Raw genomic sequence first — 57,406 nt, forward strand, 5'->3', positions numbered from 1 at the left:
CAAATTTACCTTTTGCCATTGCTTCAGTCCTTTACAATATTTTATTAACCATAAGTTTTATTAGAATTAATAAAACTTGTTCAAATCAGAATATTTCAATCTTTCGCTAAACAGCTACTCGTTATCAAACATTCACTATTTAACTACCTCTAAGCCGCCACAGCAATTTGCCATCAACTTTGCACTCAAGCTTTTGGTGCCCATGGCGGGAATCGGACCCGCGACCTCTCCCTTACCAAGGGAGTGCTCTACCACTGAGCCACATGGGCGCTTAATCCGCTCACTCAACTGGTGGAGCGGGCGACGAGGTTCGAACTCGCGACATCTTGCTTGGAAGGCAAGTGCTCTACCAACTGAGCTACACCCGCGTACATACTACCAACGCCAACAAGCTCAAATTACCGCAACTTACTATATGTTTTACAAACTGGTGGAGGGGGAAGGATTCGAACCTTCGTACTCTGAGAGAACGGATTTACAGTCCGTCGCCTTTAACCACTCGGCCACCCCTCCTCACCGAACCCGCGATTATGCTGAATATTTGACTTGCTGTCAAATGTATAAAAGGGAATTTGCTAAGAAACTGGTGCCGGGTATCGGAATCGAACTGATGACCTTCGCATTACAAGTGCGCTGCTCTACCAACTGAGCTAACCCGGCGTTTTCGTGAGATGCGTATTATACGCATCTTTTAATAAAAGTAAATTATTTTACGATTTTTAATACAGGTTTTTTACTTTTTATTAATTCTTCTTTACTTTCAACAGGTTCTGCATTTTCTTTCGCATTATCTGTTAAAAATGGTACCTCTTCTTGCTCTAGGTCTGCCTCAAAAAACATTCCTTGACCATTTTCTCGTGCAAAAATACCTCTTACTGCACTCATGGGCACATATATATTTTGTGACACACCACCGAAGCGCGCAGAGAATACCACAGAATCATTATCTATGTGCAAATCTTTTGTCGCACTATAGTTAATATTTAAAACAATTTCACCATCTTTAACATACGCCATCGGCACTCGCGTCTGGGCATTAACGGCAACTATCAAATGCGGGGTTAAATTATTGTCCACGCACCACTCATGCAGCGCACGTAACATATAAGGTTTGGTTGGGATTAATTCAGACATATTTAACGAACCTACTTAAAGATAGCTTCAGTTACAGATTGGGCGAATAGTGGCGTTTAATTAAGGAAGCTCAATCAAACGCCAGCTAAACGATTTTACGACTTACTTACGCATTGCCTTTTCTGAAGGAGTCATTGCATCTGCATACAATGGTCTTGAGAACAAACGCTCCGCATATTTTAAAATAGGTGCAGCTTGATTAGGTAACTCAATACCGTAATGACCTAAACGCCAAAGCAATGGCGTTACTGCAACATCTAACATTGAGTAATCATCGCCTAGCAAATAGTTTTGCTTAGCAAAAATAGGTACGAGTTGCGTTAAGTTATCACGTATCGTAGCACGCGCTTTATCCGCTTTTTCTTGATCGCCAGACTCAATATCAGCAATATGGCTGAACAAGTCTTTTTCAAAGCTATACAAGAACAATCTAGCACGCGCACGCATCACTGGATCTGGCGGCATCAACTGTGGATGTGGAAAACGCTCATCAATATATTCATTAATGATATTCGCCTCTGACAGCACCAAATCACGCTCCACTAATACCGGCACATGGTTGTACGGATTAATGACGGCTAAGTCTTCCGGCTTATTTGCCAAGTCGACATCAATCACCTGAAAATCCATGCCTTTTTCAAACAGCACAATACGGCAGCGGTGGCTATAGGGATCTGTGGTCCCCGAATATAAAGTCATCATAATTTAGTGTATTTCCTTCCAGTAAGCTTTTTTAAGTTTGTATGTTAGAACTAACAACACACCTAAAAACAGCAAGACGAACCAACCAAGTTGGTTTCTTTGATGCTTTGCCGGCTCAGCCATGTAGGCCATAAAGTTTGTTAAATCGCCAACCAAAGCATCATATTCTTCAACAGACAGTTTGCCAGGCTTTACCAGTTTCAAGGCATGAGTTTCATGATTCAACTCCTGCTCACCTTGCAACTCGTAAAGCACATGCGGCATACCCACCTTATCAAACACCGTGTTATTCCAACCCGTTGTTCTGGTGCTGTCACGGTAGAAACTACGCATATAGGTGTAAACCCAATCCGCACCACGTGCGCGCACTTCTACAGACAAATCAGGTGGCGCAACGCCAAACCATTTTGCTGCATCTTTTTTATTGATTGCCACCTTCATCTGATCGCCAATCTTGTCACCAGCCAACAGCAAGTTGTCTTTGATCTGCTTTTCTGTCAAACCAATTTCTAACAATCTGTTGTAGCGCATGTAATTGGCGCTATGACAATTGAGGCAGTAATTAACGAAAGTACGCGCACCACGCTGCAAAGACTCATGATCAGCAGCATCAATCGGCGCTTTATCCAAACTCACACCTTCATTTGCACTGGCCAGCATTGGCGCAGCAAGGAAAGGCATCAACAACATCGCTAACAATAATTTTTTCATGGTTATTATCCTGTTACCCTTTCTGGCACTGGTTTAGTTTTATCTTTTTTCGTATACCAAGGCATTAACGCAAAGAACAAGAAGTAAACCACTGTAAAGATACGCGCAACTACAGTAGCGCGATCAGCACCACCCATCCATGCACCGAACTGACCCCAAACATTAGATGGTACAGTACCAAGATAGCCAAGCACCAAGAAGCTAATCACAAAGGCCACTAACCATTGTTTATACAGAGTGCCACGGTAGCGAATAGACTTCACTGGGCTCTTATCCAACCAAGGCAGTAAAGCAAAAGCCACTACTGACAAGCCCATTGCTGCCACACCAGGGAATTGCGAGTTCAAGATTGGCGGAACCGCACGCAAGATTGAGTAGTATGGTGTGAAGTACCAAACAGGTGCAATGTGTGCTGGCGTTTTAAGCGGGTCAGCAGGCACAAAGTTGTTAGCTTCCAAGAAGTAACCACCCATCTCAGGCGCAAAGAAAATAATGGCTGAGAACACGATCAGGAACATAGACACACCAACCAAATCCTTCACTGTGTAGTAAGGATGGAACGGAATACCATCTAAAGGGAAACCTGTTTTCTTATCTCTCAGCTTTTTAATTTCCACGCCATCTGGGTTGTTCGAACCGACTTCATGCAAAGCAATCAGGTGAGCAACGACTAAACCAACCAACACAAATGGTAAGGCAATTACGTGGAACGCAAAGAAGCGATTCAAGGTTGCATCAGACACTAAGTAGTCACCACGCAACCACTCCGAAACGTCTGGGCCGATAAATGGGATAGCTGAGAACAAGTTAACAATCACTTGTGCACCCCAATAAGACATTTGACCCCAAGGCAACAGGTAACCAAAGAATGCCTCACCCATTAATACCAAGAAGATGGCAACACCGAACAACCAGATTAACTCACGTGGGTTTCTATATGAACCATAGATGATGCCGCGGAACATATGCAGATAAACCACCACAAAGAACATAGAAGCACCTGTTGAGTGCATGTAGCGAATCAACCAACCCCATGGCACATCACGCATGATGTATTCAACAGAGCCGAATGCTAAGTCAGCATCTGGCTTGTAATGCATGGTGAGGAAAATACCGGTCAAAATTTGTAGCACTAAAACCAACAATGCCAAAGACCCAAAGAAGTACCAAAAGTTAAAGTTTTTTGGTGCGTAATATTCGGTTAAATGTGCCTTAACGTTACTCGTTAGCGGGAAACGAGCATCAACCCAATTTAAACCATCATTTAAAGCGCTTGATAGCGCTGATTTATTTTTATCAGTCATGATTATGCTTTCTCTTCAGTATCAACGCCAATCAGAAGTAGATTTTCACTCAAATATTTATGCGGCGGCACTACTAAGTTGATAGGTGCTGGAGAACCCTTAAACACACGGCCAGCCAAATCAAATTTAGAGCCATGACATGGACAGAAGAAACCACCAGTCCAGCCATCACCCATATCACCACCTTTTTGCAGTTTGCCACTAGGTGAACAACCCAGATGCGTACAGATACCAACAATCACCGCTAGGTTAGGCTTAATAGAACGACCTTCATTTTTGCAGTAAGCAGGCTGTTGTGAAGTTACTTCAGATGCAGGATCCGATAGTTGGCCATCATGCTGAGCCAACTCAGCAGTCATTTCCTCAGTACGGTTGATAATCCATACTGGTTTACCACGCCACTCAGCCGTCATCATCGTGCCCGGCTCAATTTTGCTGATATCAACTTCTACAGGTGCACCTGCCGCTTTAGCACGCTCACTTGGCGTCATACTTTTTACAAAGGGCACGGCCACCGCAGCACAACCCAATGCACCCACTGCAGAAGTGGCGATTAAAAAGTTACGTTTTTCTTGGTCTACTTGAGAACACCCGCACGATTGCGAGTCAGCCTGCTGATTGTCATTTTGGTTGTCTGACATGTTTTCCTCTTGCTCGAAAGGATTGACTTGATTAGACGCCACGCCTTAGCCAGGCATGCAGCGTCACCTTTTACTAAAAATCTAAACACACATTACTGGGTAACTGACTATCTTCAACTTAAGATATAACCTGCACTACTTATAACAGCCAAAGCAATTTAAAAGATAGACAAGGCTTCATGTTTAGGCGCCAGATTATACAATTTTTTACCCCTCAATTAAAGCTTTATTTATTAAGTTACTGAAATAAAACGATTAAACTGGATTGTGTATATCAATAAATATGTGCTCCAAATCAAACTTTTCTGCCAAGTGTCTACCTAACGCCTGAACACCATAACGCTCTGTTGCATGATGACCTGCCGATATGTATGCCACACCAGACTCGAGCGATTGATGCACAGTCTGCTCGGAGATTTCGCCACTGATAAATAAATCTGCGCCCAATGCAATTGCCTGATCTATATAACCCTGCGCGGCGCCTGTGCACCAAGCTACTTTTTTAATGGATTGTGTTGCTTCACCAATAGTCAGCACAGGCCTACCCAAGCGCTGCTCAACCAGATTCGCAATCACTGACAACGGCAAGTCGGCAGCCAACTCAGCACAAGCAATTAAATCATCGGCGCCGGTGTAGTTCTGCGCATCAAACCCCAGCAACTTGCCAAGCTGTACGTTATTACCAAACTCACCATGCGCATCTAAGGGCAAATGGTAGGCCATCAGATTAATATCATGCTCCAACAGGAACTTAATACGCTTACGTTTAATGCCAACCAGCTCTGGCGCCTCATTGCGCCAGAAATAGCCATGATGCACCAAGATTAAATCAGCGCCCGCCTGATGCGCCGCCTCCAGCAACGCCATACTTGCCGTTACCCCAGTCACAATCTTGTTGATTTCGGCCCGACCCTCTACTTGCAAACCATTTGGGCAGTAATCTTTGAAACGCGCTACTTGCATCAGTTGTTGGGTATAATGATTTAACTCATTGATTTTTACCATAAGCTTCAAACCTTTAAATATTAGGCTATTGATTTTTTGATTGCTGACCTTATATCAAAGTTTGATACAAGGCCAAATATTAAGATGCTGATACAACCTTAGATGAAATTTGATTAATTACCATACTTAAGAAGTAAATAAAGATGAACAACTCTCTACATAAAAGATTATGGCTAATTTTTGCGCAAGCAGCCACCATCTGCATGGCATTAATATTTGCCTTACGCATTTTCTATCCAAATTTTTTCAATTTTAGAGAACAAGCCTTGGTAGTTAAACAGGCAGAGTCAGGTAGCGTCACCAGCACAGTCTATTCATATAGCAATGCCGTAAAAAAGGCGATGCCGGCGGTCGTTAATATATTTACCAGTAAAAAGCCGCGCAGCAGTCCGCATCAAGACTTTTTAGAAGACCCAGCATTTCGCCACTTCTTTGGCGACCAACTGGATGAACCAGAGCCTCAAGCCCAACCAGAAAACAGCCTAGGCTCTGGCGTTATCGTCAGTAGTCAGGGGCTAATATTAACCAACAATCACGTGATTGCTACCGCCGACTCGATTGAAGTCGCTTTATCTGATGGCAGAAAAATGACTGCGACCGTAGTCGGTACCGACCCAGACACTGACTTAGCACTGATTAAAGTGGATGCCAATGATCTACCGGCAATCACTTTCGCCAGCTCAGACGCACTTAATGTAGGTGATGTGGTATTAGCAATCGGCAACCCATTTGGCGTTGGACAAACCGTAACGCAAGGCATCGTCAGCGCACTGGGCCGTAGCCATTTGGGGATTAATATTTATGAAAACTTTATACAAACCGACGCCTCCATCAACCCAGGCAACTCTGGCGGTGCTTTAATTAACACAGAGGGCAACCTTGTTGGTATTAACAGCGCCATATACTCACGCAGCGGCGGCTCTATGGGGATTGGGTTTGCAATTCCGACCACATTAGCACGACAAGTCATGGAGCAAATTGCGGCACAAGGCAACGTTACACGTGGCTGGATAGGCATTGAAGCGCAAGACATTACACCAGAGCTGGCAGAATCATTTAGGTTAAATAAAGCACAAGGCGCTTTAATTGCTGGCGTATTGAAACACAGCCCAGCAGACAGAGCAGGTTTACGCTCCGGAGATATATTGGTTGCCATCGAAGGCAAACCAGTGACCGACAGCGGAAGCATGCTTAACTTGATTGCAGCATTACAACCTAATCAAAAAGCAACGCTGCAAATTGTACGCGATGGCAATATCGCTAACATCGCTATCATCATCGGCAAGCGCCCTAAACCAGTCGCAGCCCCTGAGTAAGGGCTAAGCCGGTGGCAGAATCGTAGGTTCACTTTCACTTTCTTTAGTAGTGAACCTTGCCACCACAATGCCTAACTCATAAAGCAGCCACATAGGCATTGCCAGCATAAATTGTGAAATCACATCTGGCGGCGTTACAACCGCAGCAATCACAAACGCGCCAACCACCACATAACCTCTTGCTTCTTTAAGCGCATGTATTGATACCCAGCCAAAACGCGCTGCCATTACCACAGCAATCGGCACTTCAAATGCCAGACCAAATGCAAAGAACAATGTAATGATGAAATCTAAGTAATTACCTATATCCGTCATTACGGCAACGCCAACAGGTGCGGTACCCACGATAAAGCCAAAGATCACTGGAAACACTAAGAAATACGCAAAGGCCATGCCTGACAGAAACAAAAAACTGCTGGCAAGAATGATAGGAATCATGAATTTCTTTTCGTGCGCGTATAGACCTGGCGCGACAAATGACCAAACCTGATATAAGGTATGCGGCAATGAGAGCAAAAATGCTGCCATCATTGCGACTTTCATCGGCACAAAGAATGGCGTAGTCACCGCAGTGGCGATCATCTGGCCGCCTGCTGGTAGCTTGCTTAACAAAGGCGCAGCAAGCAAAGCGTATATTTCATTTGCAAATGGAAACAGTGCAATAAAAACAACAATAAAACCTACCACGATGCGCAGTAAACGGTTTCTTAACTCAATTAAATGTGAGATGAAATTTTCTGTAGGAGTCACAGCGTTCGCTAATCTTTTACTGAAATAGAGGAAGGTTCGTGTGGTTTCGTAGCAGGGTCTGCGGCATCATCACTCTGCTGGGAATTTTGATTAAGCGGTTCGACCGCTTCTGCCAAGTAATCTACGCCACTCTTGACACCAGCCTGCGCGCTTTCTGTCGCCTGCTGGATTTCTTGTTGTAACTTCTGCAATTCGGCAAAGCGTGATTCACGATTCACCTCTTCTTTAATCTGCGCCATATAACGCTGCATACGGCCGACCATCGTACCAATAGTGCGCGCCACTTTAGGCAGCTTTTCAGGGCCAATGACAATTAACGCAACTATCGCGATTACAACTAATTCAGAGAATGCAATATCAAACATGCTGCCTAGACCTTATCACCAGAGATGCTGCGCTTCAACATTGCAACTGCTATTTGGCAGCAGTCGTTGATTTAGCCTTTGCTGGCGCTTTTTTTGCTGTTGTAGATTTTGCTTTGGTAGCGGTAGTTTTGCTAGCGGTCGCTGTTTTTGCTGGCGCTCTTTTCTTAGCGGCTGGCTTTGCTGGTGCTACGGCAACCGCTTCCCCCTCAATTAACACAGAGTTATTAGCAATCTGCTCTTGTTGAGGTGCATCAGCAGCAGCGCTCTTCCCCTCATTCACAGCGTCTTTAAAGTTTTTGACCGCGCCGCCCACATCGCCACCAATATTACGAAGTTTCTTTGTGCCAAACACGAGCACTACAATGAGTAAAACTACCAACCAATGCCACCAAGCCCCGATTCCCATTGCTACTCTCCTAATTAAATATGTTTAAACTATGTTTTAGGTAGGGTGCTACCACCACCAAATACATGCATGTGCATATGAAACACCTCTTGCCCGCCTTCACGCCCAGTATTAATCATGGTACGGAAACCAGCCAAGCCTTGCTCTTTAGCCAACTTAGGCGCAAGCAATAACATCTTACCCAATAATGCCTGATGTTGCGAGCCACAACTCGCCAAACTATCAACATGCTGTTTAGGCACTAAGAGAAAGTGCACTTTAGTAATGGGGTGTATGTCATGAAAAGCGATGACATCTTCATCTTCATAGATTTTCTTTGAAGGAATATCACCTTGAACTATTTTACAAAAAATACAATCAGCACTCATTTTATATACCTTCTATTTACTGCACAGGTCGAGCCAAACAGAATTAATACGCTAGCCTTATTTGTCGCGATTCGCTTTTTCAACAATACCAGACAAACCTTCGCGCCTTGCGAGTTCAGCGAGGACATCCTGCGGTTTCAAGTCAGCTTTTGCCAACATAATCATGGTGTGGAACCACAAGTCAGCGGTTTCGTAGATGATTTCATCTTTATTGCCGCCTTTGGCCGCAATCACCGTTTCCGTCGCTTCCTCACCTATCTTTTTCAAGATGCTGTCCATGCCTTTGGCATACAGCTTTGCAACATAGGATGAGGCTGGGTCTGCAGACTTACGCTGCTCTAACAGCTCTGAAAGTCGCGCTAACACATCATTCATATCGTTACTCATGCTTATAAATCTCATCAGGATTTTTGATGACGGGCTGATCCACCACCCAATTCTCATCTTTTAAGGTTTTAAAGAAACAGTTATGCCTGCCTGTGTGACAAGCAATACCGCCAACCTGTTCGACCTTGAGCAAAATTACATCCTCATCGCAGTCCAGACGAATCTCATGTATCTTCTGTACGTGACCAGACTCCTCGCCTTTACGCCACAATTTATTTCGCGATCTTGACCAATAAACAGCTTGATTGGTTTCGCTGCTCAACTGCAAGGCTTCGCGATTCATCCAAGCAAACATCAACACTCGCCCAGTGTCATACTCCTGAGCGATGACGGGAACAAGACCATTGGCATCCCATGTGACTTCATCTAACCAATTCATCTAACAACCTATTCATTGAAACATCTGTTGAATCAAGCATTACAGAGCTGTAATAACAATTAACTAGCGCCTAACCTCAATACCATACTGCGCCATGTAGTCTTTGGCCTGTTTAACCGTATATTCGCCATAGTGGAAAATACTCGCAGCTAGCACAGCATCAGCGCCACCCTCTTTAACGCCATCGACCAAATGCTGCAAATTACCCACACCACCTGAGGCGATGATCGGCACTTCAACAGCGTTGCTAATCGCTTTATTAAGCGGGTTATTAAAACCAATTTTAGTGCCATCTCGATCCATGCTAGTGACTAACAACTCACCAGCACCAAGACTCACCATATACTCTGCCCACTTTACGGCATCCAGGCCAGTTGCCTTACGGCCGCCATGCGTAAATACCTCCCACTCAAAGGGCTGGTTTTCTACTTTTTTGGCATCAATCGCAACCACAATACACTGCGAGCCAAACTTAGCAGCGGCATCCTGTACGACTTTAGGGTTAAGCACCGCTGTAGTATTGATGCTGACTTTATCCGCACCTGCATTTAACAGGCGACGCACATCTTCCACCTCACGCACACCGCCACCGACAGTAAGCGGGATAAATACCTGACTAGCCACCTCTTCAATGATATGCAGAATAAGGCCGCGGTTATCTGAGCTTGCGGTGATATCTAAAAAAGTAAGCTCATCTGCCCCTTGGTCATCATAACGCTTGGCAATCTCAACTGGGTCACCAGCATCTCTGAGTTCGAGAAAGTTAACGCCCTTTACCACACGGCCATTAGTGACATCCAAGCAAGGAATAATACGTTTGGCTAATCCCATCAACTAAACCTTATGCACTTAACTCATCGGCAAGCTTCTGTGCTGCCGCAAAGTCTAAGGTGCCTTCATAAATTGCACGGCCGGTAATCGTACCAATAATACCTTCATTGGCTACTGCACATAACTTTCTAACGTCGTCTAAATTTGTAACACCGCCAGAAGCTATCACAGGAATCGTTAACGCCTGTGCTAACGCGACTGTGGCCTCGATATTGACACCGGTCAACATGCCGTCACGGCCAATATCGGTGTAAACAATAGACTCCACACCGTAGTCTTCAAATTTCTTTGCCAAATCAATCACATCATGACCTGTCAGCTTAGACCAGCCATCAATCGCCACTTTTCCATCTTTAGCATCTAGGCCAACCATGATTTGCCCAGGAAACGCATAACATGCTTCATGCAGAAAACCTGGAGTTTTCACCGCTGCAGTGCCAATAATGACATAATCAATACCGCTATCTAAGTAGCGCTCTATCGTGTCTAAATCACGGATGCCACCACCCAACTGAATCGGGATATCGCCACCGACAGCACTCACGATAGACTTAATTGCCCCTTCATTGACAGGCTTGCCCGCAAAGGCGCCATTCAAGTCCACTAGATGCAGGCGCTTACCGCCACGATCAACCCAATGCCTAGCCATTGCACCTGGATCTTCTGAGAACACGGTTGACTCTTCCATCAAACCTTGTTTAAGTCTGACGCAGTGTCCATCTTTTAAATCAATTGCTGGGATAATTAACATAATGAGAATTAATTTTATATACGAAAAAGTTAAAAAGAGAATAGCTGGTTATATATTAGGGCCAACTTAGTTAGGTGACCAAGTCACAAAATTGCTTAACAACTGCAAGCCGGCATTTGCACTTTTTTCTGGGTGAAACTGTACTGCGAATAAATTATCTTTAGCAATTGCACAAGTAAAGCGCTTAGGGTAGTCACTATAACCTTCAACAATCGCATCATCTGCTGGCTGCACATAATAACTATGTACATAATAAAATCTGGCACCATCCTCTATACCTTGCCAAAGTGCATGCGCTTTAGCATCTGCATGATGACGCTGATACACTTGATTCCACCCCATGTGCGGCACTTTCAGCTTTTCACCTTGGCTGTCCACCATATCGGCCTGCGCAAACCGCTTCACATTGCCCTTAAATAAACCCAGGCCTGCAGCATCACCCTCTTCTGATCGTTCAAATAGCATTTGCAAACCAATACAGATACCCAAGAACGGTTTATTCTGTGCGGCATCCAGTACAGCACTGCGCAAACCGCGTGCATCTAACTCGCGGATACAATCCGGCATGGCGCCTTGCCCGGGAAATACAACGCGTGATGCTTTTGCTACGTCATCAGGGTTACTCGTCACGACTACATTTTTTGTAGGTGCAACATGCTCCAAGGCTTTTGAGACCGAGCGTAAATTGCCCATGCCATAATCAATCACTGCAATATCAATTGTGCTCATATTTTAAATGCTGCCGAATGTCACTGTTCAAGGTTAGGTCTGGACAGACTTATAAACTACCTTTTGTAGATGGCATAATTCCCGCCATACGAGCATCAAGCTCTACAGCCATGCGCAACGCACGTCCAAACGCTTTGAATATAGTTTCAGCTTGATGGTGTGCATTATGACCTTTTAAATTATCAATATGCAAAGTGACGTTAGCATGGTTAACAAAGCCTTGGAAAAACTCATGCACTAAGTCCACATCAAAATTACCAATTGCAGCACGTGTGAAAGTGCAGCCGAATTCCAGACCAGGGCGTCCGGAAATATCCAGCACCACTCTAGACAAGGCCTCATCCAATGGCACATAGGCATGACCGTAACGGCGAATACCCTTTTTATCACCCACAGCTTGCGCAAAGGCTTGGCCTAGCGTAATGCCAATATCCTCAACCGTATGATGTGCATCAATATGCAAGTCACCCTTAGCATTCACCTCTATGTCCATCATACCGTGACGCGCAATCTGGTCTAGCATGTGGTCCAAGAAGCCTAAGCCTGTGTTAAATTGAGAAATACCAGTGCCATCCAAGTTGATACTCACTGTAATTTGGGTTTCTAGCGTGTTTCTAGTAATTTTGGCGTTACGCATAAGTCTAATGTTTTATGTTATCAGCATGCATTTTAACCCATTACAAGGTTGTAACACATAGCTACATGATGAATTTAAAGTCTAAAATAAAAAAACCCCAGTTTTAAGGCTGGGGTTTTTTATTAAACTACTTAGTTATTAGCTAAATAATTTTTTGATCCAGCCGAACAAACCACCTGTTGAACCGCCATGAGCGATTGCAGTGATTTCTGCAGCAGCAGCAGCTGGGTCAGCAGCGCCGTAGATTGCAGCACCAGCAACAATGATAGTTGCGCCAGCGTCACGTACTTGTGCAGTTGTAGCAGCTTTAACGCCACCAGCAACAGAAATTTCAAGACCTAAGTTCAAACCAGCAACCAAAGCCAAGTCACCAAATGGTGTTTGACCAGCAGCTTGTTGGTCTAAACCAGTGTGCACGCCAATGATGTGCGCGCCTAATTTAGCAACTTCTTGTGTACGTGCTTTTTTGTCAGCAACGTTGATCAAGTCGATTTGTGCTTTTTTACCGTATTTGTTAGCAACGTCGATTACGCCTTTGATTGTACCGATGTCTGAAGTACCCAATACTGTACAAATGTCAGCACCTGCTTTGTAGAATGGCTCAGCTTCGTAGAAACCAGCGTCCATTGTTTTCAAGTCAACTAAGATTTTGTTGTTTGGGAACTTAGCACGTAATGTTTGTAGCAATTTGATACCGTTATGCTTAATGCATGGTGTACCAATTTCTAAAATATCCACGTGTGGAGCAACCTTAGTTGCCAAAGCAACTGTTGCGTCGAAATCTAATGAGTCTAATGCCATTTGGGTTTGTGCCACGATACATCCTCCAACTAATAATAAATCAAAATAATGACTTACCTAGGTTAAAAATACAGATTGAAAATAATTATTATATTGTGCACAAAACGCACATTTCGCTATCATAACCGCACTTCGTGTGAAAATTCAAACTTTTCATGCTTAATTTACATGTTTTATCTATATAAAAAGTTTGAACACATTAAATAGTTCAATAAATGTTTGCTATAGCACAGGTTTTTAGCAATAGTTTTGGCATTTTTGCCAAACTTTGACTAAGAAAAGCTTTTCTCGCTTAACACAACCTTCAATGCTTTAAGTAGCAACTCAGACTGCTCGTCCGTGCCAATTGTAATGCGTAGATAAGGCGCAATACGGCTAGGCGACTTAAAATGCCGCACAATAATGCCGTGCTCACGTAACTTTGCACTTAACTCGGCACCATCACGTACTTTATGTTTGGCAAAAATAAAATTAGCGCCAGATGGTAACACTTCAAAATCCAACGCTGACATGTTAGCGACCAAGGCATCGCGTGTCGTAATCACTTTTTGACAGGTCTCTTCAAAATAATCAATGTCCTGCATCGCTGCTACAGCCCCAGCAGATGCAAAGCGATCAATCGGGTAAGAGTTAAAGCTATCCTTAACTCTTATCAGCGCCTCAATCAGGGCTGCTGAGCCTAATGCATAGCCAACACGCAGACCAGCTAAAGAGCGCGCTTTAGATAAAGTATGTGTCACCAACAGGTTGGGATATTGATTAATCAAGCTGACTGCAGATTCAGTGCCAAAATCCACGTAGGCTTCATCAATCACAACCACGGATTCAGTATTATTTTGCAGTATCCATTCAATCTTTTCTAATGCAAGTGGCATACCGGTTGGTGCATTAGGGTTGGGGAAAATAATACCGCCGTTAGGCTTTATGTAATCTTCCACGCGGATGCTAAAATCTTCTGCCAATGGAATTGTTTCATAACGGATGCCGTACAGCCCGCAGTACACAGGATAAAAGCTATAGGTAATATCAGGAAACAACAACGGCTGGGCGTGCTTCAACAGCGCCTGAAACACATGTGCCAATACCTCGTCAGAGCCGTTACCAACAAATACTTGGCAACTATCTAAATGATGCACTTTAGCAATGGCCGCTCTTAGAACATCAGAATTGGGGTCTGGATACAAACGTAAGGTTTCTGCAGCTTCCAACTTCAAAGCTTCAATCACCTTAGGGCTTGGGCCATAGGGATTTTCATTGGTATTGAGTTTTACCAAATTATTGATTTTTGGCTGCTCACCCGGCACATAAGGGGTAAGCTTATGAACAACATCACTCCAGTATTTACTCATACTAAACCCTCAGACATACGCTATATCATCCCATGACCAGCGTGAAATAATGAATAGGCAATTAACCTGTAAAGGACATGCCACATGGGAGGTATTAAGCATCATGAAAAACCGAGCTTAATACGCTCCTTAGAATTTTATTTAAGGCGGTACTCAGCAGAACGGGCATGCGCCTGCAAGCCCTCGCCATAGGCTAACGTTGCTGCAATCTTACCTAGCACTTGCGCGCCTTGAGAAGACACCATGATTAAACTTGAGCGCTTTTGGAAATCATAAACACCTAGTGGTGATGAAAACCTTGCTGTACGTGAAGTAGGCAGCACGTGATTTGGCCCTGCACAGTAATCACCTAAAGCTTCACAGGTGTCACGCCCCATAAAAATGGCACCGGCATGTTTAATTTTTTTACTAAAGGCCAACGGCTCCTCTACTGACAATTCCAAATGCTCAGGAGCGATGTAATTGCTGATTTCAGCCGCTTCGTCTAGGTCGCGTACATGAATTAAAGCGCCGCGGTCAGTGAGTGAGGTGGTGATGATATCCTTACGCGGCATCTCCTCTACCAACCTCTGAATACTAGCCGCCACTTGATCCAAAAACGCAGCGTCTGGGCTCAGTAATATAGATTGCGCAAGCTCATCATGCTCAGCTTGTGAGAATAAATCCATCGCAATCCAGTCCGGGTCTGTTTTACCGTCACAAATCACTAGAATTTCAGAAGGGCCTGCCACCATATCAATACCAACCACGCCAAACACACGGCGTTTGGCGGCCGCAACATAGGCGTTACCAGGACCTACAACTTTATCTACTTGCGGCACGGTTTCGGTACCATAGGCCAACGCACCTACTGCTTGGGCGCCACCGATACAAAACACACGATCCACACCGCAAACCGCAGCAGCTGCTAACACCAGCTGATTTTTCTCTCCATTAGGCGTAGGCACCACCATAATCAGCTCTTGCACACCAGCTACTTTCGCTGGAATCGCGTTCATCAATACTGAAGAGGGATAAGCCGCTTTGCCACCCGGTACATATAAGCCTACACGATCCAGTGACGTTACCTGCTGACCAAGTAACGTGCCATCAGCCTCAGTGTAGCTCCATGAGCTCATCAACTGTTTCTCATGATAACTTTTTACGCGGTCTGCCGCAGCCTGTAACGCAGCACGCTGCTCAGCAGGCAGACCCTCCAAGGCAGCAACCAGCTCAGACTGGCTGATTTCAAGCTCGCCCAGCTGACTCGCATCGGTCTTATCAAAACGATTGGTATATTCGAGCACTGCCTCATCACCACGACGCTTCACATCTTTTAAAATGTTCGCAACGACAACATCGATGTTATCGTCTTGCGCTGTTTCAAATGCAAGCAACTGCTTTAAGTTCGCCTGAAAATCGCTATCTAAAGTAGAAAAACGTCTAATTTTCATATCACTAACCTATGTGCCTAATTATTTATTTTTTGCAATTGCCGTTTGAAATGCATCCATGATTGGCTGCAACTTATCTCGATTGAGCTTGAGAGAAGCTTGATTGACCACTAGCCTAGAGCTAATGTCGCCCACTTCCTCTACGGCTTTAAGCTTGTTAGCTCGCAAGGTACCACCAGTACTGACCAAATCAACAATCACATCTGCCAAGCCTACCAATGGCCCCAACTCCATAGAACCATACAGCTTAATTAAATCCACATGCATGCCTTTTGCCGCAAAATGCTCACGTGCTGTTTTTACATATTTGGTCACAACCTTAAGACGCGCACCACTACGAATTGACCCGAAATAATCAAAGTCATCACGCACTGCCACCATCATCTTGCATTTTGCAATCTGCAGATCTATCGGCTGATACAAACCATCACCGCCATGCTCATCCAACACATCTTTACCGGCAATACCCAAATCTGCTGCGCCGTACTGTACATAAGTTGGCACATCGGTCGCTCGCACGATAATTAAACGTACATCCGGGCGATTCGTTTCTATAATCAGCTTACGGGATGACTCAGGGTCTTCAGCTGCATGAATGCCGGCTGCGGCCAACAATGGTGCAGTCTCTTCAAAAATTCTGCCTTTTGAAAGTGCTATCGTAATCATTTTCAATATTCTCTATGCTATTCGCTTTACGTTGGCACCTAAGGCATTTAACTTAGCTTCCAAGTTTTCATAACCACGATCTAAATGGTAGATACGCTCAATCACGGTGTCGCCACGTGCAACCAACCCAGCTAACACCAAGCTTGCTGAGGCACGCAAATCAGTTGCCATCACGGTGGCGCCATCTAAGAATGACACGCCCTTAACCAAGGCGGTATTGCCATCGATATCAATATCCGCACCCAAACGCTGCATTTCTTGCACATGCATAAAGCGATTTTCGAAAATTGTTTCTGTGACTTTGGAAACGCCAGTCGCAATAGTATTAAGCGCCATAAATTGCGCCTGCATATCGGTGGGAAAGGCTGGGTGTGGTGCGGTACGAATATTCACCGCTTTTAACTGGCCATCACTCTTCACCGTAATACTGTCAGCATCAGATGTCACCATTGCGCCAGCTTCACGTAACTTCTCAATCACTGCATCCAGCAAATGTGTTTGCACATTACGCAAGGTCACTTCACCGCCAGTCATGGCGACAGCCACCATATAGGTGCCAGCCTCAATACGATCACACACCACATTATGCGTAGCACCTGATAGGCGCTCTACGCCTTCAATGGTGATCACATCAGTACCTGCACCAGTGATTTTTGCACCCATTTTAATCAGGCACTCTGCCATATCAACCACTTCTGGCTCTTTTGCTGCATTCTCTAATACTGTAGTGCCGTTTGCTAATGCAGCCGCCATCATCAGATTCTCAGTGCCAGTTACGGTCACCAAGTCCATGTAATAACGCGCACCTTGCAAGCGCTGATCAGGCAAATGCTTAGTCGTAGCTTCGATGTAACCGTGCTCGATGTGAATTTCCGCCCCCATGGCTTGCAGACCCTTGATGTGCAAGTCTACCGGACGTGAACCAATCGCACAGCCACCAGGTAATGAAACACGGGCATGTCCAAAACGTGCTAACAGTGGACCCAATACTAGAATAGACGCACGCATGGTTTTAACCATTTCATACGGCGCTTCTTTCGTGTGGATAACACTTGCGTCTAACGACACCTTATCTGCATTGCGCTCAGCCTTTACACCCATTTGCTCCAAAAGCTTAATGGTTGAACCTACATCTTTCAACGCAGGTACACTTGATAGGTGCAACGGAGTTTCGGCGAGTAGTGATGCACACAGAATCGGCAATGCCGCATTTTTGGCACCAGAAACCACAACCTCACCATGAAGGCGATTACCGCCTGTAATCAGCAGTTTGTCCAATTATTTGGTCGCATTCAATAATGTTTGAAGCTCACCACTTTCATACATGGCACGCATAATATCTGAACCACCAATAAACTCACCGTTGATATATAACTGCGGGATGGTTGGCCAGTTTGCATAAGTTTTAATACCCTCACGGATATTTTGATCTGCCAACACATCAATCGCCACGTACTCTACGTTACATGCATTGAGAATCTGCGTTGCTAAGTTTGAAAAACCACATTGTGGAAACTTTGGGCTACCTTTCATGTACAGCACTACTGGGTTACCTGTTACCTGACTTCTGATTAATTCCTGCGTATCCATTATTTATCCTAATTACAAAACTTTATTACAAAACTTTTTACTGACGTTTACTTAGACACACTTTAGCCTTAGTTGTTAGCTTGCAACTTCAACCACGCCTCTGGGGTTAAAGTCTGCATAGATAAGGCATGAATCTCTGCCCTCATCCTGTCACCTAAGGCCGCGTACACCAACTGGTGCTGCTTAACCATAGTCTTGCCTACAAACTCTGGGCTGACAATCACCGCCTCAAAGTGCGTACCGTCATCACCTAATACTTTTATATAATCACACGCTAAATTTTGCGTAATGTATGTTTCCAACTGCTGGGCACTTAACACGCGTCACTCACCTTTAATTATTCAACCTAGCATTATGACCTAAGTTTATAGCCTGATTTTAACATTTTTAATGTGATCAGTGCTAATACAAGGAAGGACGCCGCCACTATGAGCAAACTGAGTGCTGGAGATACGTCACCCTTACCAAAGAAGCCATACCTAAACCCGTCTATCATGTAGAAAAACGGGTTTAAATGAGAAACTTTTTGCCAAAATGGGGGCAATGAATGAATCGAATAAAATACGCCGGATAAAAACGATAAAGGCATAATAATAAAATTCTGAAACGCAGCCATCTGGTCAAACCTATCTGCCCATATGCCTGCGATAATGCCAAAAGTACCGAGCAATGCACTACCAAGCAAACCAAAAGCAACTAACATCCACGGACTTGCGATTGTTAAATCAACAAACCACATGGCTACCAGATAAATACACAAGCCCACTACCAAGCCGCGAATAATCGCAGCAATCAGGAACGCCAGGAAAAATTGCAAATGCGTGAGCGGCGTTAGTAAAACAAATACAATATTGCCCATGACCTTAGACTGAATCAGGCTAGAAGAACTGTTCGCAAACGCATTTTGCAGCACAGACATCATAATCAAACCCGGTATTAAAAACTCAGTGTAGGCAACGCCATCATAAACCTGCACATGTTTATCCAGCACGTGTGAAAAAATCAGCAAATAAAGCAGCGCTGTAATCACAGGTGCCGCCACAGTTTGGAATGACACACGCCAGAAGCGCAGTAGCTCTTTCTTGAGTAAGGTCCATGGCCCTCTCCAACTAGAGACCTGATTACCAGCTGTAGATTGTTTTACATCATTCATCATAATTGACTCGCTAATTTATGCTCAGCGGCAGTATTACCCACCAATGACAAAAATACGTCCTCTAAATCAGCTTCGTTTAATTGCATGTCTATCACCTTAATGCCGCCAGCGCGCAAAGACGAAAGCACATATTCAATCTGTATCATATCGGTTAAAGCAAAGGTATAAACCCCACGCTCCACATGGCGCACCATGCTTTGCACCTCTTGCGGCAAATGCACATCGCCTAGCGTCAAACGTAGATGCTTGCCTGCAAACTTGTTGAGCAAATTAGCCGTACTATCAAGCGCAACAATTTCACCTTGCTTCATCATCCCTACGCGGCTACACAGTGTTTCGGCCTCTTCCAAATAATGTGTGGTCAAAATGATAGTGTGACCGTCGCGGTTTAGTTTTTTAATAAACTCCCACAGCATTTGACGCAACTCAACATCCACCCCTGCAGTAGGCTCATCCAGCACAATGACTGGCGGCTTATGCGCAAGTGCTTGCGCAATCAGAGCACGACGCTTCATCCCACCCGACAACTTGCGCATATTGGTATGCGCCTTATCCGCCAAGCCTAAACCTTCCAACACCTCATCTACCCACGGGTCATTTTCACGGCCTAGCCCAAAATAGCCAGCCTGAAAGCGCAACATTTCACGCACATTAAAAAATGGATCAAACACCAACTCTTGCGGCACAACGCCTAACAACTGACGCGCCTGCTGATACTGCTGCTGCACATCAAAACCCATGACAGCAATATTGCCAGCACTAGGCGCAATAAGACCCGCTAAAATATTAATCAATGTGGACTTACCCGCGCCATTCGGCCCAAGCAAAGCGAAAAACTCACCTTGCTCGATGGTAAGATCAACCCCTCTTAAGGCATGCAGCGCACCAAAGTGCTTATGCACATCACGGATTTGAATAGCAGGATGGTTCAAAAGAAACTTTCGATTAACAGTTTAAATATATCGGCATGCAACAGCAGAAAAACTCATCGCTCACAAGCAAGGCCAAACGAATGCCATAACACAAAGAAATTTATAGCTTTTAAATCCACTAAATCAAAGCGTCAAAACCCTTTCGGTATTCGAAAGGGTTTTGAGTAGGAGCAAAATTAGCGATCAAGCACTGAGCGGGATGAAATCAGAGACACCGTAAAGTGTAGCCAAACTTTCTAGTCCCTCTGGTAAATTTACAAAGCTGATTTTATGCTTGGCGGCGATTGCTCTGCGCTGCCATTCCATCATCAAGCTGATTGCAGAGGTATCAGTATTCGTCACTGCAGAAAAATCTATCTGTAATGCATCACTCATTGCTAAATCAGCACTCTCAACAAGCACCGCATTAGCATTATCAACTAGTATCTCACCAGAGAGCAGCCACGTATTTCCTTGTAAAGCTATGTTGCTCATACGCCAGATGCTTTATTCTTATCCGCGAGTTTTTTATTCAAGCTATCAAGACCATTCTCGCGAATTTCGCTACTGAACTGACTGCGGTAATTAGTCACCAAGCTGACACTTTCAATCACGATATCATAGACTTTCCAGCCGTTATCAAGCTTTACTAAGCTGTAATCCACTGAAATCGGTTGACCACCCGGCTGCAATATCTGTGTTTTTACGCTCACATTTTTTGCGGCTGCATCAGCACGCAACGGCTTATATTCAATCACTTGATTTTTATATTTACCTAAAGCTGTCGCGTAGGTACGCAACAACAAAGTACGGAACTCTTTTTGGAAAGCAGCTTGCTGCTCTGGTGTAGCAGAGCGCCAGTTCTTACCTAGCACCATGCGGCAAACGCGCTCAAAATCGAAGTTAGGCAAGATTTTCTCTTCAGCCAAGGCATAGATCTTTTGCTGATTACCAGCTTGAATGTCTTTATCATTCTTTAGCGTGTTAAGCACATCTTCAGCGGTACGCTTCACCAACTCGTCAGCAGTAACCTCGGCCTGAGCCAAGCTAGCATTCACAAACATTGCGGTTACAAAAGTGACATTCATCACCAACTTCAAAAACATTTTCATTTGAGACCTTTTATATTTTCGCCAAAATGACAAATTAACATCAAAAAAACAATGACCAACCCTGACTAGAACGGCGCATCACCCAATTCGGTTGACTTTTCTTTTGCAGGCTCGCTCGTTGCAGGCGCTGCTGACTTCTCTTTATCCGTTTCAGAAGCTTTATTATACAAAAATTGACTAATCATTTTTTCTAACACAATGGCATCTTGGGTCTGGCTAATTTTATCACCCGTTTTTAGCACATCATCTTCACCACCAGCTTCCAAGCCGATATATTGCTCGCCCAACAAACCTGCCGTGTAAATATTGGCAAATGTATCTTTGGGGAACTGATAACGCTTATCTATTTTAATCGTCACGACAGCTTCATAAGTTTTGGAATCGAAGCTAATATCAGCAACGCGACCAACCACCACACCTGCACTTTTAACAGGTGCATTTGGTTTTAAACCACCAATATTCTCAAACGAAGCGCTGACAGAGTAAGTGTCGCCTATTTTACTCGAGGTTAAATTACCAACTTTCATCGCAAGGCCAAGCAATGCGGCTGCGCCTAAAGCTACAAAAACACCTACCCATAAATCTATTTTTGTTCTATCCACTTCACTACCCTCTCAACTTTGTTTTTATGGGCTAAACAACCAGCATAAAAGACGTTAATACAAAATCCAAACCTAATACTGTGAGCGATGAAATCACCACGGTTCTAGTAGTGGCGTGACTGACACCCTCTGCCGTAGGCGGTGCATCAAAACCCTCGAACAGCGCAATCATCGTACAGGCAACACCAAACACCACACTTTTAATCACGCCGTTAATAATATCTGCACGCACATCCACATTAGCCTGCATTTGCGACCAGAACGCACCGTCATCTACACCAATCAGCGGCACTGCCACCAAGTATCCACCGAGCACACCAACCATGGAAAACAGTGCTGCAAGGATAGGCATGGAAATCACACCAGCCCAAAATCTTGGCGCAACCACGCGTGCAATTGGATTAACTGCCATCATCTCCATTGCTGATAACTGCTCAGTTGTTTTCATTAGACCAATTTCTGCTGTAATTGCAGTACCGGCACGCCCAGCAAACAGTAAAGCTGTCACTACCGGCCCCAACTCTCGCACAAGAGCCAAGGCAACCAACACGCCTATCGCCTCTGACGAACCATACTTTTGCAGAGTGTTATAGCCCTGCAATGCTAACACCATACCTACAAAGAATGCAGACACGATAATAATCAGTAAAGACATGACGCCCGTAAAATAGACTTCACGCAACGTTAAGTGAAAGCGCCTGAAACTTTCGCCTGAGTAAACAATGGCTAGCATAAAAAGCCTAGTGCCAGCGCCTAATCGCCAAACGCGCGCAATCATGCGACTACCGATGCCGCGCAAAAGCCGAGAAACCATATTAACTATTATATTAATCATTAAACTAAATCCATTAAACTGCTATTTTGAAGCTGAACACTCAACCCAACAGCTGAGCCCGGTAATCAGGCGCCGCATAATGGAAAGGCACTGGACCATCCTTTTCGCCATGCACAAACTGATGAACAAATGGAAGGGTAGATTGCATTAAATCTTCCGGAGTACCTTCTGCGGCCACTTCGCCATTTGCGACAAAGTACACATAATCAGCAATCAAAAAGGTTTCTTTAACATCGTGTGAAACAATAATAGAGGTGGCACCCAGCGCATCATTCAGACTACGAATCAACCCACATATCACACCCATAGAGATTGGATCCAAGCCAGCAAATGGCTCATCATACATAATGATACTTGGGTCTAAAGCAACAGCCCTTGCCAGCGCAACACGGCGCGCCATACCGCCAGATAACTCTGTAGGCATAAATTTATATGCACCACGTAAACCCACTGCATTCAACTTAAGGAGCACCAAGTCACGAATCATAGACTCGGGCAAATCTGTTAGCTCGCGCATGGGGAACGCAACATTATCAAACACGCTTAAATCGGTAAATAAAGCACCGTGCTGAAACAACATACCCATACTGCGACGCAATTGATAGATGCCATCACGGCTTTGCTCATGCACTACCTGCCCATTAACGCGCACTTCGCCTTTTGTTGGTTTAACTTGCCCGCCAATCAGGCGCAGCAACGTGGTCTTACCGCTACCGCTACCACCCATAATGGCGACAACTTTCCCCTTAGGGAAAGCCATGTTAATACCCTTGTGCAATACGCGACCATTGTACCCAAAGGAAAGGTTATCGATTTCTACAATATTTGATGTCATTTAAAGCACAGTTTTCAGTTAGGTTTCTTGCTTTTATCCAAGGTGCCATTTTAGAACAATTAAGATTCTACGCAAGCTTAAATGTCACGTATGAAGAGACTCAAAACAAAAGCCAGCAATTGCACCAATAAAAAAGCCCGCCATAAGCGGGCTTTTTTTTACAAACAATTAGTTTAGAAACTCATACACACAGTGTATGGGCTACCCTCAACTATGGCAGTTGTAGCTACTGGAGCGGGAGTACCAGCAACAATTGCCATCAATGAGCCTGTAGCAGTATTTCCGTCATCCATATTAATATCTATTTGCTTCACCAAACGACCTGCGATATTCTCGGAACAAACCACATATAAACCAGTCATACCGGTAATTGTTGTAAATCCAGTTCCCATACTTTGCACGCCGATACGGCCATTATCAGAATTTCTAGGTAAGTAATTAGCATCAGAGGTAAGTGTAGGACCTGTAGCAAAGCCAGCTAGACGCACATGCTGCCAAAACAACGCAGACTCATCAGTAAGTGTACTTGAGTTCCACGCACCTTCAATACGCGCATTACCAACAGTGCCTCCAGTTGTTGCCAGAGTAGCGGCGCTCCCCACGTGGGCTACAACACTTGCGTCGTCGCCTGGCAACGCTTTAAATTTATCTTGATAACCATAGATAAAAATTTGTGCGTTTTTAAAATCACCTGCAATATTTTTTGCTTTTGCACTATTAATCAGCTCTTGCCCTTTAAGTACGCCTCCAAGCAATAGGCCAATAATTACCAGCACGATTGCCAACTCAATTAGCGTAAAGCCTGCCTGTGTTCTTTTCATTTAATTCCCCGAACTGTGCGCGATTAGTGCGCCAATTTAAACATGTAAGTTAAAACACCCTGTGAGTGTCAATTTTTAACTAGCAAATAACATACCAGCTACAATTGACTACATCTACAACAGTTTTGCTTGTATTCTACAAGATATAACATCGATTACGCACGAATTATTGTCAAGTATTGGACACTTATGTTCAAATTCGGACAGTATGTTAACTTTACCAACTTGTGAACCAGCCAAAATATGCGCACGCTCTATCAATTTTACCAGCTAGCTCTTAACAACCATGATCGCTTGATGGCACTCATGATGCTGTCACTGCACGGACTTTTAGTCTGGGGCGAAAATGGTCATTTGCACACCGCATTACTGCTGTGCCATTACGGCTTCTTCTTGCTATGGCAACCAGTGATGCGCCAGAGCGACAAGCTATCTTGGAAAATGGTTGGGATTGTACTAACCGGCGCTTACCTCACCACATTCCTTACCAATTGGTGGGTCACTGCATTTTGGATTGCTGGGTTATTTTCCCTAATTGGTGGGCGCGTACTATCTAGCGAGGCTTCACACTCAAAAGTTCCCAACATTCTTGCTGCTTCATACTTGCTTGCTATTCTATTGCTTTGGGTTGTACCTAAGCTACTTAACGCAAACAATGATTTACTAGCGGCAGAGCTACTACTTATTTATGTATTACCCATACTACCACTCACCATTTTATTTTTGTCCGCAAAAAATAGTACTCCTGCCGAAACGCCCAATATTGACTTCTTTTACACGTTGCTTATCTTTTTACTGACAATAATTGTCATATTAAGCAGCTTTGCAATTGGGATTATCTGGCAAATTCATTATGTGAAACTACTGATATTCACAGTTTTTGGCCTAGCCACCACATTAGTTGCAATCAGCTGGCTATGGAACCCTAGCGCAACTTTTTCAGGCTTAGAGCTGCTGATGTCGCGCTACTTATTAAGTATCGGGCTACCATTTGAGCAGTGGATTAGAAAAATTGCAGCATTTGCCGAGAACGAAACTTCTGCCGAAGGTTTTTTACAAGCATCCATGCACGAATTAGCGGCATTAAATTGGGTGAGCGGCGTATCGTGGCACTCTGACAGTACTCAACAAAAAATTGGCGAAACCACGCACTACATCTCCACCTTCAGTTTTCACCAACTGCATTTAACGCTTTACTCACGCTGGCAATTCACTCCTGCCATGTATCTGCACGTACAACTACTCACGCAAATTCTAGGCGAATTCTACGAAGCAAAGCGCCGCGAAGAAACTATCAGTCAAAATGCTTACATGCAAAGCTTATATGAAACCGGCTCTAGACTAACGCATGACATCAAGAACATTTTACAATCACTAGGCACACTGTCTGCTGCAGCTGAACAGAGTAATCATGCAGAAGACGACGCCAGACTGGTTGACCTTATTAAGAAACAATTACCAAGATTAAGTCAGCGACTTGCGAGCACCCTGAATAAACTTGAGGAGCCAGGTGTAGAGAAAAAGAATCAAGCCAAGGTCAGCTCTTGGTGGAAGAGCTTCAAACAACTCAATACGCACCAGCAAGTACAGTTTGAGGCACCAGCACATTTACCAAAAACTGACATAGACCCTGATGTTTTAGATAGCGTTGTAGATAATTTGATACAAAACGCGCTAGAGAAGGCCAGACTGGAAACTGGCATCAGCATCAATGTCGCCATCATGCCATCAAATCACTTTTGTATTGAAGTTACCGACACAGGCTCAGCCGTGCCTGATGAGGTAGCAGAGAAGCTGTTTAAATCCCATGTCAACTCAAAAAGCGGCTTGGGTGTTGGTTTATACCATGCTGCGCAACAAGCGGAACATGCAGGCTACTTATTAAGCCTGACTGACAATATTGATGGTGAAGTAAGATTTAGACTAGAAAAAGTAGATTAATATGCTTTAAATATCTGCGGCAAAAAAATAAAGCATTGTGATCACGACAACCACAATGCTTTATTAAAAACAGCGAATTTATTGTATTAAATATTAAGTCGCTGTATTAGTTCAACGTAGCAACGTTAGCTATAACGTACCATACGAATGCAAGCCGCTCAGGAACATATTCACACCCAGGAAAGCAAAGGTGGTAATAATCAAACCGATCAATGCCCACCACGCCAGCAATGGCCCACGCAAGCCTTTAACCATACGCAAATGTAGCCATGCTGCATAGTTGAGCCAAACAATCAGCGCCCAGGTTTCTTTCGGGTCCCAGCTCCAGTAACCGCCCCAAGCCTCAGCTGCCCACATTGCACCTAATATGGTTGCAATTGTGAAGAAAGCAAAGCCCACAGCAATAGCTTTATACATTAAGTCATCTAGTACATCTAAGCTAGGCAAACGTGAAGTCAGCACACCTTTGCTAGCCAGCAGGTAGGATAATGCCACCATCGCCGCCAATGAGAATGAGCCATAACCCACAAAATTAGCTGGCACGTGTATTTTCATCCAGTAACTTTGTAACGCAGGCACCAACGGCTGGATATTATGTGCTGCGCGATCAAAGGTATACCATAAGATAAAACCAACCGCTGCATTAATCACCAACAGCACAAAGCCACCCAATTGCTTAGTGTTTAGCTTTTGCTCGTAGTGCAAATACAGCAAAGCGGTGATTAAGCAAAACAATACAAAAACTTCATATAAATTGCTGACAGGAATATGCCCAACATCCGTTGCAATCAGATAAGACTCATACCAGCGTACCATTAGACCTACAAAGCCAAACAGCACCGCAGCCCATGTTAACGCTGAAGCCACCCTGCCCGTAAACGCGCTGCGTCTATATAACGCAAACCAATAGGTCACCATGGCCAGTACAAATAAAACATTCATCCACATAATGGCTGACTGACTGGCAATTAAAAATTTCAAGAAAAACACTTGAGTAGCGCGCGCTTGGTCGCCATGATACATAGCGATTGCAGCTAAACTAAGGACGCCAACACCTAGCACCAAGCGCCCAAGCGCCTTCCACTGCCAGCCCAGATAGCTGATTAAAGCGGCCGCACCAAATAAAAAGGTCACTTCATACGCATCCATAAAGTGTGCATATTTAATAAAAGCGAATACCGACCCCGCAACGATGACTAAGGCATATAGCCAATCTTGCCAATTCAACTTTTGTAGCAACGTTTGTTGTTGATAACCTATTGTTTCATTCATTTTCAATCCCTTAGCTAGCAATACCAGCAAGTTGTTCGCGATATAAATTAAATTCTTGTTCAAAATCTAAATTCTTACGGTTAGAAGCCATTGCAAAATGCACTTCTTTCGCATCTGGTTTTAGATACAACCAAATTCTTCTTTCGCGAATATACATCATGGCAAAAATGCCCAACACTAAAATCACCGAGCCTAAATAAACCCATTTCTGCCCAGGTGACTTAGTCAATTGTAGACCACTTGCCTCTTTATGCTCAAACTGATTCAACTGCAAATAATAAGGCGTACCGTAAAAGAACATATCACTGAAAGCGTTTAAACTATCGCGCAGCAAGCGCTCGGTCTCCGGGCTATTTTTCAACAGCGGTTTTTTATTGAGCGCCAAACCCATGTTGTAAGCCTCATATGCTGCTACATTCACCATCTTAATATAGGTCGTTGCTGAAGCTTCACGCTCTTTTTCCGGCACATTTTTCTCAATCACTTTTGCCACTTCACTATACCCACCTTTTGCAAATACAGTGAGCAAACGTACCAAACTAAGTTCAAACTGCTTCTTCATCTGCGGGTCGCCACGTACACCCAAAGATTTCTCAGCAATGCGCTTCGCTATTTCTGGGTACTTAGAAGCATCCAACATCATGGCTCTAAAGCCCATAAAACCATCGATACTCAAATTATCATCCGCCGGGATACGCAAATAACGGAAGTCCTCTTGCACTGTTTCACGCATGCCGGATAAGAAGTAAAACTGACCGTCAATTTGCAAAGGCTGCATATAGGTCACGTATTCGGTAGCCTGACCACGGCTATCACGTAACTTGTAGGTCACATTAGGCCCTACGTTATGCGGCTTACCTTTGCCATCCGGTGACATGTTAATAATATTAAACTTACGGAAGTCGTTATACTCCACACGCAACTGTGCATCACCCTCGTCTAACGCGCCTTCACCAAAGATGTTGCCGGCTAATGCTTGCGGTTGATTATTAGGCGTAAAAAGATTCCACACGTTAAACTTCAAGCCAGTACCACCGTCTTGGAAGTCTGACTGATAAATCGCGATACCTTTATAAGTTAGAGGATGATTCACACTAATGGTTTTGGTAATCGGCTCTTTTAACGCCGGGTCAAAGATCACCAAATCACTCTCAAATGACTTAGGCTGACCTGTGGCGTAATGCTCTATACGAAAATCTTTTAAACCAATCGCGAACGGTAACTCTTGCACCAGATAGCCATCACGCACGCGTAAAAAAGCCACATTATGCGTCGCGCCCTCAGCCAAGGTCATGTTGCCGCGGAACGAAGGGTTGCTTACTGACATCCGGCTTTCTGCAGGCACCTTTGAAACCGGCAAATCCGTGGTTTCTATACGCTTATAACCGAGCATCTCCTGCACTTTGAACGGTAGGTTACCATCCAGCAAACCGCCAAATAAAATCACTACCATGGCCACGTGCGTAAAAATATAACCCCAGCGCTGATGAGTGCCGGCTTTAGCCGCAATTAACTCACTACCATCTTCCTGCGCTCTGATTTTATATTTAAAGCCTTTTGCATCCAAAAACTGCAAAAGGTTTTGCTTAACCACGGCATAGTCCGCTGCTGGTTTAAATGTGGCTTGGTGACTAAAGGCACGCAATGACTTTTCTGTCGCATGCTCTTTAAAAGTACGCCATTCTTTGAGCATTAAAGGCGTGTTGCGGTAAATACACAAACTGGTAGATACCACCAAAAACAACAGTATCACTAAAAACCAAACGCTATGGTAAACATCATACAAACCCAAATGCTCAAACAGCGCGAACCAGAACTGCCCAAACTTTACAATGTAGTTCTCATACGGCTCATTCTGCTTAAGTACAGTACCGATTACTGAAGCAACGCCCAACACGCTCAGCAAACTCACGGCAAAGCGCATCGAGCTTAGCAAATCAAGAAAGTTTTTAGTGAATGATAATTTAGGATTCAAAATACGGCACTCTGAGGGTGAATTTTAGGTTAAAGCTTGTGGATACTGCTGTTACGTATGACGCTGGCCGGGTAATGATAGTTGCTGAACTTAACAAATAAAGGAGATTTATTCAGGCATTTTAGCGTTAAAAAAGGGCAGCATTGCCACCCTTTTTTCACCGTCTCTCAATACTAGCGTAAGCCTTGAATATAATCTGCCACAGCAGCCATTTCGGCATCGGACATCTTAGCTGCAATCGCCATCATCATTGGCGCATTAGCACGCTCGCCTGAACGGAAGGCTTTTAATTGCGCCAATGTGTAATCAGCATGTTGACCACTCAAACGCGGGAATTGTTTTGGTAAACCAGCACCGTTCGGACTATGGCAAGCTGCGCAAGCTGGCACGTTAGTGGCTGCATTACCTGCACGGTAGATTTTTTCACCGGCGGAACCTGCACCATTTGATTTTGCCTTACCGAGCGCAGTTTTTTTGCTTGAGAAATAAATCGCCAACTCTTTCATTTCTGCTTCTGACAATGCACCTGCCATACCGGACATTACCGCATTAGCACGTTTACCAGACTTAAATTCTGTTAATTGCTTTTCTAGGTAGTCAGGATGTTGACCTGCTAGCTTAGGGTTAAGAGTAATCACACTATTGCCGTCCGGCGCATGACATGCAGCACAGACATTATTAACGGTTTGTTGTGCAGATTTTGCCGCAGCCTCTTCCGCTTGCGCATTAATAGAAATCCCCAACATTAAACCAGATATCAACCAAGCTAGATGACGAAATTGCATTACCGCTCCTAAATCTAAATTATTCAACCAATTAACGCGCTATTTTAGCGAAAAACAACTATTCGTGATAGCATTTTTCACCATTACATCAATTCCTTTGATAATTCAAAAAAACTACGACTCGCACTCGGCGTCAAATCATTATATTAATTGGTATGACTCGTTGAATTACCAAAGAAATTTGCTTTACCAAAATCAGGATCCATATGCCGTTATTTCAAAATGCCGCTTTCTTTATATCAGCTCACCACCTGCGTGATTTACCGCCAGCCAGTGGCATTGAAGTTGCCTTTGCCGGACGCTCCAATGCAGGAAAATCCAGCGCACTCAACACCCTAGCTAACCACAACCGCTTGGCATTTGTGAGTAAACAGCCTGGGCGTACTCAGTTGATTAACTTTTTCACATTAGGTAATGACAGACACCTCGTAGACTTACCAGGTTATGGCTACGCTAAAGTACCTGAAGCCATGCGTGCGCACTGGCAAAACGTGCTGGCACGCTACCTGAGCGAGCGCAGCAGCTTAGGCGGCCTAGTATTAGTGATGGATAGCCGCCACCCACTTACCCCACTCGATCGCCAGATGCTGGACTGGTTTTGCCCCAGCGGGAAACCTGTGCACGTATTATTGACGAAATCAGATAAATTATCGCGCGGTGAGGCTTCGCTAACGCTCAACCGAGTGCGCAAGGAATTAATAGAAACTTGGGGCAACCACTATAACAGCGAGTGCACCATACAGTTATTTTCAAGCCTAAAGAAACAAGGCGTAGAAGAAGCAGAAAAAGTAATTGGCAAATGGCTGTTTGTTGAAGACGATGCCGCGACAGAGTCTGAACAAGGCTAGCTTTTGCCAGCCTTAGCACAAGACAGCAAATACTACTTACGTGTAAACACCATATCCCACACACCATGCCCAAGTTTTAAACCTCGGTTCTCAAACTTGGTCAGTGGGCGGTAACTTGGTTTTACTGCATAGTCTTTTGCACTGTTTTCCAGCTGAGCTTCTGCATTGAGCACCTCTAGTACCCATTCAGCATACTCTTGCCAATCTGTTGCCACGTGCAGATACCCACCAGCCTTGAGCTTAGTGCATAACAACTGCACGAACTCCGCTTGAATCAAGCGACGTTTGTGATGACGCTTTTTATGCCAAGGGTCAGGGAAAAAGATATGTACGCCATCCAGGCTGGCATCTGCCACCATGTTATGCAGCACTTCAACCACATCATGCTGAATTACACGGATATTGTTCAGCGCATTTTCCTGAATCAATTTAAGCAACGCACCCACACCCGGCGTATGCACTTCGGCAGCTAAGAAATCACAATCTGGTAAGACTTGTGCGATTTTGGCGGTGGTTTCCCCCATACCAAAGCCAATTTCCAGAATCTTCTTACTATCGGTGCGATTAAATAGCGTATTAAGATCCAACAACTCCGGCGCGTAATTAACACCAAATTGCGGAAAACCTGTTTCTAGCGCACGCGCCTGGCCTTTAGTTAAACGCCCCTGACGCAATACGAAACTGCGGATACGACGCTGGCTTAAGTCCTCAGCATCGTCTTGAACTTGTTCTGTTTGATTTAATGTATTCATAAGGGCGAATTATACTTCAGCTATCACAACTCGTCAGGCTCAACAAAGCAGCTTGACCACATCACCGACATCAATCTCACTAGAGCGTATTGGACTTATCACCAGCAGCAAAGCCGATCAAGGGCTGACCAAGCCGTTTACCTAGTGCAATTACTTTAAACAAATCGCCCATCTCGGCTGGAGATAATAATTTCTGCGCTGCGGCGGCAAGTGGCGCGTAGCGCGCCATATCATGCGGAGAGACTTGGCTCATGATCTCCAAAATGCCGCAGTTCATTAAAAACTGTGCTTGCGAGCAAAAGCCCATCAACGCTAGGCCGTTATGTTCACCTGCATTGGCAACACGGCTAAAATCCACATGCGCAGTAATATCCTGCAAGCCAACATACACCAAGGGTTCAACGTGTGCATAATGCTGATAATGGCACATCAGGGTCCCAAGATTACGCTGCGGATGGTAATACTCACGGGCAGAAAAACCATAATCCACTAAAATAATTGCGCCATGACCTAATGCGCTAGCCAAGCCAGCTACTAACCCAAGCGCAGCAGGGCTCACCTCAGTCAGATAATCATCAGGCAGTTCATAGGTGCGAACTAAATCCAAAAGCTTGCCTGCAGGCAATGGTTTGTCTTGCCAATAAAACTCACCGTTAAATGTAACACCACGCTCACACAGCGCCTGTGCGTCTGTAGAAGTCGGCTTGTAAATCAAATGCACAGGTACCGCATCAAGCACTTCATTACCGAGCATGACGCCAACAAAATTGTCAGGCAAGGCATCCAGCCAGATCACACGCTCAGCCAGATTTGCGGGCAAGCTCTTCTGGATTGACTCCCGCTGAACTTGACGCAAGTAAGTGCTAACTTCAAGAATAAAATAATGGGCAGGTAGCTGATTAAGCGCTTGTAATGCCAGCAACAAATCTACTGCCAGCCTGCCTGAGCCCGCCCCCAACTCAAGCACATCACCTTGCGTTTCAACCAACACCTGTGCAACTTGATTAGCCATCGCCTGTGCAAACAAAGGGGAAATTTCAGGTGCGGTGACAAAATCTCCACCCATACCGAACTTTTTAGCGCCGCCACTGTAATAACCTAAGCCCGGGGTATAAAGTGCCATGTGCATATAGTCTGCGAATGACAACCAACCGCCATTCTGACTAATTTTATCTTGGATTAACAATGCGAGCTGCTGACTAAGTGCTTGTGCATCAGCGTTAGGAATAGGTAATGAACTCATAAGCCATTATAATATTTTAGAAGAAAGAAATGAGTAAACTGTGGATACAAACAAAGATAAAGTTATATTAATCACGGGTGGTGCCAAACGCGTAGGTGCAACCATGTGCCGAGAGCTGCATAAGCAAGGCGCTAGGCTCATGATTCACTACAACAACAGCATGTCTGAAGCACGCGCGTTGCAGGCAGAGCTTAATTTGCTACGCCCAAACTCGGTTGCAATTATTCAGGGTGACTTACTTAACCTTAATGTTTTACCAACCCTAGTGAGCGAAACTGTGCATCAGTTTGGCAAATTAGATGTGCTGATTAATAACGCCTCGACCTATTACCCAACCGATCTCGGTCAGATTAACGAAGAAAACTGGCAAGATTTAATCGGCAGCAACCTAAAAGCGCCGGTGTTTTTAGCACAAGCCGCGGCGACAGAGCTACGTAAAAATTCCGGCTGCATTATCAATATTACCGATATGCATATTGAACGCCCGAAAAAAGGCTACATTGTTTACAGTGTGGCAAAGGCGGGCTTAGTCACACTGACTAAATCACTCGCGCATGAGCTTAGCCCTGAGGTCAGAGTCAATGCGGTGGCACCGGGTCCTGTACAATGGCCAGAAAGCAACCCGCAATTTGACGAAGTGTATCGCCAGCGTGTGATTAATCAAACCTTGCTTAAACGCGTGGGCGAAGCCGAAGATGTGGCTAAGGCCGTTAAGTTCCTGATTTACGATGCACCATTTATTACAGGCCATATACTCGCGGTAGACGGTGGCCGCTCTTTAAACTTATAGGCGCAATAGCGCATGATGAATACATCATCCAAGCGGATGCCATTTTGTAACATATTCTAAGCTGCAACTACTATGATCAAACACTTACCTGACAACCACTCAAACAACTTTATCAAACTGCGTAATAGTTTGATTAGCGCCACCGGTAAAGCGATTGGCGACTACAACATGATTGAAGATGGCGACACTGTACTCGTCTGCATGAGTGGCGGCAAAGACTCACATGCCATGCTGATGATATTGCTCGCATTGCAGGAGCGCGCGCCCATCAACTTCAAACTGATTGCGATGAACCTTGATCAGAAACAGCCCGGGTTTCCAGCAGATATTTTGCCGGCCTATTTTGAAAAACTAGGCATTGATTACCGCATTGTAGAAGCTGACACCTACTCTATCGTTAAAGAAAAAATTCCAGAAGGCCGCACCACTTGCTCGCTATGTTCGCGTCTGCGTCGCGGTGTGATTTACACCACGGCAAAAGAACTGGGCGCCAATAAGATTGCACTCGGCCACCACCGCGATGACATTGTGGAAACCTTATTCCTGAACTTATTCTTTGGCGCAAAAATGAAAGCCATGCCGCCTAAACTGGCCACCAATGACAAACAGAATATCGTGATTCGCCCATTGGCTTATTGCAGCGAGAAGGACATCGCCAGCTACGCACGCCAAATGGAGTTCCCAATTATTCCTTGTGATTTATGCGGTAGCCAAGAAAATCTGCAACGCCAAAAAGTGAAGGACATGCTGCAAAGCTGGGAGCGTGAGCAGCCAGGGCGGATTAATAATATTTTCCGCGCCATTACCAATGTAGAGCCATCACATTTGGCTGATACTGATCTATATGACTTCAAAAACTTAACCCAAGCCAAGGCAGACGATGAAGACCCTTTATTCGGAGATATTGCCAACGAAGGTGCTGCATTGAGTTTAGCCAACACCGAAGGTAGCAAAATTGAGTTTATTCGCAACAAATAGTCTAACAAGCAAAAATTTTGCACCCTATATGGCTTAAGTTGTTGTATTTTAGGCAATGTCCTTGTTATCATCCAAAATGTTAGAAAAGCAAACTCCTTACTCTTAGGCATTCATGTCCAAACTACTTATTGTTGAATCTCCATCCAAAGCAAAAACGCTCAAGAAATATCTTGGTAGCGATTTTGAAGTACTTGCATCGTATGGACATGTCCGTGACTTAATTCCAAAAAATGGCGCAGTAGATACCGAAAATCAATTCGCCATGAAGTACGACATTATAGAGCGCAATAGCAAGCATGTAGATGCCATCGCCAAAGCCGTTAAAAATGCAGACAGCATTTATCTGGCAACCGACCCGGACCGCGAAGGTGAGGCAATTTCCTGGCACATTGCCGAGATTTTAAAATCTAAAAAACTACTCAAAAACAAACTCATGAAACGCGTTGTGTTTCATGAGATTACCAAAGGTGCTGTAGAGCACGCGATTGCCGAGCCACGCGACATCTCTATGCCTATGGTCAATGCGCAACAAGCCCGCCGCGCTCTGGACTACCTCGTTGGTTTCAATTTATCACCACTATTGTGGAAGAAAATCCGTCGCGGATTATCTGCAGGTCGCGTACAGAGCCCGGCATTACGTTTGATAGTAGAACGTGAACTAGAAATTGAGGCATTTAAATCACAAGAGTATTGGTCTATTCATTTAGATGCGTTAAAACATCAGCATGGCTTTAAAGCCAAACTGGTGCAACTCAACAATCAAAAAGTTGAGCAATTCACGGTGATTAACCATGACCAGCAGTCAGACATCGTTGGCAAATTACTATTAGCCAGCGCCGGCAAAACCACCGTATCGCGCGTGGAAAAGAAACAACGTAGCCGTAGCCCTGCTGCACCGTTTACCACATCCACGTTACAACAAGAGGCTGTGCGCAAGCTTGGCTTCACTACATCACGCGCTATGCGTGTGGCACAACAATTGTATGAAGGTGTTGATGTAGGAAGCGGCACCGTAGGTTTGATCACCTATATGCGTACTGACTCATTTAGCCTAGCCACTGAAGCGGTCATGCAAATTCGTGACTATGTTAAAAAGAATTTTGATGCCGATTACCTGCCAAAATCGCCTGTCATGTATAAAACCAAGTCTAAAAGCGCACAAGAAGCGCATGAGGCGATTCGCCCAACAGACATTTCACGTACGCCTACCAGTGTTCGCCAATATTTAAATGACGAACAGTTCAAACTGTATGAAATGATTTGGAAGCGGGCACTCGCTTGCCAAATGGCACCAGCCAAGTTTGATGCAGTGAGCGTAGATTTAAGTGTAGGCAGCGATGCGAACCTATTCCGCGCTACAGGCCAAACGCTAGTTTTCCCTGGTTTTATTGCGGTATACATGGAAGGCTCGGACGACGAGGAAGAGGAAGCAGAAAGCAAGCTACCTAATCTGGAAACAGGTGAAGTACTGACCGTTGAAAAAATCTACGGCGAACAGCACTTTACTGAACCGCCACCACGTTACTCTGAAGCTAGCTTAGTGAAAGTATTGGAAGAGTACGGCATCGGTCGTCCTTCCACCTACGCCAGTATTATCAGCACACTGCAAGACCGTGAATATGTGCTACTGGATAAAAAGCGCTTTACGCCTACCGATGTAGGTCGTGTTGTGAACAAGTTCTTAACCGAACACTTCACCAAATACGTAGACTACGACTTCACAGCAAACTTGGAAAACGCGCTGGATAGCGTAGCTGAGGGTGAGCGTGAGTGGATTCCGCTCATGGATGAGTTCTGGCAAGATTTTAACCAGCAAATTCACAACAAGGCAGATGTCGAACGCCCAGGCAATGAGCTTATTGATGAAGCATGCCCAAAATGCGGCAAGCCACTACAAAAACAACTAAGCCGCTTTGGCAGCTTTATTGGCTGTACTGGTTATAACGACACCCCAAAATGTGATTACAAGCGCAGTATAGACGGCACTGCAAACGCAGGCACAGACCCGGTCACTATCGGAGTAGATGCCGCGACCAGCAAGGAAATCTATTTAATGAATGGTCCTTATGGACCATACCTGCAAATTGGCCTTGCGATAGAGGGTGAGAAAAAGAAACCTAAACGCGTCAGCATTCCTAAAGAGATTCCATTGGCGGATGTCAATTTAGAAACAGCGAATATGTTGCTGTCGTTGCCACGAGATTTAGGCCTACATCCAGAAACCAATAAAAAGATTATTGCCAATATTGGTCGTTTTGGCCCATATATTAACCATGATGCAAAATTTAAATCTATCCCTAAAAACCTAAGCGTGTTTAGCATTGATTTAGAAGGCGCTGTTGCATTGCTGGCGCAAGCCCACACTGGACCAGCCCCCCTCTGTTCGCTGGGTAGCCATCCAACAGAAGATGGACAGATTGAAGTATTTGCTGGGCGTTATGGGCCTTATGTGCAACATGGTAAGTTGCGTGCAACGCTACCAAAAAGTATAGAGCCAGAATCGCTCACCATGGATGAAGCCTTAGAGTTACTGAGTGCAAAAGCAGCCAAAGACGCGCCTGCCAAAAAAGTACCGGTGAAGAAAACGGTAGCAAAGAAAACATCTGCAGCAAGCGAAGACAAACCCGCAGCAAAAAAGGCAGCACCAAAAAAAGCCGCTACCAAGAAAGCAGCCCCAAAGAAAGCAACAGTTAAAAAGGCAAGTAAAGAAACATAGTCAGCCGGCTTGAATAGCCAAGGCTAATCTAAGGTTTGGGTAAGCAAGGCTTAAATGCTAAGCTTAAACTAAATTGACTAAATAAAAAGCGGCTTAAAAGCCGCTTTTTATTTACTGATATTTAAGTTATTCATAGCAAGGACACCATCAAGATCGTAGCAGCCTCACTAAAAATCAAGCGCCAACTAAGGCTCTAAGGTTTCTCTTTCCATTTCCTGTACAGAGATATGGCGCACATCTTTACCTTTAACCATGTACACCACATATTCCGCGATGTTTTTAGCGTGGTCACCAATACGCTCAATTGCTTTTGCTACAAACAAAACCTCTAATGACATAGAAATCGTGCGCGGATCTTCTAGCATGAAGGTAATCAGTTGACGCATAGCTGAGCGGAAATGCTCATCCACCAACTCATCCTGCCTAGCAACTTCTACCGTTTTGCTCACATCTAAACGCGCAAAACCATCGAGTGCAGTGCGCAACATCTCGCGCACTAATGCCACCATCGATTTAATCTCATTAAAACGTGGTTTGTACATACGGTCTTCATCAAAAATCTTTTGCGCAGTACGGGCGATTTTAGTTGCTTCATCACCGATACGCTCAAGATCCGTAATGGTTTTCACCATCATCATGACCATACGCAAATCACCGGCAGCTGGCTGACGACGCGCAATAATCTGGCTACATCCCTCGTCAATTTGCACCTCAAGTGCATTAACAAGCTGATCATTCACCATGACTTCTTTAGCTAGATTAGAGTCTAGCTTTACTAAGGCTTCAAGCGCTTGTACGATTTGCTGCTCAACCAAGCCACCCATCTCAAGCACTTTACCCCGTAAAGCTTCCAACTCTGCGTCATATTGCTTAAAGGTATGTTCAGAATGCATTTTTTAATTTCCAATATCTGCTAATCAACACAGTCTAACCAGTCAATATGACAAAATTATTACAGTTCAATGATTAACGTTTTATTTCTGATAGGTTTTTACACCGTCAGCCGTTGCAAGTAGTAATACATTAGCTGGGCGCGCGGCAAATAGGCCGTTAGTTACTACACCAACGATTTGATTGATTTTTGCTTCCATCGCCACTGGATCAGTAATTGTTAGGCCATGCACATCAAGAATCAAGTTACCGTTGTCAGTAGTGAAGTCACGCAATTGCGGCTGGCCACCTAACTTTACCAACTCACGTGCTACATGGCTTTTTGCCATTGGCAACACTTCTACTGGCAATGGGAATTTACCTAATACTGGCACGTATTTAGTTGCATCACAAATACAAATAAACTTTTTAGCAACCGCAGCAACAATCTTCTCACGGGTTAATGCACCACCGCCGCCTTTTAGCATGTGCATATGCTCTGTAATTTCGTCAGCACCATCCACATAGATTTCAAGGTCATCGACTGAGTTTAGATCAAATACTTCGATACCATGGCCGCGCAAACGTTGTGCAGTTGCTTCAGAGCTCGCTACTGCGCCGTCAATCTTGTGTTTTACTTTCGCTAACTCTTCAATAAAGAAGTTAGCGGTAGAACCGGTACCCACACCGATGATGCCGCTTTTTACATATTCCACTGCTGCTTTTGCAACCTGTTGCTTTAATTCGTCTTGTGTAAACGCCATTTACTTAAATCCTTATAAATTCTTTATAATGTCAATCAAACCATAACTATACACCGCTACTTACTAATACAAAATAACGCATGTCTACTAACTATCTAGAAAAAATCAGAAACTCTCGTGTATATGACGTGGCCAGAAACACGCCATTAGACTTCCAGCCCAACTTATCGGCACGCATTCATAACCGTGTGTTCCTGAAACGCGAGGACATGCAGCCGGTATTCTCATTTAAATTGCGCGGCGCCTACAATAAAATGGCTAACCTGCCCAAAGCCGCGCTAGATTCAGGCGTGATTGCGGCCAGTGCTGGCAACCATGCACAGGGCGTCGCCCTATCCGCACAAAAGCTGGGCTGTCGCGCTGTTATCGTAATGCCAACCACAACTCCACTGATTAAAATCAATGCAGTTAAAAGCCGCGGCGCAGAAGTGGTATTGTTTGGCGACAGCTACTCTGATGCCTACGTACATGCCTTGGAATTAGAAAAGTCTGAAAACCTCACCTTTGTGCACCCTTACGATGACCCTGATGTGATTGCAGGCCAAGGCACGATCGCGATGGAAATTTTAGAGGCGCACCCGGAACCAATTGAAGCAATCTTTTGCTGCGTTGGCGGCGGTGGTTTATTAGCGGGTATTGCCGCCTATGTAAAAGCGATTAGACCGGAAATTAAAGTCATCGGCGTTGAAGCGCGCGATGCTGAGGCAATGACTGAGTCATTACAGCAAGGTCAGCGCGTGATGCTTGAGCAAGTAGGATTGTTTGCCGATGGCGCAGCAGTCAAACAAGTGGGTGAACATACTTTTGCACTTTGCCAGCAATACGTTGATGAAATGATTGTGGTTGATAACGACGCCATTTGTGCCGCCATCAAAGATGTATTTGAAGATACACGCAGCATTTTAGAGCCAGCCGGCGCACTTGCCACTGCCGGCCTAAAAGCCTATGCCTCACGGGAAAAGCTAGAAGGTAAAACACTGATTAGCATTGCCTCTGGTGCCAATATGAATTTTGATCGCTTGCGTTTTATTGCTGAGCGCGCAGAGCTGGGTGAAAAACGTGAGGCTGTATTGGCGGTCACGATTCCAGAAAAGCCAGGTGCGTTCAAAGCCTTCTGTCACCTACTGGGCAACCGCAATATTACCGAGTTTAATTACCGCTACTCTGACCCTACAGAAGCGCATATTTTTGTAGGGGTGGCCGTTAACGACCCAACGGAGTCTGCGCAACTGGTGAAAGATTTAGCCGCTGAAGGTTTGCCTGCGCTGGATTTATCAGAAAACGAAGTAGCTAAGCTGCATTTGCGGCACTTGGTAGGCGGCCACGCGCCGCAGGCCGAGAACGAAGTGGTGTTTAGATTTGAGTTCCCTGAGAAACCAGGTGCACTCATGAAGTTTTTAGACACCATGGGCCATGATTGGAACATTAGCCTATTTCATTACCGCAATCACGGCGCAGACTTTGGCCGCGTATTAGCCGGCATGCAAGTGCCACCTAATGAACTAAGTGAGTTTTCTGATTTCTTAAATAACTTAGGATACCCGCACTGGGAAGAAACTAATAATCCAGCGTATAAATTATTTTTAGGTTAATGACACAGTAAACTACGGCTACTCAGGTTAATCACATGAACATTGGTTAGTATCAACCACGCCAATTGGCTGATACTAACCAACCCAACACCTCTTAGCATGTAAGCTTTTGTTTTTAATCAGTTCTTCTTTTAGTACAGTTCTTGCTTATATTGCAAGGTGAATCCCTAAATAACAATACCAGCATCGCATCATCAGAAATCAATTTGGAGAGAGTGTATGAAATTTACCCCAGCATTTAGTAAAACACGTATTAGTTTAATTTTACTAGCGCTCGTAGCAGGCATTAGCGGTTGCAGCAAAGAGCCTGCCAATCAAACCCAAGCGGCAGATAAAGCCAATGCCACTGGCTTTGCATATGTAACGCGCCAAGATGCAGGTGTAAGCGTAATTGACCTCGCCACCATGCAAGTAATTAAAGAGTTTGACGTTAAGGCAGCATCGCCACGCGGCTTAGGCATTACCGATGACGGTAAAAAACTGATTGTCGCCACTCGTGAGAACGCAAGCATTTCAATCATTGATACCGCGACAGGCGCAGTGTTACAACAAATCCCGGTAGGTAAAAACCCAGAGTTTGTGCGCATTAGCGGCAATTACGCGTTTATTTCATCTGAGCCAAGTGCAGTGGGCGGCCCACCACCTAAGCCAGGGCAAAAACCGGCAGAGGAAGAAGATGACGATGATGAAGAGAAAATCCCCGCTAAAATCGCTGTTGTCGATTTAACTAAAGGTGAAAAAGTACGTGAAATCACTGGTGGCCCAGAAACTGAAGGCATTGAGTTCTCTGCTGATGGTAAAAACCTAGTGATCACCAATGAAGCTGACAACACAGTGACCGTACACAATATTTCAGACGGCAGCCTAGTTAAAACTATTCATACCCATGAATATGGTGATCGTCCACGCGGCATTAAAGTATCACCGGACGGTAATACCTATTTGGCAACATTGGAATACGGCAACAAAATCATGGTGCTGGATAAAAACTTTAACTTTGTGCGTACCGTAGATACAGGCGAAACTCCTTACGGCATTTCGTATGACAAAAAAGGTGAACACATTTTTGTAGCAACCAACAAGCAAAAAGCACTGCAAGTGTTTGATGCTAAAACCTACGAGAAAATAAAAGACATCCCGACCGGCAACCGTTGCTGGCACTTCACATTCACCCCGGATGACAAACAGGTGCTACTGGCTTGCGGCAAATCAGATGCGGTATTCGTGATTGATGCGGAAAAACTGGAAGTAACGAAGCAAATCGAGGTGAAAGACATGCCATGGGGCATCGTGACCTATCCAAAATCTATGGGTAGTCTAGACACCAAGTAATCAGCAATCCCAAACGGGCCACCCGGTCAGGTGGCCCGTTCTTAATGAAGCGCCTATCCGTGATAGGCGCTTTTTTATTTCAGCTGTTCAAGTATAAAAGCCCAATCCCTTGGGTCAACCGGTGTAATCGATAATCGGTTACCACGCTGCAAAATACGCAGACTTTCCAGCGCTGGCGTGTCACGCATTTCTTTTAAGCTCAACAGGCGTGTTTTACGCACCAGCTTTACATCTACATTAAACCAACGCGGGTTCTCGGGCGTCGCTTTAGGGTCGTAATACTTATGTCCTTCAATGAACTGCAAACGATCAGGATAAGCCAGTGTGGCTACCTCAGCAATACCAGCGATACCAGGCTCATCGCAATTTGAGTGATAAAACAGCACGCCATCACCAACCTGCATCTGGTCACGCATAAAATTACGTGCTTGATAGTTACGCACACCATACCAATCAACTGTTTGATTCTCAAAGCCTGCTAGGTCATCAATTGAAACATCGGATGGCTCCGACTTCATTAACCAATATCGCATTACGTTTTCCTGTCAAAAATGAGCGTCTATGATAATCTATATCCAATCAAATTGAACAAACTCCAACATGACAAAACCACAACAAAAAAACGTACTTGGCACTGCACTGCAAACTTGTAGTTTAGACCCCGTCACCGGATTCACCCGTTCAGGCTGCTGCGAAACTGGCACAGAAGACCACGGCAGCCACACAGTTTGCGCACAAATGACTGAAGAGTTCTTGGCATTCTCCATCTCAAGAGGCAACGACTTAAGCACTGCACGCCCCGAATATGGCTTTGAAGGATTAAGTGCTGGCGACCGTTGGTGTTTATGTGCAAGTCGCTGGCTGGAGGCATCTGAAGCAGGTTTTGCACCGCCAGTGATACTAGAAAGCTGCCATGAAAAGTGCTTGGAAATTGTGAGTTTGGCGGATCTGAAATACCACGCATTAAGATAAAAACAGACAATAGAAATACTGCCTGTAATCGATTGAGGAGTTCTCCACGGACGTAGCCTAAGCCAGCATCCTGAACCAAAAAGGCTCAAGTGGTAACAGCCTAGAGCGCATTAGGGTCACTCGCCAAGGGGTTCTTAAAGAACTCACCATGAGAGCGCTCACACAACAACTCGAATGACTAAAACCGATGCTATAAACTAGTTCAAGGAATTATTAGCCTAAACCACGCCGCAGAGAACAAACTGTATAACCTGACGTTCTATTCTTAATGATAAAACGATTGAATTGATTTTACTCTACTTACAAGAAAACACCATCAAGAAAACGCGATTACCTGTTTATATATTTTGCTGATATGAACGTTTATTTAGACTCACAAGCCTGATCTATCTGATCTTGCATCATAGAGATTCTGCGCTTGATATCGCCTATATTCACGTCACCACTTTTACTATTGAGCAGTTCATATGACAGGTTAAGCGCAGTCATAATCGCGATACGCTCCACGCCGATTACTTTGCCACTGTCACGAATATCGCGCATTTTTTTGTCTAAAAAATTGACGGCATTAAGCAAACCTGGACGCTCTTCATCTGTGCATGACACGGTAAAGTCACGCCCCATGATATTGACATCAACGCCTTTAATTTCACTCATTAGCTTTTACTCAAAAATAATAATTTATTGAAAATTAAGGCAGGCTTTGCATTAACGCTTCGATACGCTCACTGGCTTTGGCCATATTGGCTTTTAACAATGCGGTATCAGATTCCATCGCGCCCAGATCTCCACGTAGACGCGCGTTCTCGTCGCGCAGCTCGTTATACCGTGCAATTAATTGCAACAGTTTTTGTTCTAGTGCTGTTAAGTCTGCGTCCATACAATCACTATAATTGAAAAAAATGATTGTAGTCAATAGCTAACAGCGATTTTTAAAAGTATTACAATACATTACAAAGAAATTTATCCCAGATAGTTCGCCTCATTGAATCTTTAAACGTTATAATTGTTGCTGTTGAAAGGTGCCATGTTTGTTCTTAATAAACAAGGTGAAACTGGGAAATAGGTGCGTTAATCCGCTATTCTGAGCGTAATACAATCCCTATGCTGCCCCCGCAACGGTAAGTGAGTATGATTTCCAATCATACTGTTTTGCAATAAACCACTGAGCCACGCTATTTTAATAGCTCATGCTTGGGAAGGTGCAAACATAACATTCACAAGCCCGGAGACCGGCCTCGCAACAATTAGTTGGAAATACCGCGGGGTGACGGTTTATCAAAACGTAACGCACAAGTGCATACTTGTGTTGTGTATTCTTTTCGTTTCGATGTTTTAGCTCCTCTGTATTTCCTTAGTTATCAGTCACATGCGGGGACGCATGTCACCAAAGGAAATTCAAATGAACAAGAGTATCATCGCTGGCTTGGTCGGCTTGGCGTTTCACCCTGCTGTGCACGCTATAGAAGACACCATTAAATTAAATGACGTTGTAGTTACCGCCACACGCACGCCTCAATTACTCGAAAACATTGTTGGCGATGTAACGGTCATTGACCGAGAACAAATTGAGCGCATTGGCGCAGGCTCATTTACTGACCTATTACGTTTGCAACCAGGGGTACAAATTAACACAAGTGGCGGCGCAGGTACTGCAAGTAGCATTTTTCTACGCGGCACAAACGACCAACACATCGTAGTGCTGGTTGATGGCTTACGCATCAACTCAGCTACACAAGGCACTACCGCCTATGAAAAGATTCCATTGAGTCAAATTGAACGAGTAGAGATTTTACGTGGCCCCGCCTCAAGTTTATATGGCGCAGATGCCATTGGCGGCGTGATTCAAATATTTACCCGCAAAAGCTTATCTGAAAAGCCATTGATTAACGCTGCGGTTGGCTTAGGCTCTTACAATACAAAAACTGCAGAATTTGGTATTAATGGCGGTGTCAACGCACTTAAGTATGGCGTGAATGTCAGCAGCTTAGACACTGACAGCTTCTCAGCCAGACGCATCCGCCGAGGGAAAGATGCTGATGATGATAGCTACCGCAATTTAAGCACGTCTGCTTTTGCTGAGCTTGAACTCGCTCAAGGTCACACCTGGGGCCTGCAGTTCTTTGAAAGCAAAGGTCACAACGAATACGATGGCTCTAATTACGAGAACTTTAGCGACCAATTACTACAAAGCTACGCATTTACTAGCAAAAACCAGTTTACTGACACTTGGCACAGCACGTTCAAATTAGGGATGGGTATCGATGATTTAGATAGCCACGCAAAACCCAACACAAACAGTGCGCCATCAAACAAAAATTACAACCCTAGTGGCATTACAAACTACCGGACAGAGCAAAAACAACTCACGTGGCAAAATGACGTTAAATTGCCATTAGGGATGTTAACTCTACTTTATGATCGCTTGGAACAGGATGTAGACAGCAACCCGGGGCCTAGAATAAAGTTTAAAAAAGAGCGTAATAACGATGGCTTCATGGCTAGCTATGTACTTGATTACGAAAAACATTCATTCCAAGCATCACTACGCGAAGACCATAACACGCAATTTGGCAACTACACTACAGGCGGTGCCGGTTACGGCTACCGCATCTCTCCAGAGTGGCGCGTCACAGCAAGCTATGGTAAAGCATTTAAGGCACCAACATTTAACCAACTCTATTATCCGAAAATCACTGGCTACTCGGGAAATCCAAACTTAGCGCCCGAGCAATCGCGCAATCGTGAGGTATCCATTCGCTACGAGGTTCGTCAATTTTCAACTGGCATAACAGCCTTTTATAATGAGATTGAAAACTTAATCGTCAATGGTGACCCTGTAAGAAACGTCGATCAGGCAACCATACAAGGCGCAACTTTTGAGGGCAACTGGAACATTACTGACGATTTACTATTAAGTGGAAATCTGACGGTACAATCTCCTCGTGATGACGATACGAACCAGTTACTAGTGCGCAGAGGCAATCGCTACGGCACAGTTAATTTACAACACACATGGGGTAATTTACAGTGGGGCGCAGAAGTCAATGGCGCATCTACTCGCTACAATGACGCAAGCAATAAAATACCGATGAGCGGTTATATGCTCGTTAATATGACGGCGAACTACAAGCTATCACCAGAATGGAAGTTGGAGGCACGAGCAAATAACTTGCTGGATAAGAACTATATTCTATCTTATGCAACTTCCACAGTGCCTTACAACACTGCTGGCAGCAACTTGTTCGTAGGCTTACGTTACAACATGAAACCTTAACGTTGGTTAACCGCTAGGGCGAGCGAAAACTCGCCCTAGCAAAACACATTTACGATAAAATCATGTTTTATTTAACTATTATCATTTAAGCGAAACAATCGGAGGCTGCACCTACTATGCTTACACTTTCTAAAACACAACAAATCCTTATAGGTGTTGCGCTTGCTGCACTCATCATTGTGACGCGCGGCCATCACTTTGCTTCAATCAACAGCCTGCCTAGCGCATCTCTTGCTGTATTTTTTCTAGCAGGTTTATATCTGCGCCCAGCACTTACGTTCCCGGCACTACTGGCTTTATGTACAGGTTTAGATCTTTACTCTGTTTACTTCCAAGGCGTGAGTAACTTCTGCGTGACCCCTGCTTACGGCTTTTTACTGCCGGCATACGGCACAATGTGGCTAGCTGGCCGCTGGTTTGCTAAACACTATAGCTTCAGCTCTAAAGCGATTTTACCTCTAGTTGGTAGTGCTACCGTAGCTGGCGCATTAAGCGAACTATTTTCTAGCGGTGGCTTTTATTTCTTTGGTGGTCGCTACCCTGACCCAACTATTGCAGAGTTTGGTGCACGTTTACTTAAATACGCGCCACGCCAATTTGAAAATATTGGCTTCTGGTTAGCGGTTGCTGCTGTAGTGCACATTACATTTGCATTAGCAAACGGCTTGAGCCGCGCTAAAGCTTAAGCTAGATGACCTCTGATGACAAAAGCACGCGCCATACAGCACGTATGGTGCGTAAAAAGGCAGTGATAGATGCTGCGATTGAACAAGCAAACCAAGAAAAAGGCTTGCTACTGGTACTGACTGGTAACGGCAAAGGTAAAAGTTCTTCTGCTTTCGGCATGATGGCACGCGCTTTAGGCTACGGCATGAAGGTGGGCGTTGCGCAATTTATCAAAGGGCGCAGCGACACCGGCGAAGAGGCCTTTTTTCGCGGCCAAGCCAATGTAGAGTGGCACGTTCTGGGCGAAGGCTTTACCTGGAACACTCAAGACCGAGAACGCGACACCAAAACTGCACAAGCCGGATGGGCTATTGCACAACGTATGTTGCGCGACCCCAGCATTCAACTGGTGATTCTAGACGAGCTCACCTACACCATCAAATACGGCTACCTAGACCTCACGCAAATACTGGCTGACATTGCCGCCAGACCCGCCATGCAGCACGTAGTGGTGACTGGTCGCGGCGCCCCAGTTGCACTCACCGAGTTGGCAGACACCGTGAGTGAAATTATGGATATTAAACATGCATGGCGCGCTGGCATTAAGGCACAGCCAGGCATTGACCTGTAACCAAACGCTATGACCACTTGCCACGCCCTACTTATTTCCGCCCCAGCGTCTGGGCAGGGAAAAACCTTTATCACCGCTGCCCTGGCGCGCGCATGGCGCAACCAAGGGTTGCGTGTTCAAGCATTTAAGTGTGGCCCTGACTTCTTAGATCCCATGATTTTAGAAGTGGCAACTGGGCGTCCTGTATACAACCTAGATTTTACGATGTGCGGCGAAAGTGATGCCGAAGCGCAACTATATCGCGCAGCACAGGATACTGATTTGATTATCGTTGAAGGCGTGATGGGTCTGTATGATGGCACACCATCAAGCGCAGACATTGCCATACGCTTTAATTTACCAGTACTGCTTACCATTGACGCAGGCGGCATGGCACAAACCTTTGGTGCGTTAGCAAATGGCTTGCTATCACATAAGCCTGACCTGATACCGGCTGGCGTACTCGCCAATAAAACAGGAAGTGCTGGACATGGAAAATTACTACACGACTCATTACCGCCACATCTCAATTGGTTTGGCGCATTACAAAAGAACGCAGCACTAAGCTTACCAGAGCGACATCTCGGCTTATTCCGTGCAGGCGAAATCAGTGATTTGGAGCAAAAAATTGAAGACGCTGCCAAGGCACTGACGCAAGACTTACCTCGCCCGCCCACCGTCACCTTTAGTGCGCCAGCCACACAGCTGCCACCTAAACTCCTTGCTGGCAAGGTAATTGCCATTGCAAGGGATGATGCATTCTGTTTTATTTATCAGGCGAACTTAGACTGCTTGCAAGACATGGGCGCATCGCTGCGGTTTTTCTCGCCATTAGATGACCACACATTGCCAGAAGCCGACGCTTATTGGCTGCCCGGCGGTTACCCAGAGCTGCACCTGAATAAAATCAGCAGCAATTTAGCCATGAAAAATGCCCTACAGGCAGCCTTTGATGCGAACAAACCGATACTGGCAGAATGCGGTGGCATGATGGCCTTATCTACCTGCTTAAATGATGAACCTTGCTTTGACTTACTATCCGGCGTGAGCAAAATAGAAGACCGCTTACAGGGGCTAGGCTCATTAAAAGTAACGTTACTCAATGATGAGTTAGGCGCACACACTTTCCACTACGGCAGTTTTACAACAGAGCTGCCGCCTATCGCCACCGCTAAGACGCGCTTTGGTAAAGTGGAAAACATTTACCAGCATGGTTCGATTATTGCGAGCTTTTTGCACTTTTACTTTGCCTCCAACCCAAACCTAGCCGCACAGCTTTTCACAGCAAGGTAAGCCAAGTGTCTTTAATCAAACCTAGATTAATCAATATCAGTATTTTGCTATTGAGCCTACTGACAGGCACAGCACACAGCGCAACATTACTCGGCATTGTATCCGACAGAACTGCGCCCGCCACCGCTGAAGCTGCAAAGAACACGCTGGCCCAACGCCCGGGTGACAAGATTACATTACGCTCGCAATCACAATTGATGGCGGCAGACAGCCGTACATTAAAACGCTGGTTACAAGAAGCAGATGCCGTGTTTGCCGTAGCGCAATACGCAGAATCATCGGCACAACTACAGCGAGCACTTGATGCGCTAAAATCCGACCCGGCCAAAATGCAGCCGGCTACTTTTATCGCATTTAATGGCGATAGCGCACTATCACTCAGAAGCCGCTTCAACAAAAGTGAGGTCAGTGACTTTTCTGAAGCAAAAGCACTAACACAAACACAGGAAAAAACGCCAGATGCACTGTTGGCGTCCGCACAAAAACACGCTGCTGCGGCAAAGTGGTTGGCACTAAGCGACGTTTGGCAAGCGGGCGGTCAGGAAAACTTGGCCGCATTTATGACTTACCTGCTCAACTCACAATCTGCTAAAAATAATGCGATTTTGCCTACAGCCAAACCCATGCCGCCGATTCGCTTACGCGTGAACGGTAAAGAGCTAGCAACCGATCAAGTAACTTTCCCATCGCAACCCAAGCAAAACAGCAAGACTACATTAGCGGTGCTGGATTTAAGCACCAGTGACCCTCAGGTTGCAGATGCGATTTGTGCACAAACCCAACAACAAGGCATCAATTGCGTTACGGTAATGGCCAAGTGGGGTGATGCGTCCAAGCAAGCTATAGAAAAACTACCAGCCATGCTGGCCCCAACGAAATTAACTGGCTTAGTAGTATTACAAGACTTTGTGGTGGGTGCCGCAGAAGGGCGAGAGTCTGTCACCACGCTAATCAAAAAGTTAGACGTGCCTGTGTTTAAGGCGATCAGACTCACTGATCGTAGCGCGACTGCCTGGCAGCTATCTGAAGATGGCTTACCTACTAACTCTATTCAATACCGCGTCGCCATGCCTGAAGTGCAAGGCAGCAGCCAGCCCATGGTGGTTGCCGCAACGGGCGCGCCAAGTATTGATAAGCTCACGGGTGTAGAGCTACGCCTGCCGGAGCTGTTAACCACAGAAATCAAATCGTTGGTAAGCCGAGTGATGAACTGGCAAACCTTGCAACACAAAGCGAATGCAGAAAAGCGCGTCGCGATTATTTACTATAACCATCCACCCGGGCGCCACAACATTGGCGCGGACAATTTGGATGTGCCGCAATCGTTATTTGATATTTTGCACAGCATGAAAGCGGCTGGCTATCAAACTGGCGAACTACCTGCCACACACGAGGCATTGCTGGATTTAATGCAGGATAAAGGCGTGAACCTGCCTGAAAACAACGAAGAACTGACCACGATGTTGCCTAAGGTAGCCAGTATGGACAACGCTAGTTATACGCAGTGGTTTAACACGTTGCCAGCCGTAGTAAAAGGTGAAATGGTGCAAGGGCCGTTAGGTCGCCTGCACGCTGAGCTTGTGGCGGCACAATCAGCTGGCGAACTAGCAATTGCAAATAGCCGCTTGGCGAAGTCTATGCGCGAGCTGCGCCATTTGGTGGAAGGTGTTGACCACCCGCAGCGCACTGAAGCCATTAAATTACTGACTGAACTCAATGACGGTTACGAGGTTTGCTTAAGCCAGCATAGCTCCTGTGAGGTCATGGATGCATTAAAAACACGCATTGCCAATTTAAATATTGAAGGCTTGCGCGGCTGGGGACCAACGCCAGGCAAGGTCATGGTCGTTAACAAAAAAATGATGTTCCCGGGCATACAGTTTGGCAATGTGTTTGTCGGGCCGCAGCCGCCGCGTGGCTGGGAAGTGGATGAAGAATTGTTGCATGCCAACACCACCATCCCGCCACCGCACCAATACTTAGGTTTTTACCACTGGCTTAAAGATAATTTCAAAGCGGATGTACTCGTGCATTTGGGCCGACACTCAACTTACGAGTTTTTACCGGGCAAAGCTGTGGGCTTATCGGCAGAGGATTACTCTCGTATTATCGCTGGCGACCTGCCCGGGCTCTACCCGTACATCGTGGATGGCGTAGGGGAAGGTACGCAGGCCAAACGGCGCGCACTTGCGGTGATGATCGACCATTTAACACCGCCACTAACCGCCACACCACTGTATGACCGCCTGCTCACGCTACGCCAAGTGGTTGAGAGTTACGAGTCTTCAAGCTCGGACACCATGCGCATTGCCTCTGCCAAAGAAATGCGTCGATTGGTAGAAATACTGGAGTTGCGCGCAGAGTTGGAGTCCAGCATGGCGGATGTACTAAAAGTGCGCGGCATTAATTTTGAGCAAGCAGATGACGATTTATTAGCGCATGAAGTCGGTCACTACCTGACCAAACTGCAAGAAAAATTCATGCCGCACGGCCTACATGTATTTGGCCGTTCGTGGTCCGATGCCTCATTGCAACTGATGTTAGATTCTATGGCGCAAAATAAGCCTGACAATATTAGCGCTCAGATACGCGATAATTTAATTGCCTCTCCTAAACTGGAAATGCAAGCACTGCTCAATGGTTTAGGCGGTGGTTTTATTGAGCCGGGCAAAGGTAATGACCCACTACGCTCGCCAGAATCGCTACCGACAGGGCGTAACTTTCATGCGCTTGATGGCGATGTGTTACCTACCCCACTAGGCTTTCAGCTAGGCTATAACATGGCGGCTAACGTGCGTAACCGTGACGACATTACCAAAAGTGAAGGCGTCATTTTATGGGCATCGGATGCCGTGCGTGATGAAGGCGTGATGGTGAGTTTTATTTTATCGCTGATGGGCATTACGCCAGAATGGAACTCGCGTGGCATTGTGCAAAAAATGCAGCTAGTACAGGCTCCCGATTCAGCCACCAAACGCTACGACGTTATCGTCACCACTTCCGGCCTGTTCCGTGACCTGTACCCTAACCTGATGCAATGGATTGATATCGGCGGCAGAATGGCGCTGGCCGCATCGGCAAAGAGCATTCTACAAAGCAACCCAGATTTAGCTACCGCTCTGGACTCAGCCTTAAAACCGCTTGCGCACCTTAGCCGTGGCAATGAACCTATGGCGACCAACGGCGTGGCCATGCATTGGGTCAAACGCACGCAAGCATTGTTAGCGCAAGGTATGCCAGCCGAGCAAGCCGGACGCGAAGCGGCATGGCGTATCTTCGGGGATGCACCTGGTGCATATGGCGCAGGCGTAAACACCTTAGCTGAGCGCTCTGGCGCTTGGCAAACCCGTAACGAAATCGGCCGCGCTTATTTGCAGCGCATGGGCCATGCCTACGGTGTAGATGCACAGGGCGAACCAGCGCACGAGGCGTTTGATACCTCATTACACAATATTGGAACCACCTACCACGGCCGCGCTTCTAATTTATACGGCTTGATGGATAACAACGACGCTTTTGATTACTTAGGCGGTCTGTCACTCGCCATCGAAACCATTACTGGCAACAAACCACAAGCGCGTATTCTGAACCATGCAGACCATAAAGGCTTCACGGATGAACCGCTTGAGTCTGCATTACTCATGGAACTGCGCGGGCGTTATTTGAACCCTTCATGGATCAAGCCACTGATGAGCCACGGCTATGCCGGCGCGCGCACTATGAACCAAGCTTTTATGGAAAACCTATGGGGCTGGCAAGTGACACGCCCGGATATTATTAAAGACTGGGCATGGAACGAAGTGAAACGTGTTTATATTGATGACGACTTAAAACTGGGTCTGAATCAATTTTTAGAGCAAGGTCACAACGCCCAAGTCAAAGCGAGCATGGTCGCACTCATGCTGGTAGCGGCACAAAAAGGTTTCTGGAAGCCAGATACGGCTAGCGCACAGCAGCTATCTCAAACGCTGACTAGACTGGTCATCAAAAACGGCTTGCCTGGCAGCGGCCATACCGCGCCTAACCACCCCATGTGGAAATGGATAGCGCAACATTTGAATGCAGAGGATAAAGCAGGCCTTGCCCGTGCGCTTGCCAAGGCGCGTGGCTACGACAAGCCGCAATCCATTACTGAAGCTTCACCAAATTCCACACAAGTCACGCCGCGCGATGATGTACCAAAAGTAGTGCAAAACAAAGCAAGCAGCAAAGCCAATGCGCCACAACCTCAAGGCAACGAGGCCAAAACCAAACCAGAAACACCTATCAACAAAGTAGCGCGCGCTTATGAACTCACTGTCGAGACAGTTAAAGACAATCTCGCATGGATACTGTTACTCCTGCCTATTTTTGCGCTAGGGCTCTGGTTCGGCACACGTAAACCTACTGCATAAAAACCGTCAAGATTACTATGGAAAATCAATCATATGTCTATTAACTTAAATGCGTTACATAGCGCCATTACCTGGCTGTTAGAGCCGGTGATTATCGTCTTAGTTGCAGCTGTGGTGATTGCCGTACTAGAAGCCGGCTTAGCGATTGGCGAGCGTTTATTTGGGCTAAAGCAACTACGTAACGCTGGCGAGCAAGCAGTGCTAAGAGTGGCACGCAAACGCTTGGAGCGCGCAGACTTTTTAGCGCGCATACCTCCGATGCTTGGCTTAATGGCGACCATTATCCCGTTAGGGCCAGGGCTAGCGGCATTAGGTCAAGGCAACCCGTCTTTACTTGCGCAAGCGGTCACCACGGCATTTGATGCCACGGTATTGGGTTTGCTGGCTGGCATTATTGGTTTAGTGATAGGTAAGTGCCGCCGCCGCTGGTATGAGGATGTATTAGTGTCACTTGAAACAGAATCACAATAAGCTACTCAGACGATTTCAGCCCCAACAAAATCATGCAAAAAAAGCGTAGCTTAGAGAGTCGTTTAAACGGTCGTTTTAATCACGAAGACGAAGATCCACGTGCCAGCCTAGTTAACTTAGTGGACGTGATGCTGGTATTCGCCTGTGGCTTACTGGCAGCACTCAGTGCCGGCCAGCAATCCAGCCTCACCCGCCCGCAGGAAGTCAATAAAGGGCGTGAAATTGAAGCGCCAGCCACCGGCGAGCAAAGTGCCGGCAATGGCTATGATGCCATCGGACAAGTATATCGCGACCCGAAAACGGGCAAGTTGTTTTTGATTGAATCCACAGCTGAGGCTGGTAAAGGATTAAAAGGTAAGCCCTGATGCAAGATTTTAGTTACCCAGACCATGAGAAAGAGGCGATTTATCGCGTCATCGCAGAGCGCCGCGATATGCGCCACTTTCTACCGACACCAGTTGCCCCAGAAGTACTCGCCAAAATTCTGCATGCAGCACACCATGCACCCAGCGTAGGCTTAATGCAGCCGTGGCGTTTTATTCGGATTACGGATATCAATACACGCCGTCAAATTCACCAATTGGTCGATAAAGAACGGGTTCAGACTGCGCAAGCGATTGGTGAGCATGAAAACTCGGCACGTATGGCGGAGTTTCTACGTTTGAAGGTAGAGGGAATATTAGAGTGCGGCGAGCTTATCGTGGTGACGCTATGCGACAAACGTGAGGAACATATCTTTGGCCGTAGAACCTTGCCGGAGATGGATATTGCCTCCGTCAGCTGTGCGATACAGAACATGTGGCTAGCCTCGCGTGCTGAGGGTTTGGGCATGGGCTGGGTTTCTATTTTCGACCCTGTAGAGTTAGGTACATTACTCAATATGCCAACGGGGGCTAAGCCAGTGGCCATTTTATGCCTAGGCCATGTCAATTCTTTTTACAAAGAACCGATGCTGATAGAAACCGGCTGGAAACAGGCCAAGCCACTTGCGGATATGGTGATGGAAAATCAGTGGAAAAGTACAGAATGAAATATCCGCAACGGATTGTATGCCTCACCACCGAGCCTACTGAAGTACTGTACCTGCTGGGTGAACAGGCGCGTATTGTTGGCATCTCCGGCTTTACCACCCGCCCCGCCATTGCACGTAAAGAAAAGCCAAAAATCGCTGCATTTACCAGCGCTAAGATTGATAAAATATTGGCGCTCAAGCCGGACTTAGTGATTGGCTTCTCCAACCTGCAGGCCGATATTGCAGCATCTCTGATTCGCGCTGGGGTAGAAGTGCATATCTTTAACCAGCGCTCGATTGCACAAATGCTGAACATGATTGCCACTGTAGGCAGCTTGGTTGGCGCCTCGGAGAAAGCGTTTAAACTAATTGCTGAGCTTGAAAATACCATACAGCTGGCAAAGGATACAGCCTCTCAATTACCAGCAAAACCAGTGGTCTATTTTGAAGAGTGGAACGACCCCATGATTTGCAGTATCAAATGGGCTGCTGAGCTGATTGAAATCGCAGGCGGTAAGGATTGCTTTCCGGAGCTATCGCAGTTTCACAGTGCAAAAGACAGAACCGTGCAAGCCAGCCAAGTGATAGAGCGCCAGCCTGACATCATCATCGGCTCATGGTGCGGCAAAAAGTTTCAGCCTGAACAGGTCATCGCTAGAGAAGGATGGGATACCATTCCTGCCGTTAAAAATGGCTTGGTCTTTGAAATTAAATCGGCGGATATTTTGCAGCCGGGGCCATCACTGATTACCCACGGCTTGCAACAAGTACAGGCCATTATCCAGCAATGGGCTTTGGCACACAGCAACAATAGGAACTAACATGGCTACACACCTTATTTTAGGCGGCGCACGCTCCGGCAAAAGCGCCTTTGCAGAAAAACTGGCTTTGGCATCTGGTCAGCCGGTCACTTATATTGCCACGGCACAAGTGTACGATACCGAATTTGGCGCACGCGTTGACCAACACAAAACACGTCGTCCTGCGCATTGGACAACGGTAGAGCAGTCTTTTAACCTAGCTGAAGCGCTGCAAACCCATGCCAAAGCAGACAGCTGTATTATTGTAGATTGCCTCACGCTATGGCTGGCGCAATGCATATGCCCAGACTGTGACCGCCCAGAAAATTTAGAATGGCAGCATGAGCGCAGCCGCTTATTAGAAGTTTTACCCAAACTGGAAGGCACAATATTGCTGGTTAGCAATGAGGTGGGCATGGGCATTGTGCCCTTAGGTGAAATTAACCGTCAGTTTCAGGATGAACAAGGCCGCCTCAACCAAGCAGTGGCCCAGTGTGTTAATAAGGTGAGCTTTATTGCAGCAGGCTTGCCTCTTACTCTTAAAGGGTAACTATTTAAAGGATAAATATGGAAACAACGACTTTTGAACTACAAGGTGAATTTATCGAACTTTGTAACCTATTAAAACTTGCAGGCATTGCCAATAGCGGCGGCCAAGGCAAAGTGATGGTGAGTGATGGCATCGTACAAGTGGATGGCAATATTGAAACCAGACGCACTGCAAAAATACGCTCAGGCCAAGTGGTAGAGTGCTTAGGGCAAACGGTAAAAGTGCTGTAAGCGCTATTTGAAATAGCGCGAACTATAAGTAGAGCGTTATAAGGTCACTTACTATTTACTGCCTATTATCAGCGTGAGCTATGACCACTTTCTGCGCACTCTGCGCCAGCCTAGCACGATACCGGCCACGGTGAGTAGCACGCCACCTGCCGACAGGATGAAAATGGTGATTCTACGCGCCAGCAATCTGTCACCCAATGGCGGAATGTCCATCCGATGCAAGCCATTAAATAGCCAGCGATACACGCGGCTATTACTATCTTGTGATGCCAGTATTTTAGTAGTACGTGCATCAACGTAATAAGTGGTGTTTAAGGCATCTGCAAACGCAATACGTAACACCTTAGGTGTTATTTGTGCATCCTGATTAAAATATAAATCACCGTTGCTAAGCCAGTGTGCAGAAGCCACCGCCCCATAGGCGCCAAGTTTACTCGCCTGCGCTTGCAATACGGCAGCGGAGAATGATGTAACGGGTACACCTGACTGGGGATCAATCAGCGACTCCTGCTGTTCATTTCTGGTCAATAGATAAGAGTGGCCGGCAAATCTCAGCCATTCAATTTCCTTAATACCAGTAAGTGAACGATTGGCTGTGGATGAAACTAATGGCAGCTTCATGTCCTGCACGGTCAGTTTGGCACCTGCCCAGCGCGCGGACTCTTCAGCACTCAATGACCGATCTGAAAACCAGCCGAATGGTGTTAAAGAAAGCCAACCGCTCAATAGCCATGTCATACAGAAAA

Annotated in this window: 61 protein-coding genes, 4 tRNA genes, 1 pseudogene and 1 riboswitch (1 of these 67 cut by a window edge); of the genes and pseudogenes, 20 read left to right on the top strand and 46 right to left on the bottom strand. The window is 45.6% G+C overall.

Annotation, left to right across the window (positions count from 1 at the left end; all coding sequences use genetic code 11):
• Positions 1–194 precede the first annotated feature (194 nt).
• The 10 genes from C3Y98_RS08125 to C3Y98_RS08170 all read right to left on the bottom strand — a co-directional run bounded on the left by C3Y98_RS08125 (position 195) and on the right by C3Y98_RS08170 (position 5,497).
• Positions 195–269 (bottom strand) — tRNA-Thr (locus C3Y98_RS08125).
• 23 nt (positions 270–292) lie between these two features.
• Positions 293–368 (bottom strand) — tRNA-Gly (locus C3Y98_RS08130).
• A 60-nt stretch (positions 369–428) separates the two neighbouring features.
• A tRNA-Tyr gene (locus C3Y98_RS08135) sits at positions 429–513 on the bottom strand.
• Positions 514–584: 71 nt separating this feature from the next.
• Positions 585–660, bottom strand: a tRNA-Thr gene (locus C3Y98_RS08140).
• A gap of 45 nt (positions 661–705) precedes the next feature.
• On the bottom strand, positions 706–1,134 hold the full coding sequence (locus tag C3Y98_RS08145) for a ClpXP protease specificity-enhancing factor (protein WP_135278013.1): 429 nt from the start codon (positions 1,132–1,134) through the stop codon (positions 706–708).
• A gap of 102 nt (positions 1,135–1,236) precedes the next feature.
• The gene (locus C3Y98_RS08150) at positions 1,237–1,836 is read right to left on the bottom strand and encodes a glutathione S-transferase N-terminal domain-containing protein (RefSeq protein WP_135278015.1); all 600 of its coding nucleotides are present in this window, start codon (positions 1,834–1,836) and stop codon (positions 1,237–1,239) included.
• 3 nt (positions 1,837–1,839) lie between these two features.
• Positions 1,840–2,547 (bottom strand): cytochrome c1, encoded by a 708-nt coding sequence (locus C3Y98_RS08155; RefSeq protein WP_209308771.1) that lies wholly within the window; start codon positions 2,545–2,547, stop codon positions 1,840–1,842.
• Positions 2,548–2,552: 5 nt separating this feature from the next.
• On the bottom strand, positions 2,553–3,851 hold the full coding sequence (locus C3Y98_RS08160; protein ID WP_135278017.1) for a cytochrome b: 1,299 nt from the start codon (positions 3,849–3,851) through the stop codon (positions 2,553–2,555).
• 2 nt (positions 3,852–3,853) lie between these two features.
• On the bottom strand, positions 3,854–4,492 hold the full coding sequence (petA, locus tag C3Y98_RS08165; RefSeq protein ID WP_135278018.1) for a ubiquinol-cytochrome c reductase iron-sulfur subunit: 639 nt from the start codon (positions 4,490–4,492) through the stop codon (positions 3,854–3,856).
• Between the two features lie 255 nt (positions 4,493–4,747).
• Positions 4,748–5,497 (bottom strand): Nif3-like dinuclear metal center hexameric protein, encoded by a 750-nt coding sequence (locus C3Y98_RS08170; protein ID WP_135278020.1) that lies wholly within the window; start codon positions 5,495–5,497, stop codon positions 4,748–4,750.
• 143 nt (positions 5,498–5,640) lie between these two features.
• Here C3Y98_RS08170 and C3Y98_RS08175 point away from each other — a divergent pair, with 143 nt between their 5' ends.
• On the top strand, positions 5,641–6,813 hold the full coding sequence (locus tag C3Y98_RS08175; RefSeq protein ID WP_135278022.1) for a Do family serine endopeptidase: 1,173 nt from the start codon (positions 5,641–5,643) through the stop codon (positions 6,811–6,813).
• Between the two features lie 3 nt (positions 6,814–6,816).
• Here the strand turns inward: C3Y98_RS08175 and tatC are convergent, their stop codons facing one another.
• The 25 genes and pseudogenes from tatC to C3Y98_RS08300 all read right to left on the bottom strand — a co-directional run bounded on the left by tatC (position 6,817) and on the right by C3Y98_RS08300 (position 24,527).
• On the bottom strand, positions 6,817–7,563 hold the full coding sequence (gene tatC, locus C3Y98_RS08180) for a twin-arginine translocase subunit TatC (RefSeq protein WP_135278024.1): 747 nt from the start codon (positions 7,561–7,563) through the stop codon (positions 6,817–6,819).
• A gap of 8 nt (positions 7,564–7,571) precedes the next feature.
• Positions 7,572–7,928: a Sec-independent protein translocase protein TatB gene (tatB, locus tag C3Y98_RS08185; protein ID WP_135278026.1), complete on the bottom strand. Its 357-nt coding sequence runs from the start codon at positions 7,926–7,928 to the stop codon at positions 7,572–7,574.
• A 262-nt stretch (positions 7,929–8,190) separates the two neighbouring features.
• A pseudogene (gene tatA, locus C3Y98_RS12945) lies at positions 8,191–8,334 on the bottom strand (twin-arginine translocase TatA/TatE family subunit); the annotation flags it as partial.
• A 29-nt stretch (positions 8,335–8,363) separates the two neighbouring features.
• Positions 8,364–8,702: a histidine triad nucleotide-binding protein gene (locus tag C3Y98_RS08195; protein ID WP_135278030.1), complete on the bottom strand. Its 339-nt coding sequence runs from the start codon at positions 8,700–8,702 to the stop codon at positions 8,364–8,366.
• Between the two features lie 57 nt (positions 8,703–8,759).
• Positions 8,760–9,077: a phosphoribosyl-ATP diphosphatase gene (locus C3Y98_RS08200; protein WP_135278212.1), complete on the bottom strand. Its 318-nt coding sequence runs from the start codon at positions 9,075–9,077 to the stop codon at positions 8,760–8,762.
• A gap of 4 nt (positions 9,078–9,081) precedes the next feature.
• On the bottom strand, positions 9,082–9,468 hold the full coding sequence (gene hisI / locus C3Y98_RS08205; protein ID WP_135278032.1) for a phosphoribosyl-AMP cyclohydrolase: 387 nt from the start codon (positions 9,466–9,468) through the stop codon (positions 9,082–9,084).
• Positions 9,469–9,531: 63 nt separating this feature from the next.
• Positions 9,532–10,299 (bottom strand): imidazole glycerol phosphate synthase subunit HisF, encoded by a 768-nt coding sequence (gene hisF, locus C3Y98_RS08210; protein WP_135278034.1) that lies wholly within the window; start codon positions 10,297–10,299, stop codon positions 9,532–9,534.
• 10 nt (positions 10,300–10,309) lie between these two features.
• Positions 10,310–11,050, bottom strand: coding sequence for a 1-(5-phosphoribosyl)-5-[(5-phosphoribosylamino)methylideneamino]imidazole-4-carboxamide isomerase (hisA, locus tag C3Y98_RS08215; protein ID WP_135278035.1), 741 nt, complete (start codon positions 11,048–11,050; stop codon positions 10,310–10,312).
• Between the two features lie 66 nt (positions 11,051–11,116).
• Positions 11,117–11,779, bottom strand: coding sequence for an imidazole glycerol phosphate synthase subunit HisH (hisH, locus tag C3Y98_RS08220; RefSeq protein ID WP_135278037.1), 663 nt, complete (start codon positions 11,777–11,779; stop codon positions 11,117–11,119).
• Positions 11,780–11,828: 49 nt separating this feature from the next.
• Positions 11,829–12,416: an imidazoleglycerol-phosphate dehydratase HisB gene (gene hisB, locus C3Y98_RS08225; RefSeq protein WP_135278039.1), complete on the bottom strand. Its 588-nt coding sequence runs from the start codon at positions 12,414–12,416 to the stop codon at positions 11,829–11,831.
• Positions 12,417–12,554: 138 nt separating this feature from the next.
• Positions 12,555–13,232, bottom strand: coding sequence for a 3-hexulose-6-phosphate synthase (gene hxlA, locus C3Y98_RS08230; protein WP_041928514.1), 678 nt, complete (start codon positions 13,230–13,232; stop codon positions 12,555–12,557).
• 257 nt (positions 13,233–13,489) lie between these two features.
• The gene (hisC, locus tag C3Y98_RS08235; RefSeq protein ID WP_135278041.1) at positions 13,490–14,566 is read right to left on the bottom strand and encodes a histidinol-phosphate transaminase; all 1,077 of its coding nucleotides are present in this window, start codon (positions 14,564–14,566) and stop codon (positions 13,490–13,492) included.
• Between the two features lie 137 nt (positions 14,567–14,703).
• Positions 14,704–15,999 (bottom strand): histidinol dehydrogenase, encoded by a 1,296-nt coding sequence (gene hisD, locus C3Y98_RS08240; protein WP_135278042.1) that lies wholly within the window; start codon positions 15,997–15,999, stop codon positions 14,704–14,706.
• A gap of 21 nt (positions 16,000–16,020) precedes the next feature.
• Entirely contained in the window at positions 16,021–16,665 is a 645-nt protein-coding gene (hisG, locus tag C3Y98_RS08245) for an ATP phosphoribosyltransferase (RefSeq protein WP_135278044.1), read from the bottom strand.
• 12 nt (positions 16,666–16,677) lie between these two features.
• Entirely contained in the window at positions 16,678–17,943 is a 1,266-nt protein-coding gene (gene murA, locus C3Y98_RS08250; protein ID WP_135278046.1) for a UDP-N-acetylglucosamine 1-carboxyvinyltransferase, read from the bottom strand.
• Positions 17,944–18,255 carry a Grx4 family monothiol glutaredoxin gene (gene grxD / locus C3Y98_RS08255; RefSeq protein ID WP_135278048.1) on the bottom strand — a complete coding sequence of 104 codons (312 nt, stop codon included), beginning with the start codon at positions 18,253–18,255 and terminating at the stop codon, positions 17,944–17,946. It abuts the gene before it with no gap.
• A gap of 68 nt (positions 18,256–18,323) precedes the next feature.
• The gene (locus tag C3Y98_RS08260) at positions 18,324–18,575 is read right to left on the bottom strand and encodes a BolA family protein (protein ID WP_135278050.1); all 252 of its coding nucleotides are present in this window, start codon (positions 18,573–18,575) and stop codon (positions 18,324–18,326) included.
• A gap of 32 nt (positions 18,576–18,607) precedes the next feature.
• Complete coding sequence (locus C3Y98_RS08265) at positions 18,608–19,411, bottom strand: ABC transporter permease (protein WP_135278052.1); 804 nt, start codon at positions 19,409–19,411, stop codon at positions 18,608–18,610.
• Positions 19,408–20,343: an ABC transporter ATP-binding protein gene (locus C3Y98_RS08270; RefSeq protein ID WP_135278054.1), complete on the bottom strand. Its 936-nt coding sequence runs from the start codon at positions 20,341–20,343 to the stop codon at positions 19,408–19,410. Before C3Y98_RS08270 ends, C3Y98_RS08265 begins: the two co-directional genes overlap by 4 nt.
• Before the next feature lie 183 nt (positions 20,344–20,526).
• The gene (locus C3Y98_RS08275) at positions 20,527–20,817 is read right to left on the bottom strand and encodes an STAS domain-containing protein (protein ID WP_135278056.1); all 291 of its coding nucleotides are present in this window, start codon (positions 20,815–20,817) and stop codon (positions 20,527–20,529) included.
• Positions 20,814–21,434, bottom strand: a complete 621-nt coding sequence (locus C3Y98_RS08280; RefSeq protein WP_135278058.1) for an MlaC/ttg2D family ABC transporter substrate-binding protein — start codon at positions 21,432–21,434, stop codon at positions 20,814–20,816. Before C3Y98_RS08280 ends, C3Y98_RS08275 begins: the two co-directional genes overlap by 4 nt.
• 65 nt (positions 21,435–21,499) lie before the next feature.
• Complete coding sequence (mlaD, locus tag C3Y98_RS08285) at positions 21,500–22,036, bottom strand: outer membrane lipid asymmetry maintenance protein MlaD (RefSeq protein WP_135278060.1); 537 nt, start codon at positions 22,034–22,036, stop codon at positions 21,500–21,502.
• Positions 22,037–22,067: 31 nt separating this feature from the next.
• Positions 22,068–22,871 carry a lipid asymmetry maintenance ABC transporter permease subunit MlaE gene (gene mlaE, locus C3Y98_RS08290; protein ID WP_135278062.1) on the bottom strand — a complete coding sequence of 268 codons (804 nt, stop codon included), beginning with the start codon at positions 22,869–22,871 and terminating at the stop codon, positions 22,068–22,070.
• 40 nt (positions 22,872–22,911) lie between these two features.
• Positions 22,912–23,706, bottom strand: a complete 795-nt coding sequence (locus C3Y98_RS08295; RefSeq protein WP_135278063.1) for an ABC transporter ATP-binding protein — start codon at positions 23,704–23,706, stop codon at positions 22,912–22,914.
• 173 nt (positions 23,707–23,879) lie between these two features.
• The gene (locus C3Y98_RS08300) at positions 23,880–24,527 is read right to left on the bottom strand and encodes a prepilin-type N-terminal cleavage/methylation domain-containing protein (RefSeq protein WP_135278065.1); all 648 of its coding nucleotides are present in this window, start codon (positions 24,525–24,527) and stop codon (positions 23,880–23,882) included.
• A 243-nt stretch (positions 24,528–24,770) separates the two neighbouring features.
• Here C3Y98_RS08300 and C3Y98_RS08305 point away from each other — a divergent pair, with 243 nt between their 5' ends.
• Positions 24,771–26,468: a sensor histidine kinase gene (locus C3Y98_RS08305; RefSeq protein WP_135278067.1), complete on the top strand. Its 1,698-nt coding sequence runs from the start codon at positions 24,771–24,773 to the stop codon at positions 26,466–26,468.
• A 129-nt stretch (positions 26,469–26,597) separates the two neighbouring features.
• Here C3Y98_RS08305 and ccsB read toward each other — a convergent pair whose 3' ends face one another.
• From ccsB to C3Y98_RS08320, 3 genes are all read right to left on the bottom strand, one after another.
• On the bottom strand, positions 26,598–27,740 hold the full coding sequence (ccsB, locus tag C3Y98_RS08310; protein WP_135278069.1) for a c-type cytochrome biogenesis protein CcsB: 1,143 nt from the start codon (positions 27,738–27,740) through the stop codon (positions 26,598–26,600).
• A 10-nt stretch (positions 27,741–27,750) separates the two neighbouring features.
• Entirely contained in the window at positions 27,751–29,664 is a 1,914-nt protein-coding gene (locus C3Y98_RS08315; protein WP_167759926.1) for a cytochrome c biogenesis protein ResB, read from the bottom strand.
• Between the two features lie 224 nt (positions 29,665–29,888).
• The gene (locus C3Y98_RS08320; RefSeq protein WP_135278073.1) at positions 29,889–30,500 is read right to left on the bottom strand and encodes a c-type cytochrome; all 612 of its coding nucleotides are present in this window, start codon (positions 30,498–30,500) and stop codon (positions 29,889–29,891) included.
• A gap of 206 nt (positions 30,501–30,706) precedes the next feature.
• Between C3Y98_RS08320 and yihA the strand changes: the two genes are divergently transcribed.
• A complete protein-coding gene (gene yihA / locus C3Y98_RS08325; protein WP_135278075.1) occupies positions 30,707–31,348 on the top strand; it encodes a ribosome biogenesis GTP-binding protein YihA/YsxC in 642 nt (213 codons plus the stop codon).
• 32 nt (positions 31,349–31,380) lie between these two features.
• Here the strand turns inward: yihA and trmB are convergent, their stop codons facing one another.
• The gene (trmB, locus tag C3Y98_RS08330) at positions 31,381–32,100 is read right to left on the bottom strand and encodes a tRNA (guanosine(46)-N7)-methyltransferase TrmB (protein ID WP_135278077.1); all 720 of its coding nucleotides are present in this window, start codon (positions 32,098–32,100) and stop codon (positions 31,381–31,383) included.
• A gap of 79 nt (positions 32,101–32,179) precedes the next feature.
• Entirely contained in the window at positions 32,180–33,343 is a 1,164-nt protein-coding gene (locus C3Y98_RS08335) for a class I SAM-dependent methyltransferase (protein ID WP_135278079.1), read from the bottom strand.
• Positions 33,344–33,383: 40 nt separating this feature from the next.
• Here C3Y98_RS08335 and C3Y98_RS08340 point away from each other — a divergent pair, with 40 nt between their 5' ends.
• The 3 genes from C3Y98_RS08340 to topA all read left to right on the top strand — a co-directional run bounded on the left by C3Y98_RS08340 (position 33,384) and on the right by topA (position 37,827).
• Entirely contained in the window at positions 33,384–34,133 is a 750-nt protein-coding gene (locus C3Y98_RS08340) for a pteridine reductase (protein WP_135278081.1), read from the top strand.
• A 72-nt stretch (positions 34,134–34,205) separates the two neighbouring features.
• A complete protein-coding gene (ttcA, locus tag C3Y98_RS08345; RefSeq protein WP_135278083.1) occupies positions 34,206–35,111 on the top strand; it encodes a tRNA 2-thiocytidine(32) synthetase TtcA in 906 nt (301 codons plus the stop codon).
• 112 nt (positions 35,112–35,223) lie between these two features.
• Positions 35,224–37,827 (top strand): type I DNA topoisomerase, encoded by a 2,604-nt coding sequence (gene topA / locus C3Y98_RS08350; RefSeq protein WP_135278085.1) that lies wholly within the window; start codon positions 35,224–35,226, stop codon positions 37,825–37,827.
• Between the two features lie 185 nt (positions 37,828–38,012).
• Here the strand turns inward: topA and phoU are convergent, their stop codons facing one another.
• Complete coding sequence (gene phoU, locus C3Y98_RS08355; RefSeq protein ID WP_135278087.1) at positions 38,013–38,720, bottom strand: phosphate signaling complex protein PhoU; 708 nt, start codon at positions 38,718–38,720, stop codon at positions 38,013–38,015.
• 81 nt (positions 38,721–38,801) lie between these two features.
• Entirely contained in the window at positions 38,802–39,461 is a 660-nt protein-coding gene (gene rpiA, locus C3Y98_RS08360) for a ribose-5-phosphate isomerase RpiA (RefSeq protein WP_135278089.1), read from the bottom strand.
• Between the two features lie 80 nt (positions 39,462–39,541).
• Between rpiA and ilvA the strand changes: the two genes are divergently transcribed.
• Entirely contained in the window at positions 39,542–41,053 is a 1,512-nt protein-coding gene (ilvA, locus tag C3Y98_RS08365) for a threonine ammonia-lyase, biosynthetic (RefSeq protein WP_135278091.1), read from the top strand.
• A 219-nt stretch (positions 41,054–41,272) separates the two neighbouring features.
• Positions 41,273–42,385 carry a YVTN family beta-propeller repeat protein gene (locus tag C3Y98_RS08370; protein ID WP_135278093.1) on the top strand — a complete coding sequence of 371 codons (1,113 nt, stop codon included), beginning with the start codon at positions 41,273–41,275 and terminating at the stop codon, positions 42,383–42,385.
• 74 nt (positions 42,386–42,459) lie between these two features.
• Here C3Y98_RS08370 and C3Y98_RS08375 read toward each other — a convergent pair whose 3' ends face one another.
• On the bottom strand, positions 42,460–42,918 hold the full coding sequence (locus C3Y98_RS08375) for an EVE domain-containing protein (protein WP_135278095.1): 459 nt from the start codon (positions 42,916–42,918) through the stop codon (positions 42,460–42,462).
• A gap of 67 nt (positions 42,919–42,985) precedes the next feature.
• Here C3Y98_RS08375 and C3Y98_RS08380 point away from each other — a divergent pair, with 67 nt between their 5' ends.
• A complete protein-coding gene (locus tag C3Y98_RS08380; RefSeq protein WP_135278097.1) occupies positions 42,986–43,357 on the top strand; it encodes a DUF2237 family protein in 372 nt (123 codons plus the stop codon).
• Positions 43,358–43,720: 363 nt separating this feature from the next.
• On the opposite strand, the gene C3Y98_RS08385 is transcribed toward C3Y98_RS08380, so the two are convergent.
• Both C3Y98_RS08385 and C3Y98_RS08390 read right to left on the bottom strand, forming a co-directional pair.
• Positions 43,721–44,014 carry a cell division protein ZapA gene (locus C3Y98_RS08385; protein WP_135278099.1) on the bottom strand — a complete coding sequence of 98 codons (294 nt, stop codon included), beginning with the start codon at positions 44,012–44,014 and terminating at the stop codon, positions 43,721–43,723.
• Positions 44,015–44,048: 34 nt separating this feature from the next.
• Positions 44,049–44,237: a hypothetical protein gene (locus C3Y98_RS08390; RefSeq protein ID WP_135278101.1), complete on the bottom strand. Its 189-nt coding sequence runs from the start codon at positions 44,235–44,237 to the stop codon at positions 44,049–44,051.
• A 123-nt stretch (positions 44,238–44,360) separates the two neighbouring features.
• Positions 44,361–44,612, top strand: a riboswitch (cobalamin riboswitch).
• Positions 44,613–44,759: 147 nt separating this feature from the next.
• Here C3Y98_RS08390 and C3Y98_RS08395 point away from each other — a divergent pair.
• The 11 genes from C3Y98_RS08395 to C3Y98_RS08445 all read left to right on the top strand — a co-directional run bounded on the left by C3Y98_RS08395 (position 44,760) and on the right by C3Y98_RS08445 (position 56,660).
• Positions 44,760–46,634, top strand: coding sequence for a TonB-dependent receptor domain-containing protein (locus tag C3Y98_RS08395; protein WP_135278103.1), 1,875 nt, complete (start codon positions 44,760–44,762; stop codon positions 46,632–46,634).
• Between the two features lie 116 nt (positions 46,635–46,750).
• Complete coding sequence (locus C3Y98_RS08400; RefSeq protein WP_135278105.1) at positions 46,751–47,320, top strand: hypothetical protein; 570 nt, start codon at positions 46,751–46,753, stop codon at positions 47,318–47,320.
• Positions 47,321–47,325: 5 nt separating this feature from the next.
• A complete protein-coding gene (gene cobO / locus C3Y98_RS08405) occupies positions 47,326–47,931 on the top strand; it encodes a cob(I)yrinic acid a,c-diamide adenosyltransferase (protein WP_135278107.1) in 606 nt (201 codons plus the stop codon).
• Positions 47,932–47,940: 9 nt separating this feature from the next.
• On the top strand, positions 47,941–49,203 hold the full coding sequence (locus tag C3Y98_RS08410) for a cobyrinic acid a,c-diamide synthase CobB (RefSeq protein WP_135278109.1): 1,263 nt from the start codon (positions 47,941–47,943) through the stop codon (positions 49,201–49,203).
• A gap of 5 nt (positions 49,204–49,208) precedes the next feature.
• Complete coding sequence (locus tag C3Y98_RS08415) at positions 49,209–53,597, top strand: cobaltochelatase subunit CobN (protein ID WP_245234345.1); 4,389 nt, start codon at positions 49,209–49,211, stop codon at positions 53,595–53,597.
• Positions 53,598–53,630: 33 nt separating this feature from the next.
• Positions 53,631–54,068 (top strand): MotA/TolQ/ExbB proton channel family protein, encoded by a 438-nt coding sequence (locus tag C3Y98_RS08420; protein ID WP_135278111.1) that lies wholly within the window; start codon positions 53,631–53,633, stop codon positions 54,066–54,068.
• A gap of 32 nt (positions 54,069–54,100) precedes the next feature.
• Entirely contained in the window at positions 54,101–54,433 is a 333-nt protein-coding gene (locus tag C3Y98_RS08425; protein WP_135278113.1) for a DUF2149 domain-containing protein, read from the top strand.
• Entirely contained in the window at positions 54,433–55,098 is a 666-nt protein-coding gene (bluB, locus tag C3Y98_RS08430; RefSeq protein ID WP_135278115.1) for a 5,6-dimethylbenzimidazole synthase, read from the top strand. The genes C3Y98_RS08425 and bluB overlap by 1 nt, the downstream gene beginning before the upstream one ends.
• Positions 55,095–55,901, top strand: coding sequence for a cobalamin-binding protein (locus C3Y98_RS08435; RefSeq protein WP_135278117.1), 807 nt, complete (start codon positions 55,095–55,097; stop codon positions 55,899–55,901). The genes bluB and C3Y98_RS08435 overlap by 4 nt, the downstream gene beginning before the upstream one ends.
• Before the next feature lies 1 nt (position 55,902).
• A complete protein-coding gene (gene cobU, locus C3Y98_RS08440) occupies positions 55,903–56,430 on the top strand; it encodes a bifunctional adenosylcobinamide kinase/adenosylcobinamide-phosphate guanylyltransferase (RefSeq protein ID WP_135278119.1) in 528 nt (175 codons plus the stop codon).
• Between the two features lie 17 nt (positions 56,431–56,447).
• Entirely contained in the window at positions 56,448–56,660 is a 213-nt protein-coding gene (locus tag C3Y98_RS08445; RefSeq protein WP_135278121.1) for an RNA-binding S4 domain-containing protein, read from the top strand.
• A gap of 78 nt (positions 56,661–56,738) precedes the next feature.
• On the opposite strand, the gene C3Y98_RS08450 is transcribed toward C3Y98_RS08445, so the two are convergent.
• A protein-coding gene (locus C3Y98_RS08450; protein ID WP_135278123.1) for a PepSY domain-containing protein crosses the window boundary here: on the bottom strand, positions 56,739–57,406 show its end. Its footprint extends 829 nt past the window's final position; 668 of the gene's 1,497 nt are visible here — the last part of the coding sequence; its start codon lies off the right edge, out of view; the stop codon is at positions 56,739–56,741.

Source organism: Methylotenera oryzisoli, assembly GCF_004661485.1.
Classification (GTDB): domain Bacteria; phylum Pseudomonadota; class Gammaproteobacteria; order Burkholderiales; family Methylophilaceae; genus Methylotenera; species Methylotenera oryzisoli.

Bases quoted from the DNA above. Each gene is read 5' to 3' on its own strand.
- C3Y98_RS08145 (WP_135278013.1), bottom strand. From the start codon at position 1,134: ATGTCTGAATTAATCCCAACCAAACCTTATATGTTACGTGCGCTGCAT.
- C3Y98_RS08150 (WP_135278015.1), bottom strand. From the start codon at position 1,836: ATGATGACTTTATATTCGGGGACCACAGATCCCTATAGCCACCGCTGC.
- C3Y98_RS08155 (WP_209308771.1), bottom strand. From the start codon at position 2,547: ATGAAAAAATTATTGTTAGCGATGTTGTTGATGCCTTTCCTTGCTGCG.
- C3Y98_RS08160 (WP_135278017.1), bottom strand. From the start codon at position 3,851: ATGACTGATAAAAATAAATCAGCGCTATCAAGCGCTTTAAATGATGGT.
- petA (WP_135278018.1), bottom strand. From the start codon at position 4,492: ATGTCAGACAACCAAAATGACAATCAGCAGGCTGACTCGCAATCGTGC.
- C3Y98_RS08170 (WP_135278020.1), bottom strand. From the start codon at position 5,497: ATGGTAAAAATCAATGAGTTAAATCATTATACCCAACAACTGATGCAA.
- C3Y98_RS08175 (WP_135278022.1), top strand. From the start codon at position 5,641: ATGAACAACTCTCTACATAAAAGATTATGGCTAATTTTTGCGCAAGCA.
- tatB (WP_135278026.1), bottom strand. From the start codon at position 7,928: ATGTTTGATATTGCATTCTCTGAATTAGTTGTAATCGCGATAGTTGCG.
- C3Y98_RS08195 (WP_135278030.1), bottom strand. From the start codon at position 8,702: ATGAGTGCTGATTGTATTTTTTGTAAAATAGTTCAAGGTGATATTCCT.
- C3Y98_RS08200 (WP_135278212.1), bottom strand. From the start codon at position 9,077: ATGAATGATGTGTTAGCGCGACTTTCAGAGCTGTTAGAGCAGCGTAAG.
- hisI (WP_135278032.1), bottom strand. From the start codon at position 9,468: ATGAATTGGTTAGATGAAGTCACATGGGATGCCAATGGTCTTGTTCCC.
- hisF (WP_135278034.1), bottom strand. From the start codon at position 10,299: ATGGGATTAGCCAAACGTATTATTCCTTGCTTGGATGTCACTAATGGC.
- hisA (WP_135278035.1), bottom strand. From the start codon at position 11,050: ATGTTAATTATCCCAGCAATTGATTTAAAAGATGGACACTGCGTCAGA.
- hisH (WP_135278037.1), bottom strand. From the start codon at position 11,779: ATGAGCACAATTGATATTGCAGTGATTGATTATGGCATGGGCAATTTA.
- hisB (WP_135278039.1), bottom strand. From the start codon at position 12,416: ATGCGTAACGCCAAAATTACTAGAAACACGCTAGAAACCCAAATTACA.
- hisC (WP_135278041.1), bottom strand. From the start codon at position 14,566: ATGAGTAAATACTGGAGTGATGTTGTTCATAAGCTTACCCCTTATGTG.
- hisD (WP_135278042.1), bottom strand. From the start codon at position 15,999: ATGAAAATTAGACGTTTTTCTACTTTAGATAGCGATTTTCAGGCGAAC.
- hisG (WP_135278044.1), bottom strand. From the start codon at position 16,665: ATGATTACGATAGCACTTTCAAAAGGCAGAATTTTTGAAGAGACTGCA.
- grxD (WP_135278048.1), bottom strand. From the start codon at position 18,255: ATGGATACGCAGGAATTAATCAGAAGTCAGGTAACAGGTAACCCAGTA.
- C3Y98_RS08265 (WP_135278052.1), bottom strand. From the start codon at position 19,411: ATGATGAATGATGTAAAACAATCTACAGCTGGTAATCAGGTCTCTAGT.
- C3Y98_RS08275 (WP_135278056.1), bottom strand. From the start codon at position 20,817: ATGAGCAACATAGCTTTACAAGGAAATACGTGGCTGCTCTCTGGTGAG.
- C3Y98_RS08280 (WP_135278058.1), bottom strand. From the start codon at position 21,434: ATGAAAATGTTTTTGAAGTTGGTGATGAATGTCACTTTTGTAACCGCA.
- mlaE (WP_135278062.1), bottom strand. From the start codon at position 22,871: ATGATTAATATAATAGTTAATATGGTTTCTCGGCTTTTGCGCGGCATC.
- C3Y98_RS08295 (WP_135278063.1), bottom strand. From the start codon at position 23,706: ATGACATCAAATATTGTAGAAATCGATAACCTTTCCTTTGGGTACAAT.
- C3Y98_RS08300 (WP_135278065.1), bottom strand. From the start codon at position 24,527: ATGAAAAGAACACAGGCAGGCTTTACGCTAATTGAGTTGGCAATCGTG.
- C3Y98_RS08305 (WP_135278067.1), top strand. From the start codon at position 24,771: ATGCGCACGCTCTATCAATTTTACCAGCTAGCTCTTAACAACCATGAT.
- ccsB (WP_135278069.1), bottom strand. From the start codon at position 27,740: ATGAATGAAACAATAGGTTATCAACAACAAACGTTGCTACAAAAGTTG.
- C3Y98_RS08315 (WP_167759926.1), bottom strand. From the start codon at position 29,664: ATGCGCTTTGCCGTGAGTTTGCTGAGCGTGTTGGGCGTTGCTTCAGTA.
- C3Y98_RS08320 (WP_135278073.1), bottom strand. From the start codon at position 30,500: ATGCAATTTCGTCATCTAGCTTGGTTGATATCTGGTTTAATGTTGGGG.
- yihA (WP_135278075.1), top strand. From the start codon at position 30,707: ATGCCGTTATTTCAAAATGCCGCTTTCTTTATATCAGCTCACCACCTG.
- trmB (WP_135278077.1), bottom strand. From the start codon at position 32,100: ATGAATACATTAAATCAAACAGAACAAGTTCAAGACGATGCTGAGGAC.
- C3Y98_RS08335 (WP_135278079.1), bottom strand. From the start codon at position 33,343: ATGAGTTCATTACCTATTCCTAACGCTGATGCACAAGCACTTAGTCAG.
- ttcA (WP_135278083.1), top strand. From the start codon at position 34,206: ATGATCAAACACTTACCTGACAACCACTCAAACAACTTTATCAAACTG.
- topA (WP_135278085.1), top strand. From the start codon at position 35,224: ATGTCCAAACTACTTATTGTTGAATCTCCATCCAAAGCAAAAACGCTC.
- phoU (WP_135278087.1), bottom strand. From the start codon at position 38,720: ATGCATTCTGAACATACCTTTAAGCAATATGACGCAGAGTTGGAAGCT.
- rpiA (WP_135278089.1), bottom strand. From the start codon at position 39,461: ATGGCGTTTACACAAGACGAATTAAAGCAACAGGTTGCAAAAGCAGCA.
- ilvA (WP_135278091.1), top strand. From the start codon at position 39,542: ATGTCTACTAACTATCTAGAAAAAATCAGAAACTCTCGTGTATATGAC.
- C3Y98_RS08370 (WP_135278093.1), top strand. From the start codon at position 41,273: ATGAAATTTACCCCAGCATTTAGTAAAACACGTATTAGTTTAATTTTA.
- C3Y98_RS08375 (WP_135278095.1), bottom strand. From the start codon at position 42,918: ATGCGATATTGGTTAATGAAGTCGGAGCCATCCGATGTTTCAATTGAT.
- C3Y98_RS08380 (WP_135278097.1), top strand. From the start codon at position 42,986: ATGACAAAACCACAACAAAAAAACGTACTTGGCACTGCACTGCAAACT.
- C3Y98_RS08385 (WP_135278099.1), bottom strand. From the start codon at position 44,014: ATGAGTGAAATTAAAGGCGTTGATGTCAATATCATGGGGCGTGACTTT.
- C3Y98_RS08390 (WP_135278101.1), bottom strand. From the start codon at position 44,237: ATGGACGCAGACTTAACAGCACTAGAACAAAAACTGTTGCAATTAATT.
- C3Y98_RS08395 (WP_135278103.1), top strand. From the start codon at position 44,760: ATGAACAAGAGTATCATCGCTGGCTTGGTCGGCTTGGCGTTTCACCCT.
- C3Y98_RS08400 (WP_135278105.1), top strand. From the start codon at position 46,751: ATGCTTACACTTTCTAAAACACAACAAATCCTTATAGGTGTTGCGCTT.
- cobO (WP_135278107.1), top strand. From the start codon at position 47,326: ATGACCTCTGATGACAAAAGCACGCGCCATACAGCACGTATGGTGCGT.
- C3Y98_RS08410 (WP_135278109.1), top strand. From the start codon at position 47,941: ATGACCACTTGCCACGCCCTACTTATTTCCGCCCCAGCGTCTGGGCAG.
- C3Y98_RS08420 (WP_135278111.1), top strand. From the start codon at position 53,631: ATGTCTATTAACTTAAATGCGTTACATAGCGCCATTACCTGGCTGTTA.
- C3Y98_RS08425 (WP_135278113.1), top strand. From the start codon at position 54,101: ATGCAAAAAAAGCGTAGCTTAGAGAGTCGTTTAAACGGTCGTTTTAAT.
- bluB (WP_135278115.1), top strand. From the start codon at position 54,433: ATGCAAGATTTTAGTTACCCAGACCATGAGAAAGAGGCGATTTATCGC.
- C3Y98_RS08435 (WP_135278117.1), top strand. From the start codon at position 55,095: ATGAAATATCCGCAACGGATTGTATGCCTCACCACCGAGCCTACTGAA.
- cobU (WP_135278119.1), top strand. From the start codon at position 55,903: ATGGCTACACACCTTATTTTAGGCGGCGCACGCTCCGGCAAAAGCGCC.
- C3Y98_RS08445 (WP_135278121.1), top strand. From the start codon at position 56,448: ATGGAAACAACGACTTTTGAACTACAAGGTGAATTTATCGAACTTTGT.